The following is a 57,671-nucleotide window of genomic DNA, read 5'->3' as shown; positions in this document are numbered from 1 at the left end:
CCGCTAAACTGAAGGGAATAATAGCTAGTTTACTATAGTTGGTGTCTAATAAAAATATGGCTGAGATAATGCTAAATCCCAATAAACAGACATTAATTAATACTTTAATTCCCAGATAAATTCTTTTCAAAAGTCGTTCATTTTCTCGTGACTTAACTTGAAAAACTAAATTTCCTCGCTCGATTTTTTCCTCTAATTGACGGATCATTCTTTCGTTTTTATTACCTTTTTGCCATTGTTGTTTAAGAAAAGTGCGAGCTTGATTAGCTAGGGTAAGCATGGTGTTGGTAGTTCCTCCTGATACCGCTAGACTTTTCACAAAAGGTTGACTAGCTGCTAATAAATTATACTGGGGATCTAAAGAGCGGGCAATCCCATCCAAAGTGGTGACAGATTTAATAATAAAAGTCATTTGGGGAGGTAAGCGAAAAGGTTGCTGTTTAAACATTAAATACACTTGATCGCTAATTTGTTCAAAGACCCTCACATCTACCGGTTTATCGCGAAATTCATCTAAGAGAAACTGGACGATATTTCGCACGGGTTGCAGATCTCTAACGGGTTCAATTAAACCCATATACACTAGAGTTTTTAAGACTGTTTCCGTATCCTTTCTCAAGACAGCGAAAAAGGTTTCGATCATTTGATCTTTAGCGACGGATTTTACCTCGAACATCGTGCCAAAATCGTAGAAAATTAACTCCCCTTCCTGACTAACTGCCATATTACCAGGATGAGGATCCGATTGGAAAAAACCATCCTGTAATAGTTGTTTGAGATAGGAACAGATTCCCAGTTGAATAATCCCATCTACGTTAATACCATTAGCTAGTAAAGTCTCTCGATCATCCACTTTAATCCCCGGCACATACTCCAAAGTTAATACCTTGCGGGTGGTATATTGCCAGTAAACTAAAGGGACTTTTACTTGAGGATAATTCTTAAAATTTTCCCGAAAGCGATCAGCATTTTTGCCCTCATGGATATAATCGATTTCTTGAAAGAGTAGCTCAAAGAATTCTTGATAGATAGCTTCTAAATTATATTTTTTTACCACGGGTAAAATATTTAACCAACGGGTGAGACGATGCAACAATTCAAAATCGAGATTAAATAGTCCTTCTAGATTCGGTCTTTGTACCTTAATAACGACTTCTTCCCCACTTAATAACCGCGCTCGATGTACTTGTCCTAAACTGGCACAAGCGAGGGGAGACACGGTAAAACTTGCAAATAAATTATCTAGGGGTTGTCCTAATTCTGTTTCAATAACTCGGATCGCTTCTTGACTATTAAATTCGGGAACTCGATCCTGTAATTGGGTTAATTGTTCGATATATTCGAGCGGAATTAAATCTGCTCGCGTCGATAAAGATTGTCCAATTTTAATAAAAGTTGGTCCCAAATTCATGAGGCGATCAACTAACCATTTCGCTCTCCTTTGCCGTTTTTTGCCCCCATTAGCCCCCGTTAAACGATCCCAGAGCAAAAAAGTCAAAAACTGCGTTGTAAAGCTAAATATCTCCAATTGACGAACAATCGGCGATCGCAAGCTTTGCTGCCAATGTAAAGACTTCGAGGAATCAAAGGGAGTAAGCATCAGTTATCAGTTATCAGTTATCAGTTATCAGCAAAACCGATCTACAGCGTTTCTCGTCAAGGTGAAGTATAAATTAAACCTTGCCGAAGCAAGGATTCCAGTCGCAAAAATGTGCTTCATCTATCTGAGAAATGCTGTCAATTATCCCCTTCCCGTTTGCGAATTCGCTGGTAAAAATCCCGATTTTCAGCTTTTAATCTCTGCGACCAGGTAAACCGAGATCTACCGCTAGACGATGACTGCAAGCAAAACCAGAAAAGGCCACCGCGTTTAATCCTTGACCGGGGAAGGTACTATCTCCCACACAATAAAGATTAGGAATAGCTGTGCGATTAAAGGGCATTCCTAATAAACCTAACAGTTTTCTTCGAGGTATTGGGCCATAACTGCCATCGATTCTATTCAAAAAGCGGCGATGGGTGCGGGCCGTGCCAATTTCGATATAATCTAATCCTGTATCTAGTTTGGGAAAGAGTTTTTTCAGGCGCTCGATGAGACGATGAGCAGCGGCCTCTTTTTTCTGTTGATATTCTTGGGGGGGCAGTTTTTGCCATTGATCAATCCAGCTAGGGGTGAAAGTATGAATGATATGATGGTCCGGGGGTGCGAGGGAGGGATCGAGTAAGGTAGGAATAGAAACAAAGATAGTTCCCTGTTCTGCTTCCATATTTTCCCAATCTTCTAGTAAAATATGGTGACATTCGCTTCCTGATGGCAATACATCGGCCTTAACTCCCAGATGCAAACTCAGGAAACTGGGGGATTTTTGATAGCGTTTTTGCCATTTTTTTTCGCTACCCGGGAGAGATTCCGGGGGGAGCAGTTTCTCGAAGGTATCCCAACGGGTGGCATTAGAAACAATCTTTTTCGCGTAATATTCCTTACCATTGGTCAATTTTACCCCGATCGCCCGTCCTGCATCTAAAATAATCTTATTCACTCTCGCTTGATACTGGATTTCACCACCAGCTTTTTCCAATCCCTCGACTAACTTGAGAGCAATCTGTCCCACTCCCCCCCGGGGGTAGTTAATTCCCCCGTAATGGCGATCGCTAAAGACCATCCCCGCATTAATCATCGGAGTGCGATCGGCGGGTACTACCGACCAACAATAACACTCCATATCGATAAATTTCAATAATTTCGGGTCTTTAATATATTTTCTGGCCACATCTCCCGCATTTTGGGGTAAATACTTGACCAATCCCAAACAGGATAAAGGATGCTGGAAAAAAACCCTAGTCAGATAGCGGGGTTCTTCCAGCGATAGTAAATCCATACTATTGAGGCAATTAAACACCTGCCAGCATTCATCGTAAAAGCGCTGGATACCGGCTTTTTCTGCGGGAAAATGGCTAATTAATTCCTGTAAAAATTGTTCGTAGTCGCGATGAACTTTTAAGTCTAATCCGTCCGGGAGATGATAATGGATCTGGACGGGATCAGCAATGGTTTCGATACTCATATCCACCGCTGCCAAAGCTTTGGTTAGGAGGTTAGTCGTCCCCTTTTTGCCAAAACCAAAAATCATCGAAGCACCCACATCAAAACGATAACCCTCTCGTTCAAAATAACCCGCGCTGCCCCCCGGGATCAGATAACTCTCTAGAACTAAGACTTTTGCTCCTTTTGCCACTAATTGCGTCGCTGTCACCAATCCCCCGATTCCCGACCCAATCACGATCGCATCGTACTGATTACTCATAACTTGACTCGATAAATTGTTGTATCAATTATTGATTGTAACCCTTGACTAGCGGTCATTTATCGGCTAGTTTTCGGGAGCAAAAATTTTTTGGGGAGAGATGAAAAGTTGCTAAAAGGAAAAAATTCTGGACAAATCTGGCAACTTGACATAATTGGGTTTGGGTGATATCATCTCCGGAAAGACAGGTAGCGCTACTGTTATAAAAAATATTGGCTCTTCTTGTTTCTGTGTGGAAGGGAGAAGAATAGGGGGAATTTTCCAGAAATATATTCTTCAAAGCCCTGCCTAGCAAGACTACTACAAATAATAAGCACTGATTATCACAGAAAGTCGAGAGGAGCTAAGTAAATTTACCTTAAGATTAATTAATCAATTGGATAATGTATAGAAAACTGGCCAACAAAATCCTTAAATTAGCTAATTCCCTATCTAGGTCATCGAAGCGATCTCTTTTAATTGTCACCGATTGCCTGATTTTTTGTCTAAGCATCTATCTGGCCTTCTCTCTCAGATTTAATCTGAGCCTCGAATATCAGCAAATTAGACCTTTTTTAGGGGAAATATTGGGCTTAATCGCCATTAAAACTCTAGTTTTCTATCTCAAAGGTATTTACAGTCCCGTAGTACGTTATACAGGATTAGAGTTTCTTTCCTCCGTACTGCAAGCGGTTCTCTATAGTTCAGGGGTTTTAATCAGTCTGGCCTACTTTCAAAGGGATGCCTTTTTGCCACGTTCAGTCCTGATTATCGACGCATTGTTAACCCTAGTATTGGTTATCGGGGTGAGATTGTTGATTCGTTCTGTCTTTCACCGTCTCAATATTTACGTCAGTAGTCTGGATAGGGAACCGACAATCGTTATCTATGGTGCGGGGATTGTGGGTTGTCAATTAGCACGTTCCCTGCAAAATGACCCCCACTATCGTTTATTAGCTTTTGTTGATGATAATCCCGATTTGCAGCAGCGAGTGGTCCAAGGCATTAGGGTTTACCCCCCCTCTCAATTGGCACTACTGCACCAAAAAAGGGCCTTTGACTGGGTTGTTCTCGCTATTCCGAACCTAGACAAGGCCAGAAAGCGGCAAATCATCGAAAGTCTAGAAACTTTACCCATCGACATTAAAACCGTCCCTCCCCTCTCAAAAATTTTATCGGGAGAAGCGACCATCAATCAGATTCGCAGTGTCGATGTCTCGGAATTATTAGGACGGGAAGAAATTCTACCCCATCCCGAACTTTTGGGAAAAAATGTCACCGGTAAAGCGGTGTTAGTCACTGGGGGTGGCGGTTCCATCGGTTCGGAATTATGCCGACAAATCGCCTTCCTCAAGCCAAAATGCCTGGTAATCTACGAATTAAACGAGTTTTCTCTCTACAAAATCGATCTTGATTTAAGCGAAAATTATAGCGATTTACGCAAGTATGCCTATCTAGGCAATGTTCTCGACCGCAATCATCTAGACCGAGTCATCCAACAACACCAGATTGAGACAATTTATCACACGGCCGCCTATAAGCACGTTCCCCTTGTGGAAGCCAATCCTAGTCAGGGGGTTTACACTAATGTTTGGGGCAGTTTAAATGTCGCTCAGACCGCGATCGAGAATTCGGTTAGTAATTTAGTTCTCATTTCCACTGATAAGGCCGTCAGACCGACTAACATTATGGGGGCCAGCAAACGCTGTGCTGAGTTAGTCGTGCAAGCTTTGGCCGCTTTACCCGACAGTTCCACCTGTTGCGCTATCGTCCGCTTTGGCAATGTTCTTGATAGTAGCGGTTCCGTGGTGCCGCGTTTCCGAGAACAAATCGCCCAACGTAAGAATATTACCCTCACCCATCGCGATATTATTCGCTATTTTATGTCTATTCCAGAGGCGGTGCGTTTGGTTATACAAGCAGGAGCCATGGCTAAGGGGGGTGAGGTATTCCTGTTAGATATGGGTGAACCAGTAAAAATTTACGATTTGGCCCTACAGATGATTCGTTTAAGTGGCTTAGAATTAGGGCAAGATATCGATATTGAAATCACAGGATTAAGACCGGGGGAAAAACTCTACGAAGAATTATTAATCGATACAGATAAAGCTCGTCCCACCGCTCACCCAAAGATTTTTTGCGCTCATGAACACTTTCTTGCTTGGGAAAAATTGCAAATCAAATTAGAACAACTGCTTAATTATATTCAAGTTAATGACCGTCAAGGCCTAGTTAAGTCCCTACAAGATTTAGTTCCTGAATACCGGCCTCCGCAGCAAATAGCCAGTAGTTTGTCAAGTAAAAAGTAAAAAAGAGGAGTTTTACCTCTCCTCTTGTTGCCAAAATTTATTAATCTAATTGAACCGAATGCTCTTGTTTTAATTGCTTTTGGATGTTTTTTACCGTCCGCTCAATTTTATTGATTCCGCGAGAAGAAGGGCGATTTACTCTATCAGCTACAGGAGAAGTTTGTTGAATAGCAATGCTTAAATAAAGAGGAAAAGCGAGGGTAAAGGCTAAAAAAAGACGTTGTAACATGATCCACTCCCACAAAAGTTTTTCAGCGATTATTTTAGCCAGCTGAAACTTTCACCAGAATAACGACTAACTAGGAAAATTTCAGCTAGTTTGTGACAGTCTGGCAATTGGTGGGGGAATCCTAAAGAATTAGCGCTGAAACCCTCAACCCTAGACCGAGAGTCTGATACATTGATCTAAGAATATGATCGATCGCTCTATCTATGCACAAAATTCCAGTTACTGTGATCACGGGTTTTCTGGGTGCGGGAAAAACTACCCTCATCCGTCATCTACTGCAAAATAATCAAGGCCGACGGGTGGCCGTTATGGTCAATGAATTCGGAGAAGTGGGAATTGATGGTGATTTATTGAAAAGTTGTCAGACCTGCGACGACAACCCCAACGATAATATTGTGGAATTGACCAACGGTTGTCTGTGCTGCACAGTACAGGAAGAATTTCTCCCCACCATGCAGAAATTGCTGGAGCGACGGCAACAGTTGGATTGTATGCTGATTGAAACTTCGGGATTAGCTTTACCTAAACCTCTGGTTCAAGCTTTTCGCTGGCCGGAAATCCGCAACGGTGCCACGGTGGACGGAGTAATCACGGTGGTGGATGGTTTTGCCGTCGCTAGGGGTCGTCTGGTGGCGGATTTGGAGGCTTTAACGGCACAAAGGCAAGCAGACCCCAATTTAGAACACGAAACGCCTATTGAGGAGTTATTTGAGGATCAGTTAGCCTGCGCTGACCTGGTACTCTTAACTAAAACCGATTTAATCAGCGAAATTGAATTAGAAAAAATTATTAATTGGCTGAAAACACAATTGCGATCAACGGTCAAAATAGTTACTTGTGCCGATGGACAAATTAGCCCCGATGTGCTATTGGGATTTAATGCCGCCGTCGAGGATGATTTAGCTAGTCGTCCTAGTCATCATGATCACGAGGAAGAACACGATCACGATGAGGAGATCAATTCCGTGCAGTTTTGCCTCGATTCTCCTGTAGATGCCCGAATTTTGACCCAACGGCTCAAAGAATTGGTGGCCCAAGAAGAAATCTATCGGGTCAAGGGATTTGTTAACGTGGCCAATAAACCGATGCGTATGGTGTTACAGGGAGTCGGCGATCGCTTTGATTCTTTCTTCGATCGACCCTGGCAATCCACGGAAACGCGGCAAACTCGCTTGGTCTTTATCGGCCGCTCCCTCGATAGTCAGAGAATCGAGCAGGCCTTAACTAGGGTTTGCTGAATAAATGTGAAATGTGGGCAAGGTAAGAGTTTTGTGGCTTTTCTCGCGAAACAGGTGCAAGATTTTGAGAGAATCGTCGTTCAAAACCTTGCGTCTTCATCGGCCCGCGTCCTGTAGGGGCGAAGCATTCGGGCAATAACCTATCGGTGAAACTGGAGATTTTCTAACCGAATGCTTCGCCCGTACTTTTTGCCGCAAACCCTAACTAGGGTTTGCTGAAGAAGTTTTTCCTAGGGACAGGGTGTGGGGTAGGGAGATTATTTTTATTTATTCTCCCTTCTCCCCTTCTACAATAATTACTCGCAGCCAGAAATACGTTGGGCTTTATCATACTTTGTGCTTTTTGTCAAAAAAACTTTTTTTTTGCAATAAAACTACACAAAAAAAAGATCATCGTTATGGGTGAAATTGACTGATTTGACCGTCTTAATTAGGAACACTTTCTAGGTGTGGCAAGGGTTTCAACTATTGCTGCCCAAAAAAGCACAGAATAATCCATTATGAAATTCAGTAAAATCGCTGTAACCATTGTAACATCGTTGTTAAATAAAAATCTTTCTCAATTAATTTTTAAGAATTTGTAAATATTGCGGAATGTTAATTTAAATATTCTCAAGTTTTTGCACTCAATCAATAAATTTTACTTATCTTTGTCCAACATCGGGTTAGAAGTCAGTATTCTCCGAGTCGGGAGACAGTATTTAGGAGATAGGAGAGAGGTTTTAGGTGTTGGGGTTTTGGTGGTGATTCGGTAAGCTGTTCGTAATTTAAATTGCTTGTTGAGACGAGGCAAGAGGCAGAAGGCTTCGGCCGTGAGCTCAGCGTTCGACTGAGCGTTCGACTGAGCGTTCGACTGAGCTCACGCCGAACGTCCGAGGTCCGAACGGCAAAAGGCAAAGGGGAATAAATAATCAGTTTTTAATAACCAGATTTAGTATGATATTTGAGTAAGCCAGACAGGAGCCAGAAAAAGATATTTATCAGAAAAGTCATGATCAAGCTAGAGGTTTAAAGACTGATCGGGTTCCAATTATTTTTATTAATAAATATTTTACACAATTCATACTGGGTAAGTAAGAGGGCTGCGGCACTACTACCGAATCATTACCGATTGTTTAGCGGATCTTACCTTGAGATTCACATTGAAAACCTTGATCGCGCCAAGCTTGTAAATCAACGGAATTTAAGGCAATGACTTGCCAACAGGGGGGATAGATTAATTGTCCGACAAAAGCCCAAATTATACTTCTAGTCACATCTAACCCAGTTTTTAGCTTTGATTCGTGATTACCCGGAATACCAATTTCTCTGACTGCATCGATTTCTACTGCTATACCGTGGGATTGCAAGTGAATTTCTGCTAACCATTGAGCGCGAGGTAAATGAGTAGGAGAGGTGACAACTTTTACTTTATGTACTCCCCATTGTTTTAAAATTGGCACAGCAAAGAAAAAATTGCCGAAGGTAGAATCGGCACACTTTTCTAACCAGACGTTAGTTTTTGGTGCTTTTGCCTGTTCAAATAGTAATAAAATACAGGGGTCTTTCGAGCCTTGGGAAATTAAAATCGGTATATCGGGGTATTGCTGGGCTAGATTGGCTACATAAATTTCCCGACGAATGCTGCCCCCCAAAACTAAAATGGCATCAACGGGTTTTTGTTGATTAATTGGCAAGCGGACGGCTAAATTAATCGCTAAATTAAGGATAATAAACCCAAAAACTGCGACCAGAGTTAGTTTTAACCATCTTTGCCAATTTCGGTGTTTAGTAGCAACATTTTTCGGTTTTTTCGCCATTGTTTAGAGACGATGTAACAATTGTGCTTTGATAATTTTTTCTGTGGGGTTGAGTTTGACTAATTGTGAACCTGTCCCGTCTTTACCCGTGACTGCCACAGTTTCCACCTCTAAGGGTAGTTTTCGATTCTGATTGGTACTTAATAACACTATACTCCCCTCCCAGGCCGCTACCATGGCCGCTAAACTATCCTGTTTGTTAACGAATTGTAAAGCGGGTGAACCAAGATCGCCTAATTGTGATAAGCGTAAATTCTCGATCGCCAGTCTTTTCGCGTAACCCAATCCCGAAATCAGGAGCAGATTTTCCCGATGGGGGAGAGAAACACAGCCGGCTAGATGTTCCCCGTAGCGCAATCGCAAAATTGCTAAACCCTGAGCGGATTTACTCATCATTGGCAATAATTCCTCGCGCACGGGATAACGCAACACCCGACCGCTACTGGTGGCGATCGCTAAGTCCAGGCCCTCATGAGTAAAAATAGCAGCATATAGGCGATCGTCTTCTTTCAATTTCATCAGGGACAAACCACGACTACCAACCCCCTCTAATTCATCGATGGGAAGCCGCTTTATTCGCCCCTGTTGACTCAGTAAAAGCAATTCTTGATTTTTTTGAGGTTCCGTCAAGAAAAATTGATTTAACACGGCTTCTGAATCTTTTTGGGCGGTTTTGGTCAGCAGACTGGAGATTAACACTGGTTGATTCGCTTGCGGGGGGACTTCCCGGGTAGCAATCGGGTAAGCTTTAGCATTATCGAGGATAACTAGGAAATTTTCCCGTTTTTCGATCGCCTGTTGATAGATAATTAAACCCCGGTCCGGCGCTCGCTCTTCTGGTGTCGTCCAACTAATTTTATCTTCGGCATCAAGCAATAAAATCGCATTTTCTGGGGGTTCTTGGGGTGTAAATAGGCTTAAACTCGGTGTATTCTCACTCTCAGACTTTTTCTTAACTTTATTCTCCTGTTTTTTAACTTCTGACTTCAAAGAGGGTGTGGGGTGTGGGGTGTGGGGTGTGGGGTGTGGGGTGTGGGGTGTGGGGTGTGGGGTGTGGGGTGTGGGGTGTGGGGTGTGGGGTGTAGGTAAGGAAACCTCTTTCGTCTGTGGGGGTGAAAATTTTTTCATCGGGACTGTCTCCTGTTTTTTAACAACAGAATCCTGTTTCTTCCCTGCTGTCTCCTGTCTCCTGTCTCCTGTCTCCTGTCTCCTGTCTCCTGTCTCCTGTTTTTTTACCACAGAATCCAGTTTCTTCCCTTCTGTCTCCTGTCTCCTGTCCCCCGACTTGCCGGTGCGAATTTTTGTCCGTCTGCTATCGGCGAATTTTTTCTTTAAAGAGCGCAATTCTTTTTTCAGAGACTTGAGAAACTCCTGACGGTTATGGAGGAGAGTTTCCAACTGTTGAATTTTTGTTTGTAATTCCGTCGCTTCCGTCTCTAACTTTTGTCTTTCCAAACCGGTTAGACGACGTAGGGGCATAGCCAAGATAGAATCAGCTTGAGCGTCACTAATGCCCAATTCTGCCTGAAAACGATACTTAGCCGTCGTCCCATCGGGAGCATTTTTGAGAATATCCACCACTCGATCGATATTCTGCAAAGCTAATAATAAACCCTCCACTAGGTGTAAGCGATCGCTGGCCTGTTGCAACTCGTCGCCATACTGACGAGTGAGAGTCGTTTCTCGAAAGCGCAAGAATTCCTGTAAAACTTGTTTTAAAGACAACTGCCGGGGTTGATTATCGACTAAAGCGAGGATAATTGCCCCAAAATTAGTCTGTAGGGCCGTTTGTTGGTATAAAGCCGCCAAAACCTGCTGCGGTTGACTTTCCCGTTTTAATTCAATCACCACCCGAATGCCTTCGCGATTGCTTTCATCGCGGATATCGGCAATTCCCTCCAATTTCCCTAAATTAACTAATTCGGCGATTTTTTCGATCCATGCCGCCTTATTCACCTGAAAAGGCAACTCAGTAACCACAATTGCCGTCCTTTCCCTTCGGCGCTTGCCCTCAATGATAATTGTTTCAGTTTTCGCCACTCCGCGCACGGGAATAATCCCCCTACCGGTGCGATAAGCCTCGCGAATGCCGGTATCATCTAAAATCTCGCCTCCCGTGGGAAAATCGGGCCCGGGGATAATTTCTACTAACTTTTCCTCGCTTAAATCGGGATTATCAATCAAAGCGATTAAACCTTCCACCACTTCCCCTAAATTATGGGGAGGGATATTAGTCGCCATTCCCACCGCAATACCCGAACAACCATTAAGAATCAGTATCGGTAACTGAGCGGGTAAAACAACGGGTTCCTGTTGAGAATTATCAAAATTACTGCTAAAATTAACGATAGCTTCGCTAATTCCCCCTAAAACCGCCTGATCGCCGATGCCGGCCAAACGGGTTTCTGTGTAACGCATGGCCGCCGGGGGGTCGTTATCGATCGAACCAAAGTTACCATGGCCCGATAAAAGTGGGTAACGACTGGAAAAATCCTGTACCATACGAACCAGTGCCTCGTACACTGACTGATCGCCGTGGGGATGATATTTACCCAACACATCCCCCACCACCCGCGCACATTTACGAAAAGGGCGATCGGGAGTTAAACCCAGTTCGTGCATAGCGTATAATATGCGACGATGTACTGGTTTTAGTCCATCGCGTACATCCGGCAAGGCTCGCCCCACGATCACACTCATGGCATATTCTAGATAGGAGCGTTCCATCTCTTGGTGTAAAGCCGTGGGTATAATTTGACCACTAGCTAAGAAATCCAGTTGTTTGGCCATGAGTCTCTCGTTTTTAATCTGTCTAGCTGTGAATCATAAGGCATTTTGCCCTTTTTAACCTTGTTTATCCCTGAGCATCCCTATGACGACTGTTTTGATTGTAGAAGACGACCCGATTAATTTTCGCGTTTTTGCCAAAATTTTGACCAAACGAGGTGGTCTAGAGGTTAAAGGGACCGAAGACGTGGAAGAAGTGCTTCGTGTTGCTCGGGATAAGGAAGCGGACGTGATCTTAATGGATGTCTCCCTCTCCCATAGTGTCTATGAAGGGAAAGCGGTAGATGGCATTAAAATCAGCCAAATTCTCAAAGCTAACCCCGAAACTGCCGATTTACCCGTTATTCTCGTCACCGCTCACGCTATGGAGGGCGATCGAGAGAATTTTCTCAAGCAGAGCGGGGCCGATGGTTATATTTCTAAACCAGTGGTTGATCACCAAGCTTTTGTTGATCAAATTTTGGCGATCGTTGATCGGGAGTCGGTGTAAGCTTTGAGTCTTCTTTTGTTAGTATATCAGTATTTATCTAGACCAGCTGCTTTGAGTTTACCGCTCAACAGCTATCTACTTAGGGTTTGCTGAAAAAGTTTGTTGGTGGGGTGTGGGGTGTGGAACGAACCACAAAGACACAAAGGACACAAAGATTGATCGCTTCTATAATTAAGTTAAACCTATCACACAAAGAATAAGAGAGTCCTTTTCCCCCGATTACTCCAAGGGCCGGCACTTTTTGATCTCAAAAAAGCCTAAAGATATTATCCAACGAGGTTTTTAGATTTATTCAGCAACCCCTACTTAATCCTCCACTCTGCCATAGATGGCGTAGGGTCGATCGAGCGACCAGGCCCACATCTGATCCCCTAGGGAAAAATGCCACCATTCCCCCTTATGTCGGCTAAATCCCGCCTCCTCCATCACTTTAGCCAATAAAACTCGTTTTTGATGATAACTCTGTTCTTGTGGGCTTTTTGCGGCGATATAATAATCGGGATGCGATCGCTCACTGATCTCATCGATTTCTCCCCCCATGTCGATGGCTTGTCCCTTCTCGTCCACCAGGGTAATATCGATCGCCGCTCCGGTACTATGGGGAGGCGGGGTGGCGGCATTATCGCTGGGAACCGCCCAAATAGTGTAAACTTCTGTTAAAATCGCTTGACTTTCTGCTTCTGATAGTTCCTCTTTGGCTAATCCTTTTGTGTCGAGGAGAGTCTGAAAAGTATAATCGACCATAAATTGTTGCACTTCCACCGGTCGATAGGCATCAAAAATCAGAATTTGCCAACCAGGTTGATAGACTTGCAGACGGTTTTGAGCGTCAATCAAAGCATTTAACACCCCTTGTCGCAAAAAATAGGGAGATTTACCCCGATAATTAGCTCCTAATTTCTCGTAAGCGTGGGGAGAAGGGATAACAAACTTATCTGCGGGTATAGGTACTAGGGGTTCCCCACATTCACGAATAGGAATTTTTTGGTAGGGTTTCATCGCGTCATCGGGAAATGGTAATTTTATTGGTAGTCCACTCGATCGCCAGTTTACATAGGGTTTGCGGCAAAAAGTTTTTCGTGGGGGTAGGGTGTGGGGTGTGGGGTGTGGGGTGTGGGGTTTTACCCATTTTCAGGTGGTCAATTACCTAATTTTCAGGGAAAAAGTCCAGGGATTTTCCCCCCAATCACTCTAAGGGTCGGCACTTTTTGAGGGAAAAAAGTCTAAAAACCTTATCCAACAAGGTTGTTAGATTTATTCAGCAAACCCTACATAAACCCGTTATTCCTCCTCCTCATCGGTTGTAGGGAATTTCATACTGGCCCAAGTTAACTGTTTTTGCGGGTCTTTTTCCGGTTCACTAAAACTCTCTTTGAGTTGTTCTTTCACCTGAGCAATATTGCCACTTTGAGCGGCATTCTTTAGATCATAGACATAACGAGCATTTTCGATCGCTTCCTCTTTACTACGAGAACTAGACTCAAAGCATTTTTCTAGGTCTTTGTAAATACCCTTGCGAGAGATTTTGAGAAAATATTGACGTTCCGTATCGATAAGTTTAGCCAATAATTCTAGGTGCATGGAATCCTCGGCACAGATATCCGCGAGGATATCCCATTCTTCACTCCCCAAAAGATTATTATCCGCTCCAGGTCGCGGGTCTTGAAAAGTTTCTCCAGTCACTTGTTTATAAATCTTCGGTAATTGGTCATCAAATTCGTGCTTTTCTTCCCTCCAAATCCGGCGAATTTCGCTGAGTTCCTCCGTGGTGATTAGGGTAATATCTTTCATATCCTCTGGGGCATTAGTACGCACGCTCTCCTGAGCTTCTAATACCCTTCTCAGCCAATATTCCCGCCATTTTTTAGTATAGGGTCCCGGTATGGGTTCGATCGATACTTCTCCATTTAAGTTTCTTTCAAATAATTGTACTTTCCCAAAGATACGGCGAAAATCCCTTTTTGGTCGGTCATCTTCTATATCTAATTCGTTGCGAAGGTCTAAAAGTGGTTGTAACCATTCTTTTTCTTCGTCATTCTGTATCATTGCCTCCATGGATTTATCTTTATTTACCAATGTACACACCCAACAACCTAATCGCGAATCTCCACAGCTAGGAGTGGAGGTATCTACCACTAGGGGACATTCATTATCCGCAGTCGCTCCTCGATACATTGCTAATAATTCTTTGTTATCTCCTCCCCAGGGATTTTCCCACTGCATTAAGTACATCCATACTTCATCGTTGCGCCAGTCCTCAATAGGAGTATAGACAAGAGAATTAATCAAACTTGGTCGAGGACTCAGACGATCTCTCAATCTACCTTTTTCGTGTTTCGCCATGACATTGGCTCTCTTTTGGCTCTCAGCTTTACGCATTCCTAACACTAAAATAACTTCTCCACTTTCACGAACTACTTGTCGAATGAATTGATTAGCTGGATTAATTTTTAGTCGTTCAGTACACCATCTAAATCTTATTCTCGGTGCTGGATATCCTTTGCCAATCAAACAAACCCAATACCTTGCTAAAACTTCTGGATGTAATATATGAGCTTCTATTGGCATTTTTTGTTGTTCTGCCGCAGTTCTCAGTTGACTAATTGATTTATTTACCCATGCAGTGACTATCGGATTTTCTACCAAAGTATCTGTCGTTATGACGTAAACTTTTTTTTGTCTTTTTTCTTCTGGCAAACTAGCGATCGCATTCCAAACCAATTGTAAAACTGCTGTGCTATCTTTTCCCCAAGATACACCTATGATCCAGGGAATACTGTCTAGACAATATAACTCTTGTATTTCTTGAGTAATACTTTTGATATCTTCTACGAACTCCTCTATAGCACGATTAGGAAAAATAGAAGTTGTTTTTTCAAGCATAATGTTATCAACAAAAAGATAAACTAATTTCTAAAAATATTCTGACGATGCCATTGGATAGCTTCAGGTTTCGGATAGTGGTCTTCTAGAGTGGGTAATAAAATATTCATACCATGAAAGTCTTTAATTGCTTTAGCATTAGGAGAAATTTCTTGAAAGTCTTTACTAATCATAATTTTGTATTGATCGTCAATAGTAAATAGTCCTTGATCGAATGCCCAATGATGATTTTTACAAAGAGATAAACCATTGTTTATCTGGTTATCATAGAATCTGGCAAAAGGTTTGATATGTGCGCCATCGACAATACTTTGTGTCAAGGAGTGGTTTACTTTAAGACCGCAAAAAGAGCATTGATAATCGTATAAATGGACGACTGATTTACGAAATAACGCATCTCTAACTATAGACTTTCTGAAATAATATTTTGTCTGTGTTTCTCCTTCATCTAAAACGCTACGATCTAGTTCAGTGTCATCATCTTGTTGTAAGACTTGATTAATTTCTAAAATATCTTCTAATTGCTTTTGACTAGAATAAAACCAAGCTTCTATTAGAGTATCAATTAGCTGTCGTCTAGCTTCCGGTTCCTGTAAAAGTTTATACAATTCCTGATCTAAAATCGCATAATCTACATCTGCTCTAATTTTGGGAATAGTTTGAGGACGGCCACCAGTATAAATATCACTAAACTTTAGCTTCCAAAATCCGTCATTTTTTAGATGAAAGAATGGTAAAGCTAACCCACCTTTAAAAGTATCTGGGTTTAAACGCTTCCAATACTTATCAAAAGTATCGATTAAGTCATCAGAAATATATATTTTATTGTCTTGAATTTGAGAATCACTAATTAACTCAATTACTGATAATAATAAGATAGGCTTATAAGGTGCTTCACCACTTTGCTTAGACTTATTGACTTTAATTTTAGAAAATAAGTCACAATAATATTTTAAATTGCGTAGGGGAAGACTATCGACCATAGGGGGGGGGAGATATGCGGCTAAAAAAAGGAAACCATTACCAGCATACAGAAAAACATCCCACCGAGAGGAAAAAATATAGAAAGGCTAGAGAGATCCTCATAATAAAATCGATTGATCGCGGCTGACGAGCGATCGCGCACCATAGAACATATATACTAAGAAAAAAGCGGGCTTGTGGGAGAGTAGTTAACCTAATAATAGCCACGGGTTAATTCTAGGGATTACCTGAAAAAAATACTTTCCAACCGGCAGTAGCGATCGCACTTGCCAAAAGAATAATCAATGTCCAAACCTGATTTTTTTGGGTTCCTTCCACTGATTTTAGGCGATTATCGATGCCCTCAACCTTTTCGGTTAACTTTGCCTGTCCCACCTCTAGTTTATTTAACCGTTCGTCGATTTTGTCAAATTTTTGGTTAACATCTTTTTGGAGACTGTCAATTTTCCCCTCAATCCTAGTCAAAACAGCTTCTAGGGAATAGGTAACGGTTTCGTTAGACATGGTGAACAACTCCCATTAGATATATTTTCTCGGTTCCCTATCGGGGACTATTTTAAGACTAAACCAGTTCGAGGTTATCTGAGAAGATCGTTTTTCTGGGATGACAAAACTTGAAACCGTGAATAATAGCCACAGATTAATTCTAGGGATTACCCGAAAAAAATACTTTCCAACCGGCAGTAGCGATCGCACTTGCCAAAAGAATAATTAATGTCCAAACCTGATTTTTTTGGGTTCCTTCCACTGATTTTAGGCGATTATCGATGCCCTCAACCTTTTCGGTTAACTTTGCCTGTCCTACCTCCAGCTTATTTAACCGTTCGTCGATTTTGTCAAATTTTTGGTCAACATCTTTTTGGAAACTGTCAAATTTTTGGTTAAAATCCTTTTGGAGAGTTTCAAATTTTTGATTAACATCTTTTTGGAGATTGTCAATTTTCCCCTCAATCCTAGTCAAAACAGCTTCTAGGGAATAGGTAACGGTTTCGTTAGACATGGTGAGCAACTTCCATTAGATCATATTTTCTCAGTCCGCTATCGGGGACTATTTTAAGGCTAAACCGGTTCGAGGTTGTCTGAGAAGAGCGTTTTTCTGGGATGACAAAACTTGAAACTGTGAATAATAGCCACAGATTAATTCTAGGGATTACCCGAAAAAAATACTTTCCAACCGGCTGTAGCGATCGCACTTGCCAAAAGAATAATTAATGTCCAGACCTGATTTTTTTGGGTTCCTTCCACTGATTTTAGGCGATTATCGATTCCTTCAACCTTTTCGGTTAACTTTGCCTGTCCTACCTCCAGCTTATTTAACCGTTCGTCGATTTTGTCAAATTTTTGGTCAACATCTTTTTGGAGACTGTCAAATTTTTGATTAACATCTTTTTGTAAGCTGTCAATTTTCCCCTCAATTCTAGTCAAAACAGCTTCTAGGGAATAGGTAACGGTTTCGTTAGACATAGTATCAACTCCCATTAGATATATTTTCTCGGTCTGCTATCGGGGACTATTTTAAGACTAAACCAGTTCACCGCTTTCTTGTAAAGAGTGGAGACGCTGATAGATTCCCTGCTGATTTAATAATTGGTCATGGCTACCGATCTCGACAATGCGACCATTATCCAAGACGACAATTTGATCCGCTTCTCGAACGGTACTGAGACGGTGGGCGATAATAATTGTGGTGCGAGTGCCTAAGATGGATTTCATGGCTAGTTGAATGGCTCTTTCTGACTCATAATCTAAGCTAGAAGTGGCCTCATCAAAAACTAACACATCTGGATCAACAATTAAGGCCCTAGCAATTCCTAAACGCTGTCTTTGTCCCCCCGAAAGACGCACACCCCTTTCCCCTACAATAGTGGAATAACCATTAGGTAATTCGTGGATAAATTCATCGACACGGGCGATTTTACAGGCTTCTGCTACCTTCTCGAAGCTAATATTAGGATTACCATAGGTGAGATTTTCTAACACTGTACCATTAAAAACATCTACTTCTTGATGGACAATCGCTAACCGGCGCCTATACCAAGTCACATCTAAGTGACGAATATCCTCGCCATCCATCAGAATTTGTCCTTGATTCGGTTCAAAATAGCGGAAAAGTAACTTAACTAAAGTAGATTTTCCTGAACCTGATTTTCCCACTAATGCCACGGTTTGATAGGGTTCAATCAGCAGATTAATATCCTTGAGAATGGTTCTTTCTGGACTATAGCCAAAGTTAAGATTTCTTAATTCCACTTTCCCCGTAAAATGATAGGGATTATGTTGGGCATGATCGGCTAAAAGACTACCTGCATCAGTGCCACTGGGTAAGTTGATAAATTCCTGTAAACGTGCCATAGAAGCATAGCGACGGGCGAAAGTTTCTGCCATTTGGGATAGGGGATCTAATTCCGCATAGGCCATACTAGCGAGGGTATAGGTGGTGATAAAATGCCCGATCGAGATTTTCTGTTGAACGGTAGCTAGGAGAGTAAAGAAAAATACTCCAAATAAACTAGCTTGGACGAGGGTTTTTTCCCAAGTAATTAAGTCCACATAACCCTTATGAATGCGATAGACAACGTAGGTAAATTCTCTCTCTAAACGCTGTTTCTGACGATATAATTCCTGTCCTTCTGTAGCAAAAGCTTTGACAGTTTTGATATTAGTAATAATCTCAGAATTGCGACTTTGGGTATTTTCGATGTGCTGATCAAGAATTCTTTCTTTTTGCATTAAATCTTTTAAATCTCTCACAATAAAAGCTAGAATTAATACAAAAGAAATAACAAAAGCGAGGGCGATCTGCCATTGAATTACCCAAATAACAATAAAGATACCCAAAACTCTAAACAATTTTGGGATCATCATTCCCGCCACTTCAGGATAAGTCCAAGTATGATTTTCTATGCCTTTGGCGATCCGGTTAGCGATGCGTCCCGGATTATTTTCATCGTAAAAAGATAGGGGTAAGGTGAGAATTTTGGCAATAATTTTTCCGAGATGATCTCGTCGCGCTCTTAAGGATATTTCCCAGTGAAACCATACACCCACCCAAGGCTGAATTGGTGCTTTAATTACCGTGGTTAGGAAAATTAAGCCTAATAATACTGCCAAACTAACCCACTTTTCTGAGACAAAGGGAGTTAAAACCATGGTGCGATTAACTAAAGATTGCACGAATCCATCTAAAGGTTGATCAGAAAGAACATTAAGAATCTGTCCGACAGCGTAGGGAACTATCAGATCGATAATTTCAAAGACACTGGAGGCAGCAATGCTCAAAAAGGCGGCTTTTTGATAATTGCGATAGTAACTGAGAATATCGCGTAAGGAAGCCATAACATCAAGTAAATTGCCAATTTTTAACTTCTATCTGGTAACTGCTAACTGAAGAGACTAAAGGCACTTTTGGGATTGTTTTTCTGGAGTTACCATTATACTACAATACTACAAAAATCTGCCGACCTAGAAATTTCTAGGACAAAAGCCTTGTCATAGTCTTGTATTCTCAATCAGCTATTAGTCAGGAGACGATGCCAGATCAGCTTATATTTCATCCTCGTCAGAAGCACCAGAGATCAATTTATCTAAAATTTTGACGAATATTATCACAAAAATTAATAAATTTCTGAAAGGTTTTTAAGTGTTCGGTTTTATCGATACGCTTTTTTAATTGATTAAGATAGTATTGTTCTTGAGCTTCCCCAGGGAATTTTTTAGAATAAGACAAACCTTTAGCTTTAAAAATAGACTTTAGATAAGCAAAATGAAAATCGGCATGATTTCTGCAATTAAATCTACCCATTAGTTCGGGATCATTTTCGTAAACATCATAGTGTTGAACATAATCAGCTAAAAGTCTCTGTAAAGGTTGTTTAGAATTAAATATTGTACGATTGCCTAGTAGCCATGTTTCAATACATCGATTTTGAATGATTATCACGATTTCAAGTTGTGCGGGGATAGTAATATGTTTGGTGATAAAGTCATTAACATATTGTTCTCTTTCTTCGACAGTATCCTCATCAGCATCGAGACAGATGACTAGATAGTTATATTTGGATACTTCTTGAATTTTATCGATGGCGTTAGGAATTCCATCATTAAGTATCGAGGGGTAGCCATTACTACTAATCAGAAAGTAATTGTTGTGATTGACTTGATCGTAAAAATCAACTCGCTTAAATTCGGGGATAAGATAAGTTAACCAGGCAGTATAAAGCTTTTTTTCGGTACTTCTTCCTTCAACTAAAAAATAAATATTCATCGATTAACTAATTCCTTGGGGAAATTCTTCTAAGACATTGATAAGATCAATAAAGGCTTTTTGTCGAGTTTTAGAAATATGAAAATCAGCCGCATTGTGTACCTGAATTACTCCTCCTTTACGAGTGACTATTTTCCAATAGGCAGGACTGATATTATTAATTATATAGGGATGATGACTGGTAATAATAAACTGTAAATCTCGATAATTAACTAATAAATCTTCTGTTAAAGTGTCCAAACAGTTAACCCCCAAACTATTTTCAAATTCATCGATTAATATAACACTGCCATCAGGAGATAATTCGATCGTTGCTAAGAACATCAGGCTTTTTATCATTCCAGAGGAGATATTTGGTTCTACAATCCAGACATGAGAGTTTTTTTCTTTTATTTGTATGCGAGGTAAGTCTTCAAGTAAAAAAATTGGAGTTAATGAAACAAGCATACCAATATCACCTAGTTTGAATGGTTCTAAAAATTCTATTTTTAAATCTTCAACTTGAGGGAAAATATCTAAAAACTTTCTCTTTATTATCTCGAACGTATCGGGATATTTTTTATAAGTGATCAGTAGTTTGTCAGAAATAGGAAGTTGACTCGATTGTAATTCAGAGAGAGAGTTATATTTGGCATATTCGTCGTTTTCCAAGATTTTATCAACTGCTGAATATGAGATATTAAACTTAAGTGGATTGAAAATCATTTTGTTAAATTCCTGTCGAACAGGGAAAACATCTTCTTCTTGATTGAAAAGCTCTATACAGCTTAAATAAGATGGTAGTTTTGGTGTCTTTGAATGTTTAAACTCAATTACCTCTTGGTTTCTTTCGATCAAAACCTCTTGATCTTTTAAAAGAGTTTCCCTAATTATACTAACCTTATTTTCGCCGTCATTACTATTGACTTCATCTTTATCGTTTTTGATGGGAGAACGAGCTTTTCTAACCTCAAATTCACCCAACCAATGATAACGAACATGATCATTGGTTAAAAGTTCTACATCCCATTTTACTCCATTTATAGACTCACCGTTAGCGATTCTTTTTAAATTACTAATAGCCTTTAAAATCGAGGTTTTTCCTGCACCTGAGATACCAACTAATAAATTCAAATCTGAAAAAAAGTCGCAAGAATCTATACTTAATCCAGAGGATAAATCTTGATATGATAATCTCAAAAGTTTCATAAAAATTTCTTTCCCTCTGCTAAAACTAAAAAGGGTGAGTTAATTCTCACCCCAAGACTTTACTGAGGATCGAGTTTTAGGACTGCCATAAATGCCTCTTGCGGGACATCAACAGTTCCGATCGCTTTCATCCGTTTTTTCCCTTTTGCTTGCTTGTCTAACAGCTTTTTCTTGCGGCTAATATCACCACCATAACACTTAGCTAAGACATCCTTTCTTAAAGCGGGAATATGTTCACTAGCGATAATTTTAGAACCAATAGCTGCTTGAATGGGAACCTTAAATTGATGCCGGGGAATCAATTCTTTTAACTTTTCAGTTAACGCACGACCAACATAATAAGCTTTATCCCGGTGAACGATCATCGCTAAAGCATCAACGGGATCACCATTGACCATAATATCTAATTTAACTAGCTCATTTTCCCGATAGCCAATTAATTGATATTCCATACTAGCATAACCGCGCGATCGAGATTTTAATTGATCGAAAAAGTCCGTCACCACTTCCGCTAAAGGTAACTCATAAATCAAAGCGGTGCGAGTTTTAGTAAAATAACGCATATCCTTGAAAACTCCCCGACGACTTTGACATAATTCCATCAAAGCACCTACATAGGTTTCCGGAGTAATCATTTCCACTTGGATATAAGGTTCCTCAATTTTTTCCCGTTTTTGTGGGGAAGGTAACAAACTAGGATTATCCACTTCGACAATTTCCCCATCGGTAGTAGTTACCTGATAAACTACCGAGGGAGCAGTGGTAATTAAATCTAAGTTATACTCCCTTTCTAGTCTTTCCTGGACGATTTCCATGTGTAGCAGTCCCAAGAAACCGCAACGGAAACCAAAACCCATGGCGCTAGAAGTTTCCGGTTCGTAGGATAGGGCTGCATCGTTTAATTTTAACTTTTCCAGGGCATCTTTGAGATCGGCATACTGATCAGCATCGGTGGGGAATAATCCGCAGAAAACCATCGGTTTTGCTTCTGTATAACCGGGTAAAGGCTCTTGTGCTGGTTTAGCGGTTAGAGTAATCGTATCACCCACCCGGGCATCAGCAACAGTTTTAATCGCGGCTGCCAGATAACCCACTTCTCCCGCGTGCAGTTCATTTACCTGTACCTGTTGCGGTGATAAAATTCCCAATTCATCGATCACAAATTCTTTACCGGAAGCCATAAAACGAATTTTATCGCCCTTTTTCACCCGACCATCCATAACGCGGAAATAGACAATTACCCCTCGATAAGCGTCGTAATAACTATCAAAAATTAAAGCTCGGAAGGGTTCTTCGAGGGTATCTTGGGGAGGGGGAACTAATTGGACGATCGACTCTAGAATATCATTAATACCGATCCCAGCCTTAGCCGAGGCCCGAATCGCCTCACTACAGTCTAAACCCACCACTTCCTCGATTTCCGCCGCGACTCGTTCCGGTTCGGCACTGGGTAGGTCGATTTTATTTAAAACTGGGATAATTTCGAGGTTATTTTCCAGTGCTAGGTAAACATTGGCTAAAGTTTGCGCCTCTACTCCTTGGGACGCATCCACAACTAATAAAGCTCCCTCGCACGCCGCTAAAGACCGAGAAACCTCGTAGGAAAAATCCACATGGCCGGGGGTGTCAATCAGATTGAGAACGTATTTTTGACCATCCTTAGCGGTATAATCCATGCGTGCCGCTTGTAACTTGATGGTGATACCTCGTTCCCGTTCCAAGTCCATATTATCGAGAAATTGTTCTTTCATCTCCCGTTGGGCTACGGTTCCTGTAATTTGCAAGAGGCGATCGGCGAGAGTTGATTTACCATGATCGATATGAGCGATGATGGAAAAATTGCGAATGCGAGAAACGGGAACGTCAGTCATCGTGGTTCACTGTTGGCAAAAGTCAGGGGTTTATAAAATTTTAGATTTCTTAATTCATTGTAGAGGTAAAGTCTCTAAGGCTGGAGCAAAAGCGAAAAGTAAAAGGTAAAAAAAGCTAAACTGCAAGTATAGTCAGGGTTTTGACCTTAGCTTCCCCTCTCGGCATCCACAGGAAACTATGGTAGGCTTGATTATGGTGACAAAATCAGGGAAAGAGCAATGGCTAAGGGAAAGATGTATGATTTGTCCAAATCGGATTACTATAGATAGGGCTGGCTAAATAAATCTAAAAACCTTGTTGGATAAGGCTTTTAGACTTTTTTCCCTCAAAAAGTGCCTATGGAGTGATCGGGGGCAAAATTCCTGGACTTTTTCCCTGAAAATTAGGTAACTGACTACCTCAAAATCGGTAAAACCCTACACCCTACACCCTACACCCTACACCCTACACCCTGCCACCACGAAAAACTTTTTTCAGCAGATCCTAGATAAACTCTTGGATGAGAATCCTCGACTGACGGGTAGAATGATAGATAGCAATCATTAATAGAGCTTATGAACGACAATGCTACACCGACTCAGCGCACGGCGGAGAAAGTTGAAATCGCTATTCACCTTGACTCGGAAGTTTTAGACCAGATTAAACACCTGACTAACGATCCTAGTCGCATTATCGAAACAGCGATTAAACAGTGGCTAAGAGGAGAGAAACAACCGGATGAGGACTTAACCCGTCATCTTCGACGCAATCCCCCCGTACCACCCAAAGGGGAATGGAATGACTAAGATTTTTCAGTCTCTAATAGGTTATTTCCCGACGGAGAGACTGAAATATTTTCTTAGGTCAACCATTGACGGTAATTGAGATTTTTTCCCCAACTAAGCTAGTCATACTAAATTCGTTGAGTATAGGCTACATATCAGGACAGGCAAAAGGGGGAATAAATAATCAGTCTTTAATAACTGGATTTAGTATCATTTTGCTTGGGTACTGACAGGAGGAACAAAACTGATGCGGATAGAAATTGAAGGAGCCGATGCTATCAAGGTTGCTGAGGACATCCTAGAGATGGAAGGGGTGCAAGGCAGCTACGAAGTTATCTCCAAAGTGGAGAAAGAGGGAACCCTTGCTACCATCGCCACCATCATCGGCATTATTAGCGGAACAATCGCCATCGCTGAGAAATTGTACCAATTAAAGCGAAAAATTGACTCTCCTGAAACCCCGAAGATCGAACGAGTGTTAATTGTCAGCAAAAACGGCGATCGTCTGCTGCTCAAAGATGCTACCCTAGAGCAGCGATCTGTTCTGAGCGTCTGGTCAATCTTTCAACCAGTCTTTGAGCATATTGAGGGGAGTTTTGTGATATGTAGTTGTAGATGGCTGATCAATAATTAACGGCTAAATTTCTGGCTTTTTGTTTAATATTTTTTATTTCCATAATAGTTTCCAAAATGACTCCTGACAGTTTACATTATAGCAAGATAGGCTCCTAGAGATGGTGTATTTTAAAACCACTAATTTTGAAAAGCGATCGTCGTCTTCGCTAACGATCAGAATGTACAAAAAGGGATAGTTTCTCTCTCTAGGTTTTAATACTGTACTGTAGCGGTGGGAGACTAAGAAGCTCTAACGGTTAGAAAATCCCCTAATATTACTACCATCCCCCTCTGCTCGATTACTCCCTCCATGTCAGCCTCTCTACCTCAAGAACCGTTTAGCCCCTTGGGTAAGTTAGTCAGTGTCATCGGTTTGTTAGCGATCGCACTCTATTTCACTGGCTGGATTTACCGATGGTTCTACTTCGGCTTCTTCCAAGTGGATCTAACTACCCTCAACCTGCCCCTAGAATCCTTCTATATCGCCTCTTTCTCCCTGCTATTCAGAAGTCCTTGGGCTATCCTGAAAACCATCATAGCTATTGGAGTGGCTATCCTTGGCATGGTAATGACTTTTAAAGCGATCGCTATCCTCGGCAGATTATTCCATCAACCCTTGCAGAAAGCCGCCCAAAGACTGGGATTAACCGCCAACCAGAACTATCAACTACAATTTCTGGCTTCCTTATTAGACGAGGTGATCATAGTTCTCTGGCTGTTCCTTGTGCTGTACTTCCTTGCTAGGGGGCAAGGATACGCCGATGCCCGGAGGGATGCCCTCAACGAAACCTCTACCCTACCAGCTATCACCATCGCCATGAAGGGGGAGGATGCAGTTATCGGTCGGAAATTGGATAAGTTATTGGAAAATCCTAGCTCTGTTCGGATTTTTGGTGATCGCACCCGCTATGATGGGCTTCTCGGTAATGAACTGAATCAAAACCCGACCATCTGGCGTTTATTATCCGATGCCAACGGCCACCTATACGTTTTTCCTAGTCTCAACGCAAAAAATGCAGGAAATCGGGTTCCTCCAGTGCTAATTTTTCCAGATTCGGGAAAGGGCGATCGCCTCACTATCCTCAGTCCCGCCAAAAGCTTCTAGTCCGGGAAAGTTTGCTAGAATTATCGGAAAATCTGCCAAAAGTTGGAGCTATATGGGTCGGTACATCATCCCTTATCTTTCCTTAGCCATAATGGGAACTTTGATGCTTTGTCCTTTGGGGAGCAGGAATAGCTTTCTGCCTCAAAAAGCGATCGCCCAGACAAGACAGCAAGCCAATACCAACCGTTCGGCGTGGCAGGTTGCGCTACCCCAACAGGCAACAGTACGGCGGAAAAAGGGAAGTTCGCTGACGGGGAAATTGGTGAAGTTCGATCCGAAAACTTTGACAGTGACAGCCGGGGGAGATTCCGAAAACATTTCCTTAACTGAAGTTAAATCGGTGGAATTTACCCTACAGGACGAAATTTGGGTAACACTCCCCAACGGTGCGAGAGGCAAGGTTAGACCTATTCGAGGCTTAACTATCCCAATAGAAAATGTACCTGCTTCAAGTTTTAAAATAGGCCGCACTAACGATTCAGTAATTCTTAACTTGACTCAAGTTCTGAACGATCAAGAATTTGGTAAGCTGACCAGTGACCCCAATAAAATCTATGTGCTGAAAACGATAGAAATGACCTCACCAAACAAGATGACCATTTACCTACGCGCCTACGGTTCCCAAGTATGACCTAAAATCTATGCTTAAGCTGACCCGATTGATAACTAGCTTTCTCTTAGCTATCACCATTCCTTTAGCAGTAGCAAAAAGTCATTCTTTGACTGTTTCTCCCAGAGTAAATTCTTCTCCTTCCCTTCTTTTAGGAGAATGGTTGATAGCTCAGAGACAAAAGCGAGTCGCCTTGGTAATCGGCAACGGGGCTTACCCGGAAGACCCCCTAGCCAATCCCGTCAACGATGCCACGGATGTAGCCAACGCCTTGAAAGAGATTGGCTTTGAGGTAACGCTGCTTAAGAATGCCGACAGGAGAAAAATAGATGAGGCGGTAGAAGCTTTCAATAAGCAGTTGCGTCAGGGGGACATAGGTATATTTTACTATGCGGGGCATGGGGTACAGGTAGCAGGAGAAAACTACGTCATCCCCATTGATGCCAAACTAGCTAGGGAGGCTGATGTCGGATATGATGCAATTCCCCTCGGCAAGATTATTAATGCGATCGAAGATACGGATGCAAAAGTCAAAATCGTCATCCTTGATGCCTGTCGGGATAACCCATTCTATCGTCGTTGGCGCTCTAGCGGCAGAAGTTTGGCTTCCCGAGGACTGGCAGGGATTAATAGCTCTGGGCGAGGTACTCTCATCGCTTTTTCCACAGCACCGGGTCAGATAGCAGCGGACTCTCTAGCAGGAAAAGGGAGAAATTCCCCCTACACCGCCCACCTGTTGAAATACCTAAAATCCCCCCTAGAAATAGGACAGATGTTCAGGAGAGTTAGGGAAGATGTTTTACAGGCAACTAACAATCAGCAGATTCCTTCGGTATCCGAAGCTCTTGTGGGAGATGTATTTTTAAATCCCCAACCGATTGCCGCCTCTTCACCTTCTCCCCCAAAACCTACGCCTCAAGTTACCCCGTCCCGTCCTACGCCTCAAGTTACTCTTCCCCCAACCAAACCAACCCCCCCAGTCACAATAACCCCCCGCCCCACTCCCCAACCTTCTCCTAACGCAGAAAAAGTAGGCTGGATTTGGACGCTGTTTGGGACACTGTTGGGTGTGTTTGTGCTAATGGTAATGGGGGTGGTATGGTTTGGTGGGGTGGCTTTTGTCTTATTGGGTGTGTTGTGGGGTGTAAAATGGTTGGGAGATTGGATTTTGGGGGGAGAAGATAAGTAGGAATTCTTATGAAACTGTAACACATAGGGTTACAAGATTTTGTGAACAATTATTAACAGGTAATTTTCCACGAAGCCATGCGGGTTCGTGGTTTTCGATACCTGTCACCGAGGGGTCAGCCACTCGCCCGATGTTTTTGTAGTATGGTTCCTACTAGAAAGTTATGGGTGAGAAAATCTTTGTGTTCTTTGTGCCTTTGTGGTTCTTTCTTGCGCTTTTTGGTAATCTTAACTGCTGCCATTAATTTACTCCCCCAATGGTCTTGGATTATCGTTAGTCCTGTGGATTTTCAATGTTTCGGGCAGCATGAAGTACCGCAATAACATCGATTTGCTCAGGCTTGATATAATAAATTATGCGATAAGAACCCTCGATAACTTCTCGGATCTGCTCAGTTTCAAACTCCGGAACAAGACGACCCGAAAAGGGAAAATTAGCAATCTGTTCTGAGCGTCTGGTCAATCTTTCAACCAGTCTTTGAGCATATTGAGGGGAGTTTTGTGATATGTAGTTGTAGATGGATGATAAATGATTAACGGCGGTTTCTGTCCAGAAAACTTTCATGGCTCTAGCTTGAACTTAGTGCGTACTTCTGCCACAGAAATAACCTTTTCCGCCTCACTATCGGCTAATCCTGCTTCAATTGCCTGTCTCACATAAATCTCATACATCAAATCATCCCATGTAGAATTATCCGGCAATTTATCGATTAAATTTCTGGCTTTTTGTTTAATGTTATTTATTTCCATGATGGTTTCCAAAATGACTCCTGACAGTTTACATTATAGCAAGATAGGCTCCTAGAGATGGTGTATTCTAAAACCACCGCTAACGCTCAGAATATCCAAAAAGGCTTTTCCCTCTCGATGTCCTCAACGAAACCTCAACCCGTGATTGGTGTTATTTGGTGGATAAATGCTGTATATTTACTCTCGTCGCCGCTTAATTCACACGCAGCAGCGCAGAAACTTGCTCAACATTCATTGCTGTATGTAACAATACAGGAGGAGTTTATCTCAGGAGTTCCACGGTGATTAGAGAGCTAGACCGTATTACTGTTAATCCACAAATATGTCTTGGACAGCCAACGATTCGAGGAATGCGTATCACTGTAGGATTTGTTTTGAAACTGTTGGCTAGTCAGTTATCTATTCAGGAAATCTTAGAGGCTTATCCAGAGTTGGAGGAGGAAGATATTCGCCAGGCTCTTAATTATGCAGCTTGGGCTGTATCCGATTATATCGTTAGCTTCACTTCAGCAGCCGTAACGCACCGCTAACTTTAATGATGGTGGGTGATATAATTTAAAATTCTGAGGTAAATCATGCAACTAAAACTAACAAAAATATTCCAGAAAGTTCCCGAAGGCTATATTGGTTTTGTCGAAGAATTGCCAGGAGCTAATACTCAAGGAGAGACTCTAGAAGAAACTAGAAGTAATTTAGAAGAAGCAATTGAGCTAGTTTTAGAAGCTAATCGTATGTTAGCTGAAGAGCAACTGCAAGGACAAGAAGTGATTCGAGAGTCTGTTACTTTCTGGGCTGCATGAAACGTATAAACTTAATTCGTCATTTAGAAGCTTATGACTGTGAATTCTTAAGAGAGGGCGGCAATCATACGATTTATGTAAATCGTGTCAATCAGAAATCTTCAGCTATTCCGCGCCATCGTGAAATCAATGAATTCTTGACGCGGAAAATTTGTTGAGATTTACAAATACCAGAACCATGAGTGCGACTCCTGTTAAGCTGCTGTAGAGTGTAGGGTGCGTGTTCGCGGCTACTAATTTGGATAATAAAATAAAACTAACAATCCGCCGTAATGACTCCTGACAGTTTACATTATCAACTATTCATTATTAATTAAAAGGGCGATCGCAAAATTACGCCTTCTTAAAAAAGAGATTAAACACCTTCAGCAAAACCCAAAGGTTGAAACTGAGCATCATTGATAATTTTAACCGTTTCCCCCGATTGCTTAATCACAAACAAACCGCGCCGATAGGCATAGACATCTATCCCCTGATCAATTTCAATTGCTGCCACTGCCCCATAAACCCGAAACTCTCGAAATTGGGGGAAAGCAACCTTAAATCGCTGTAATCGGCTGACAAAATCATCTACATCATCCCTCGACAGTCGAGATTTACATTCCACAGCCACCAACTCGCTCCCATTCACCGCCACAATATCAATCTCCATTGCCGCCCCAGAACGCTTACTTTTCAAGCGACTCATCGTTTGGGTGACATCAATGCCCCGTTCCTGAAATAAACGCACAACCGCAGGCTCTACCATTTCTTCAACGAATCTACCCCAGCGTGTTGTTAGGTTATTAACGGCTTTGGTCGTTTCTTGTACCTGTTTTTTTAATTCTTCCATCGTGCGATTAGCTTCCTCTCTGCTGCGATCAGCTTCGGCACTGCGGCGATCAGCTTCGGCACTGCGGCGATCAGCTTCGGCACTGCGGCGATCAGCTTCCTTTTGAAACTCGGCAAATTGGGCCTCAGTTCTTTCAAATAACTTGTAAATATCGGCGATCGTTACAGCGTCTGACATAGGAAGATTCTTCAAGCTTGAGGAGTCTAGTCCCATTCTAGCGACTTGGCCCAGAAAAAATGTCCCTAGCTTCTCATCCGTGTTTTTTCAATCAATTATTGACTATCAACAAATCAGCGATCGCAGTTCAAGGGGAAGGGGTCAAAGGTCAAAAGGCGATCGCGGTCAATGGATAATAGGCAATTGACAATGGATAATTATCAACCGAAGCTCATGCGGCCATGGGCTACTATTTTGATCATCAGGAAGAAATTGACCTGGAAATCACCCAAGAATGGGATCAGGTACAAATTAGCATAACGCGAATAGCTAAATCACCTTTTTACACCGGGATGAAAGAAGTGACTTTTCCCCCGCCCTTTCCCCGAATGCACCCCGTAACTGATATAAGTAGAGATGTAGGTCTATAACCAAAATTGCCGCATCAGTTCGGTTAGGTGACTGTTTTTCGCTTGTCTAGGAGGGTAGATATGCTCAACGAATTAATTTATGAAGGATTAGGTTTAAGTGCTGTTTTCGGAGGACTATTCCTCTGGTCGCGCTCTGGTCTCGTCAGCAAAAATACCGCCCTTTTAGCCGCACAAGCGCAATTACAGCAAAGTAACTCAGATTTGTTGGTTCAAGTCAAGGGTTTAGACGTGGCGCAATCAGATTTAAAAGACGAAAATCAGCAGCTGCACGCCAAAATAATTTACATAGAACAACATTCCGCCCAATTACAGCACAAAGCTACGGATTTAGAAAATTCTCTCCAGTCCCTCCAGCAAGCTGTCCAGATAGGTGAGGGTGAAATCGAACAACTGAAAACCACCGCTAAGGAAATAGAAGCGGAGAAAGCTGGTTTGATGGAGCAATTAGAGGGAGAAAAAGCCCAAATTACTAGCCTAGAGGCACAGATTCAAACTTTAGAGCAGCAAAAAGGTGAAATTAACCGTCAATTTGATTTGACCAAAAAACAGACCACCTCTCTCTATAGTCAAATTCAGACCCTAGAACAGGATAAAACTCTCTTACAGCAAGAGCTAGAAAAAGCCGAGGAATTAAGGGCGAAAGTGGCCGATTTAGAGCATAAAAACCAAGAATTAAGCGATTTAGCCGCCCAAATTCCCAGCTGGCAAGGTCAAATTCAAACCTTAGAACAGAATCTGGCTCACCAAACAGAACAGTATGAGCGAGGACAGCAGGAAATAGCCAGCTTACAGGGTCAAATTACTGGGTTAGAGCAGCAAAAAAAGTCTCTCAGCGAAGATTTAGCCGCAAGTCAAACTCGATCGCTCTCTTTAGGGCAAGAATGCGACAATTTAACTATAAAACTCCAAGAAACCGTCGCTCAAGTGACAGCCATAACCGCGGAAAAGGACAGTCTCGGCGCTCATCTCGAAGCGGCTAAACTGGAGTTACAAGCTTTAGAAGTCCAGAAAGGGGAATTATCGGCAGAATTAACCACTGCTGCCGAAAAAATTGCTAATTTAAAAGGGCAATTACAGGAATTAACCCAGTTACCCCAACAATTGGCTGATTCTCAGGCAACAATTGCTGATTTAGAAGGGCAATTACAGGAATTAACCCAGTTACCCCAACAATTGGCCGATTCTCAGGCAAAAATTGTCCATTTAGAAGGGCAATTACAGGAATTAACCCAGTTACCCCAACAGCTAGAAACCTATCGGGAAAACATTTCTAATTTAGAGATTCAACTACACCAGTTAAGTGCCGAAAAAGACCAATTAGAAACCACAACTTCCCGTCATATCGAGGAATTAAGCCAACAAAATCGCCAACTAACTCAAGATTTAGAAGCCCAAAAAACGGCAGCTAAAGCTTTAGAAAAAGAAAAAATTAAGTTTGAGGGTGAGTTAGCAACTAAGCAAGCAGAAATCGCCGCTTTAGAGGTTAAAATTCAAAACCTACAGCAAGAAAGAGACGATTTCTCTAAACAAACTGCTCCCATTATTACTAATGAACCGGAAGCAATTATTAGTGAAACCCCTGTGGTAGAAGAACCAAAAACCCCCCCGGTGATGGCCAAGGAAACCCCTGTAGTAGCAGCAGAAAAAATCCCGGTTGCCGATACGAGTTTAGAAGTGCAACCCGCAGCGGAGATAGTCCAAACGAGTCAAGAATCCGCAGAAAATCCCCTAAGGGGAAAAACCGTAGTTATACTAGGAACCTTCAGCAAAATCAGTCGCGAGAAAGCGAAATCATTGATTATTAATGTCGGTGGTACTGTTACCGGTTCCCCCAGTGCGAATACTGATTATATTCTCCTCGGTAAAGCTCCCGGTGAGAAACTCAAAAAGGCTCAAAAATTAGGCATAAAAACCCTTTCAGAAGCCCAATTTCTGCAAATGGTAGAATTACTTTAGCCGTCGGTTGTCAGGAGATAGGGTGGTCACTGCGTGCGCGTTGCGGAGGGTTTTGGGGTGATAGGGTGATGAAACAGCTTCCCCACTTCCCCACTTCTCCACTTCCCCACTTCCCCACACCCCACACCCCCCACCCCACACCCCACACCCCACACCTCCCTTTCCCTTGATTACCAAAATTATGAGTCAAAAAATTGCCTTTTTAGGATTAGGAGTAATGGGAGCGCCGATGACAGCTAATCTTGTCCGTCAGGGTTTTGCTGTCAATGCTTGGAATCGCAGCCCAGAAGCGCCGGGGATAATCATTGCTGGGGCAGCAGGTGCGAACATTTGTTCTAATATTGCCGCCGCCGTCAGGGATGCCGAGATTGTCTTTACCTGCGTCGGGGATGTGCCTGACGTGGAAGCGGTAATTTTAGGACCGGGGGGTGTCATGGAATCGGCAGCGGTGGGAACTCTGGTGGTGGATATGAGTACCATTGGCTCTCAAGCCGCTAGGATGATTGGTAAAAAGCTAGAGGAAAATAATCTCCGTTTTCTCGATGCTCCCGTCTCTGGGGGCGATATTGGCGCGAAAAACGGCAGTTTAACTATTATGGTGGGGGGGAAAGAAGCGGATTTTCAGACTTGTTTGCCCTGTTTTCAAGCCATGGGCAAAACTATTCGCTGGTGTGGCGAAATCGGCAACGGACAAGCGGTAAAACTCTGTAATCAAGTCTTGGGGGCGGTTCACATGGTGGCGCTGTGTGAGGCCATAAAAATGGCAAAAATTCAAGGATTAGACCCCAATTTAGTTATAGAAGTCTGTAAAACGGGGGCGGCGGGTTCTTGGGCTTTGGAAAATTTGGGACCAAAAATCCTCGCCCAAGATTTACAGCCAGCTTTTATGATTGAACATATCTTAAAAGATTTGCGATTAGTTAAAGAAACTGCCCAGACAGCCGGGGAAATTCTGCCCGGGACAGATTTAGCGGAAACTCTATTTAAAGTAGTAGCGGAATTGGACGAAGGCAAGGGAATTAAACAGGGAACCCAAGCGATGATTCGCGCCTACGATTAGGCCTTTTGTTGGTGATAAATATCATCGGTACGGGCAGCCATGATGAAATCATTTTGATGTAATCCGCCTACGTCATGGGTCCACCAAGAAACGGTAACTTTGCCCCATTCTGTCAATAAAGCTGGGTGATGGCCTTCTTTTTCCGCCGCTTCTCCCACGGCATTAGTAAAGGCGATTGCCCCTTGAAAATTGGCAAATTTATAGAGTTTTTGCAGACGGGGAATACCCTCGTATTCTAAGAGATTCCAATCGGGAATTTTAGCCTGTAAAGCGGTAATTTCTTCGGCAGTGATAGGAGAAGAACCCGATTGACAAGGTTGACATTTTTGTTGAGCAAGTTCGGTCATAGGGGTATCAATCCAGATTTTTTACCTTTATTATAGAGGAAAATCCCCCAGAGAAATTTTTTATTCTTCCTCTGACTCTGGAGAACTCACCCAAGGGGTAGAAGATTCGGCAGCTTTCGGGAAAGAAAAAGATTTTTTCGGAGGAGAAGGCAATAATTCCAATTGTCGATTAGCGGTTTTATAGCTAGTTTTATTTTTCTGCTCTCCCCGTCGTCGTTGGGATGTTTTTTCCTCCGTCGTATTTTCGGCTATCACTTCATACAAAATCGCCCGTTTATCCTCTTGTTGCCCTTTTCTTAAAACCCGTCCTAAACGCTGAATATATTCCCTAGTGGAACCGGTTCCCGATAAAATAATCGCGATGCGCGCTTCCGGCACATCAACCCCTTCATTAAGAACATGGGAAGTCACCAGAATTTTGTATTCTCCCTGACGAAAACGGGTCAGAATTTCATGGCGTTCTTTCACGGGAGTTTGATGGGTTATGGCAGGTATTAAAAAGCTCTCGGAAATGCGGTAAACTGTGGCATTATCGTTGGTAAAAATTAAAATTGGTTCCGGATGGTGTTCACAGATTAACTCGGCTAAAACCCGCAATTTTCCCTGGGTTCCGGAGGATATTTCCTTCGACTCCCGGTGCGCTAACATCGCCCGGCGCCCTTCGCTACTTCTGGCACTAATCATAACAAAATTTTGCCAACCATCTAAACCGGACAAACTGAGATTATTTCTTCTTAAAAAATCATTGCGAATTTTAATTGCTTCTTGATATTTTTCCTGTTCTTTGGCGGATAGTTTCACTTTGATTTGAATTATTTCATGATCCGCTAGGGCTTTTCCTGACAAGTCTTGGGGACTTTTTTGATAAACAATTGTACCGATAAGATAATCTAAATCCTGATGACTACCATCACCGCGATCCGGTGTTGCTGTTAAACCTAAACGATAGGGTGCGATCGAATCTTCCGCTATTTTCCGAAAGAAATCCGATGGTAAATGATGACATTCATCAAAAATCAAAAAAGCGTAACGATTGCCAAGAGTTTCCGAATAAATTGCCGCACTTTGATAGGTGGCGATTAAAATAGCACTATTATCCTTAGAACCTCCCCCTAATAATCCCACCTCGGCATCGGGAAAAGCCGCCAACATCTGGGCATACCACTGGTGCATTAAATCAATAGTCGGCACGATAATTAAGGTACTGCGGGGAGTCGATTGTAGAGCTAATTGGGCAAGATAGGTTTTACCGGCAGCGGTGGGAAGGACAATGACACCCCTTCTCTGGGATTTTTTCCAAGCGATTAACGCTTCCGTTTGGTGGGGGTAGGGTTCCCGTTCAAAACTGGCAATTAATTCTAAATTGTTAAAAGCTTTTGCTTCATCTTGGAAGTTAATACCCTCCTCCTGTAGGGTTTCCACGAGAGGACGATAATGAATGGCCAAAATGCGAAATCTTTCGATACGATCATCCCAAGTGGCAAAATCTAGCCATTTTTTTCCTTTTGGTGGTGGATGGAGAATTAAGGTTCCTCGCTCATATTTGAGGGTGGGTAAGCGCATTTTTCAGTTATCAGTTATCAGTTATCAGTTATCAGTAAACAGTTATCAGTAAACAGTATAAGTGAACTGAAAACTTACATCTGATAACTGATACTAAATCCGTTGAGTATAGGCTACATATCAGGACGGGCAAAAGGCAAGAGGCAACCCCCCCGACGTCGGGGGGACAAGGGGGGTAGGGGGAATAAATAATCAGTTTTTAATAACCGGATTTAGTATGATAACTGATTCAAGGCTGACGGCTTATATTTATCTAAGGGAGGGCGTACGCCCTACGCCCCTACAGAAAAACTAATACGGGGTAATGTAGGGGCGCAATGCTTGCGCCCAAAATGTAAAATTTACGAATACTTTACACCATGATGTCAAGAGAGCCAATTTATCTTGTTAAAAAAATAGAGTGTGAATTAACACACTCTCAGCATATCGAAACAGCTAAAGTTTGGCAATAGATTAAATCTTTTCGGTTAGCTTAGTCAGAACGCGATTGGAACGTTCCACAAAAGCTTGCATTCCCTCGGCATCAAATCCTTTTTGAGCGATTAAAGCTAAATCATAAACGTGCTGACAGAGCATTTTCGCTAATTGCGCCGATGGAGATTCGCCGCTACCAGTAACAATACTTCCCTGACTAATCTGGACAATCTGTTGAATTAGGGGATGATTAGTATTAATCATCAGAATATGTTCTTCGGGGAAAGCCATGGCTTTTTGTTGCATCATTGCCGTCATTTCCTGTAAGCGTCGCATCGCTTCTGGAAGTAAGACAATTGCTGGGGGAGTAGCTTGGGGATCATCGGATTTCAAGGCTTCAGTTTTGATATTGATGCGGGAATTATCGAGGGCTTTGGCGAAGATTTCTTTGATCAATTCAGCCCGGGTTTTATTACTACTGGGATCGATAATTTCACTAGCTTGATCCTGTTCGAGCAGTGTCGAGTCTAATTCAGAATCAACCCGGGTGAATTTCACATCGGAGTATTCTCTTTCTAGGAAAGGAATAAAGTAATTAGTATCGATGAAAGAATCAAAGAAGAGGATCTCTAACCCTTGATTTTTGTAGAGTTCAACGTAGGTGGATTGGCTACGAGGATCGGTACAGTAAAAAACTCGATTTTCGTGGCGTTCTTTATGGCGTTCTAGGTAGGCTTTGAGAGTAGTATAACCTTCCTGTTCGATCGCTTCTAGGGGAGTTTTCGCCGTTGCTTCTTGCCATGCGTCACCTTCGGCGGTTTGCACTGCCACTTGTACTGGGGTTTCTGGGGGTTTGTAGGTAGTCCGATAGATTAAAATATCTTCTACCTGCTGTTTAAATTTATCCTCTTTCAAGGAACCAAATTTAATAAAGGTTCCCACATCTCCCCAACAACGAATATATTCTTTTGCGTCTTCATTGTATAGAGATTTGAGGCGATCAGCAATTTTTTTGGCAATAAAATCTGCAATACGGCGAACGGTGCGATCTTTGGTTAAAGCACTTCGAGACACATTTAAAGGAATATCTGGACTATCGATAACTCCTCGCAAGGGTATCAGGAAATCGGGAATAATTTCTTCGCAATGATCGCTGACAAAAACCTGATTACAGAATAACTTTAATTGTCCTTTTGAGACATCCACATCCGGTCTGAGTTTGGGAAAATAAAGAATGCCATTGAGCAAGAAAGGATAATCGGTATTCAGATGTACCCAGAGTAAAGGTTCTTCTTGGAAAGGATAGAGATAACGATAAAATTCTAGGTAGTCTTCCTTGGTCAGATTTTGAGGAGATTCTTTCCATAAAGCCCGTTGTTGATTAATCACTTCCCCATCAATTTTAATGGGAACGGGCATAAAATCCGAGTAGGTTTTGACTAACTGGCGAATGCGGGCAGGTTCTAAATATTCCCCTTCCTCATCCATTAAAGTTAGGGTGATAGTGGTGCCGATTTGGCTGCGGGAAGAATCGGTTAGTTCAAACTCTGGAGAACCATCACAAGACCAATGGACAGGGGTAGCACCTTCTTGATAGGAAAGAGTATCAATCTCTACCTTTTTAGCCACCATAAAAGCCGAATAAAAACCTAGGCCAAAATGACCGATTAAATCGTTGGCTGATTTTTGGTATTTATTGATAAATTCTTCCGCACTGGAAAAGGCAACTTGGTTAATATATTTCTTGATTTCTTCCCCCGTCATCCCGATTCCATTATCGGTAATTGATAGGGTACGATTTTCTTTATCGATGGCGAGATTAATTTCTGGTTCGGGGACTTCTCCTCTCGCTTCTCCTGCTAAGGAAGCCATTTTTAATTTCGAGATGGCATCAACACTATTGGATATCAATTCCCGTAGAAAAATTTCATGGTCAGTGTAGAGAGATTTTTTGATAATAGGGAAGATATTCTCGGTATGAATCGTGATATTACCTTTTTCGAGTACCGTCATACGTTCAATCAGTAAGGGCTTGACTATTCTAACTTTTTTATTTTGCTCGATGATGGCACTATTGATCACAGAGCGATTGCCCAACTTCCTCTAGGGGGATAACCGTACCGATAAAGGCATTTAACGGCAGCGGGGCGATTTCTAGAACTCGCTCGCAAAAATCAGGGGTAAGTGCCAGATTATCGGGGTTATCGATGACTTTTTGACTTTTGCAAGCGATTGGTTGAGATTTGCCGATTGAGCCAGAATTGCAGTAGCTCTACTTTTCACTTTGCAGATATCCCTCAATCAAAATATCGGGATTGAGATAATTAACCGTGACATTTTCTAACTGTAAAGCTTGGCTCATTAGCTGGAATCCTAAATCACCCACGGCAGTAGGTGCATTAATTCCCCCGATGATCTTGGGCGCGATAAAAGCGATAATTTTTTGTACCATGCCCTCAGCGATCGCCGCTGCACTTAAACCGCCGCCGCACTCCCACAAAACCTGACAAAATCCTCTCTGATAGAGATTTTCCATCACTAAAGTGGGTGTCACCGCGGTTAGTTCGATCACTTCCACCCCTTTTGTTAATAATTGTTGCTTAAGCTTGACATTAGCATCAATTTGTGTATAGACAAGGGTAGGAAATTGACTGGTATCCCAAAGATGGGCGGAGGGGGGTAAATCGAGCGATCGAGTCATGACCACGCGCAGGGGATTATGATCAGATAGGCCGTGAGTGGTAAGGTGGGGATTATCTTGACGGACAGTGCTACCGCCGACGATAATCGCATCACAGGCCGATCGCAATTGATGGACTATTTGGCGAGAAGCGGGGCTAGTAATCCAAGCGCTATGACCGCTAGTAGCGGCAATTTTGCCATCGAGAGTCATGGCATATTTGAGAATACCGAAGGGTTTTTTAGCGGTGATGCGATGGATAAAACCCTGATTGAGTTGACGACATTCGGACTCCTCCACTCCCACCAGCGTCTCGATGCCTGCCGATTCTAGTCTTTGAATGCCTTTCCCCGCCACCAGGGGATTAGGATCGATCATCCCCACCACCACTTTTTTAATGCCTGCTTGCACAATTGCCTCGCTACAGGGTGGAGTCCGTCCATAGTGGTTACAGGGTTCGAGATTGACGTATAAAGTGGCACCACGTGCTTTTTCTGCTGCCTGTCTCAGGGCGAAAACTTCTGCATGGGGTTGTCCGGCCCCTGGGTGAAAACCTTCGCCGATAATTGTACCCTCTTGAACGATCACAGAACCGACTAAAGGATTAGGAGAAGTCCGCCCCAAGGCTTGCCTAGCAAGGGTTAGACATCTTTGCATCATTGTGCGATCGAATTCCGTTGCTTGGGCCATGGTTGATTTCTCCAAAGGAGGGGAGAGTTTTCAGTGATCAGTAAACAGTAATCAGTGATCAGTGGGAATTATAGATTATGAATTATCAATTGGCAGATGGGCAGATGGCAGCGCCAGAGTTGGGAGAATAAATAAAAATAATCTCCTGACGACCGACGACCGATAGCTAAAAAGCTGATCACTTCTCTACTATTATTATTTTAAAGTGAAACGTATCAGAGGATACAGAAATCTCAAATCAAAAAAACAAAGATCGAAAAACGTTGACTACTCACACATCAAGATAAATTCCTAGCTGTTTGGTCTTCTGAAATGATTGACCTCTGTTCCTAGGATTTAGCGGTTGAACGGACATAATTGCTCGGTAATTATTTTCAAAAGTAATGAATCGACCTACTAACTCAACAAAGTAAACGAATTAACGATGAAACGAATTGCTCGAAAATCTGGGGAACTTGTCGGTTTATTACCGAAAATTAACCCTGTCTGGTTAGCCTGTGTTCCCTTGTCTGCGATTATTTTTGTGGTTTGGAACACGGCCGTACAGGCCCAAGATGCGAAACCCCTAACCCCCGAAGATGTGCAAAATGCCCTCAATACCATCTGGGTTTTAATTGCCGCCATCCTCGTGATCTTTATGAATGCGGGTTTTGCGATGCTAGAAACGGGATTCTGTCGCCAGAAAAACGCCGTTAACGTTCTAGCCAAAAACCTGATCGTTTTCGCCCTCTCCACCATGTCATTTTGGGCGATCGGCTTCTCCCTGATGTTCGGGTCTGTCAGTAACGAGTTTTTCGGTACGGGAGGTTGGTTTCTCAGCAGTAGCGATCCCGCCACCTACGTTATGCCTACCTCCTTGCCCACCTCAGTATTCTTCCTGTTCCAAGTCGCTTTCGCGGGAACGGCGGCAACCATTGTATCTGGGGCGGTGGCAGAACGGATTAAATTCACCGATTTCCTCGTTTTTAGCTTAATTATCGTTGGTATCATGTACCCGATCACCGGTCACTGGGTTTGGGGTGGCGGTTGGTTAGCTGACCTTGGTTTTAAAGACTTCGCGGGTTCGACGGTGGTTCACTCGGTGGGTGGTTGGTCTGCCTTAACCGGGGCGGCAATTCTCGGCCCGAGAATGGGTAAATATATCAACGGTCGCACCAATGCCTTACCCGGTCATAACATGAGTATTGCGACCTTGGGTTGTTTAATTCTCTGGATTGGCTGGTTCGGTTTTAACCCCGGTTCTACTTTAGCAGTTAATGAAACTGTACCCTATATCGCTGTCACCACTAACCTCGCCGGGGCCGCGGGCGGCATTGCCGCTACCTTTACCGCTTGGGCGAAAGATGGTAAACCCGACCTTTCGATGATTATTAACGGTATTCTGGCCGGTTTAGTAGCCGTTACTGCCGGTTGTGATGGTGTATCCTATTGGTCGGCGGCAATCATCGGTTTAATTGCCGGTGTGGTCGTGGTGTACTCGGTGGCTTTCTTCGATAACCTGAAAATTGATGACCCGGTGGGTGCGACTTCCGTTCACCTCGTCTGTGGTGTGTTTGGAACCTTAGCCGTCGGTATCTTCAACAAAGATGCCGGTTTAATCACCGGTCAATTCCAACTGTTTATTAACCAAATTATCGGGATTGTGGCAGTAGGGGCATTTACCCTGATTGTTAGTGGTATTGTTTGGACAATCCTCAAGGCTACCCTCGGTATTCGTGTTACTCCCGAAGAAGAAATGGAAGGTTTGGATGTGGGTGAACACGGAATGGAAGCCTATAGCGGTTTCGTCAAGGAGTCCGATATCGTTACCGGTGGCCATTATGCTTCCAGTGTTGACATGGAAACGCCTAGCAGTCGTTAGGGTAAACCTTGTAAAGATAGATTAATTAGATCCCCGACAAAGTTAAAGAGAAAAGGAAGAAGGCCTCGCCCCGATGCGATCGGTGGCTACAATTACCTTCTAAACCTTTTCTCTTTCGGTTTTTTGTCTCTTTCCGGACAGAAAAAATTAATCTTGCTACTAGGCACCAACCGTCAATGAAAAAGATCGTAGGAATAACCATACTTTTGCTGGGACTGGGATTCAATTTCGGAGTTGCCCCGGTTTTTGCGGAAACCATCGCCGCCGCTCCCCCCAATCCGATTAGTGCTGGAGATACCGCTTGGATGCTGATCTCGTCGGCCTTAGTTTTATTAATGACCCCCGGACTGGCTTTTTTTTATGGGGGTTTAGTACGTTCGCGTAACGTCCTCAACACCATGATGATGAGTTTGGTGGCCATGGGCGTAATTGGTGTAACTTGGGTGCTTTGGGGTTATAGTCTTGCTTTTGATGTCACCCCGGGTAAAAGTGGCTTTGGTGAAGGGATCGAAGCTTTTATCGGTGGTCTGGATTGGATTTTTCTCAACGGTGTCACCGCCGCCGCACCTGACAATATCGGTTATGCACCCACCGTTCCCCATCAAGTGTTTATGGTCTATCAGATGATGTTCGCCATCATCACCCCGGCTTTAATTTCGGGTGCGATCGTGGAACGGGTTAACTTTAAAGCCTATTTTTGGTTTTTACTGCTTTGGTCCACCTTTATCTATTCTCCCCTAGCTCACTGGGTTTGGGGTAAGGGTTGGTTGGCAGCCACTGGGGCGCTGGATTTCGCCGGTGGAACCGTTGTTCACGTTAGTTCTGGGATTTCCGCACTGGTGGCCGCCTGGATGATCGGTCCGCGGCGTAGTTTTGGTACCCAAACCTATGCACCCCATAATGTGCCGTTTGTTCTTCTGGGTATCGGTTTACTCTGGTTCGGTTGGTTTGGTTTTAATGGTGGTAGCGCGCTTTCCTCTAGTTCCCTAGCCACGACAGCTTTTGTTAATACCACGATCGCCGCTTCGGCCGGGGGTTTGACATGGATGTTTATAGAATGGATTTTACGCGGTAAACCGACAGCGATCGGTATTGCTAGTGGATTTTTGGGGGGATTAGTCGGTATAACTCCGGCTGCCGGTTATGTGCTGCCGATTGGGGCGATTCTCATTGGTTCGATCACTGCCCTTACCTGTTTTTTTGCGGTTAGTCTGCGGGCAAAATTGCGCTTTGATGATTCTTTGGATACCTATCCCGTCCATGGTGTCGGCGGAACGATAGGGGCGCTGCTTACGGGGCTTTTTGCCACAAAAGCGGTTAATTCAGCCGGAAATGATGGTTTATTTTTTGGGAATCCGGGGTTACTGTGGACGCAATTTGTTGGCGTTGCCGCTACTTATATCTTTGCTGCCGTCGGCACTTTTGTCATCCTGAAAGTTCTCGGTTTATTTATGGAGCTGCGGGTTAAACCGAATACGGAAGCAGAAGGGTTAGATGTTCCTCAACACGGAGAGGAAGCCTACGGACAAGAATTCGAGTTTGGTAGCAGCTTTTCCTACCAAGAAAATCCTCCCACCACAAATCCGCAAGAAAATTATTAGGGATTCAATCGGCTATTGGTGCGGCTAACAGAGGCGAAATTTCGTCTCTGTGAAACTGGCTTTAACAATTCCGTTTTTGGTCGTCTTGTCTCTGTCACTGGGGGTTGTGGGGGTTGCTGAATCAAGGTATGAATGCCAACTGTGCATCGTGTCCAAAAGTTAGTTTGGGTCCAGGTTTTAAAAATCCCGCAAGAGAAGATTCATACTAAATCCAGTTATTAAAAACTGATTATTTATTCCCCCTCTTGCCTCTTGCCTTTTGCCTATCCTAATATGTTACCTATACTCAACGGATTTAGTATCATATCTCAAATCAGCAACGCCTTGGCTCTCATAGTAGGTTGATTCATGAATCAACCCACAAAACACGACGTTTGGACAAATTTTCAGCTATGTATTTCGGAGAAATCGACTTAAAACGTTGCCAGATAAGGATTTGAGAGAATGAAACGACTCTAGGGAGCAGGGAGAAGCAGTTCGAGCATTTGTACTAAAATTTTCCATAGGCAGTTTAAATTCAGTACAGCTTAACTTTCCCCGATCTGCAAGCAGGAGGAGACAAAACTGGTTTATGCTAGAAAGAGTTACCTTAACGTAACTTTACAAAGTCATCGATCGCCCACATTTATGGATTGCATCATCAATCGTCGAGCGCGGTTTTCAGCCAGCCATCGCTATTATCTGCCAGAATGGGACGAAGCCGAAAATCAAAGACTTTTTGGTCTTGGTAGCCGTTTTCCCGGTCATGGTCACAATTACGAATTATACGTCTCCCTATACAAAGAACTCAATCTTTATGGCATGGTGGAAAATCTCTCCACCGTGAAACAGGTAATTAAACGAGAGATAACCAGTCAATTAGACTACTCCTATCTCAATCAAGTCTGGCCGGAATTTCAGCAAACCCTACCCACCACAGAAAATATCGCTAGAGTTATCTGGCAAAGATTAGCACCCTATTTACCATTGGTCAAAATTCAACTATTTGAACACCCCGAATTGTGGGCAGAATATCAAGGAAAAGATATGGAAGCAACTTTAACCGTCAAAACCCATTTTAGTGCCGCTCATCGTTTGGCTTTACCGCAATTAACCCTGGAACAAAACTCGGAAATCTACGGCAAATGCGCCAGGGTAAACGGTCATGGTCATAATTATCACCTAGAAGTATCCGTGGCGGGAGAAATTGATCCCCGCACCGGTATGATTGTGGATCTAGGGGATTTACAAAAAGCGATCGATGAATTGGTAGTAGAACCCTTCGATCATGCTTTTTTAAATAAGGATATTCCCTACTTTGCCGAAGTGGTTCCCACCGCCGAAAATATTGCCCTACATATCGCTCAACTATTAGAAGAACCGATCCGCCAATTAGGAGCCCAATTAGATAAAGTTAAACTAATTGAAAGTCCCAATAATTCTGCGGAAATCCACTGTCGTGGTTCGGTTCAAGCTCCCCGACAACTTCTAGAAAAAACTCTGACAGCCGTTTAATTGCCTGTTGGTTAAGGTGATTAGGGTGAGCCATGCTCACCCTGATAGATTTAATTAAACCCTAGTTAAACACTTCTCGCCATCCTCGCTTTCCTTTGCCTTGGCGCAAGGGAGAGGCTAAATCGACAATTTTCTCGAGCAGTTTCGGGGCAAATTTTTGGCACCAAAGAGCTAGATGACTTTGCCAACCGACGACAATTTCCGTTTTTTCCCTATTTAACCCGGTAATTAGGGTTTGGGCGACTTCTTCGGCGCTCATCGGCTTTAACCATCGAAATAACTGCAATTCTCGCACCATATCCGTATCGGTTAAAGAGGGTAAGAGGGTGACAACTTTGATGTTGTGTTCCCGTAATTCCGACCTGAGAGCTTGACTAAAACCCAAAATGGCAAATTTGGTGGCCGAGTAGGTAGAGAAGCTAGGAGCGGCAATTTTACCCATCATGCTGGAAACATTGACGATGGTTCCCTGTCCCCTAATTGCCATCCGGCGGGCAATTAAGCGAGTAACTGTGTACATGGCCATCAGATTTAAAGATATTTCTGCTTGCACTTGCGAAAATTGCGAGCGTAGAAAGGGGGTTTGATGGGCAATACCGGCACAGTTAACGAGGATATCAATGCCACGGCATTCTTGCCAAACGCGGATAATTGAAGGACTAACAAGGTCATTTTCGGTTAAATCTAGGGCTAAAGGTGTGGCAATGACCCCTAGAGACTCAATTTCTTTGGCTAGTTTGTCTAATCGCTCTTGATCTCTGGCAACAATCACAATTCTGCTTAAACCTTGTCGGGCTAATTCTAAGGCGATCGCACGTCCGATACCCCGGGATGCCCCCGTGACTAGGGCTGTTTTTCCCTGTAATTTCATGATCAAACTCCTGTTTTAAGCAACAGTACGGGAATTTATTGGTTTTGCTTCTGAAATCTTTGATTTGTGCATCTATGCCCTACATAAGTAGCGAAGCAATCGGGGGATAGATGGATAGGTTAGGGTGCATGGGATTTTTCCTCCTTCAAAGCGCACTCTTGAACCCACGGTAACAGTTGTCTTTACAAACAGCAATCTTTTTTAACACTTTTCCGCAAAATCACTCGATCGGATGAACGCTCAGGGTGATCCTCATACTAAATCCGTTAAGTATAGGTAACATATCAGGATAGTCAAAAGGCAAGAGGCAAGAGGCAAAAGGGGGAATAGACAATCAGTTTTTAATAACTGGATTTAGTATCAATCCGATGGAAGGGGAGAAGGGAGTAGGGAAGTGGGGAAGTGGGGAGAGGGGGGCAGCGGGAAAAAAATTGTGGAGCCACCCTATTGTTGATCTCAATTTAGGTGTTCAATGTCGGTAATAATCGGTAAAATTACCGTGATCTTTGTGCCTTTTCCTTCCTCACTTTCTAGGTAAATTTGTCCTTTGTGCGCTTCCACACAGCGTCCGACAATGGCTAATCCTAATCCCGTTCCTTGAATATTATCGACATTGCTACCGCGATAAAAAGGTTTAAATAAATGTTCTTGATCTTTGCTGGGAATACCAATCCCTCGATCGATAATTTTAAAGACTACCTGCTCGGATTCGACAATAATCTTAAATTCTACGGGGTTGCCTTGGGGTGAATATTTTATAGCATTTCCCAGTAAATTTGTCAAGATATGTTTAATTAAATTAATATCCCAAAGTCCTCTTTCTAAGCTCCCCTCAATTTGGAAAATAATTGCTGATTGTTTTTCTGGCTTAACAGTAAAAGATTCTACCAATTTTTGACAATAATCCAGCAAATCCACCAGATCAAATTGACAGTATAATCTCCCAGAATCGGCCCGGCCAATTAATAACACTTCTGTGAGCAATTGATCCATGTCTTTAATGGCCGATCGAATCATGCGAAAATAGCTAACTTGCTGATCTTTTGTCAACCGATCGCGACTTTCTTCTAATAATCCAGCCGAGAGTAAAATTTTATTTAAAGGATTGCGAAAATCGTGGGATAACATGGAAACAAATTCAGTTTTTAACTGATTTAATTCCTGCGCTTTTTCCAGTTGATTAGTGCGTTCAATCACGCTCATTTTTAAAGCTTCGTTCGATTCTCGTAAAGCTTCCTCCATCTGTTTTCGCTCGATCGCATAACATAGCGATCGAGTTAAAATTTCTAAACTTACTTCTCTTTTAATTAAATAATCCTGCGCTCCCTGACGTAGTGCTGCCAAAGCTAAATTATCATCATTAGTATTAGTTAAAACCACGATTGGTAATTTCGGAGCCGTAATTAAAAGGGGAGCTAAGGATTCCAAACCCTGACTATCTGGTAAAGTTAGATCTAATAAAATTACATCAAAATTTGTTTGTTGTAACAGAGAAATTGCCTCGGATAATCTTGACACATTAACCAGATGAAATTCTTTTTTTTCATTACCCTTAAGAATTTCCTTTAATAATCGAGCTTCGGCTAAATTATCCTCGATTAAAAGAACTTTTATATCCTGCGAGAGTCCCATTTTTTAATCAAGAGTTAAAGAGATTTGGGAGGTTAGGAAGTGGGAAGATTTTTCAGTGATCAGTAAACAGTAATCAGTAAAAAGAAAGCTCCGAACTTGCCACTTGATACTATTAACTGAAAACTAAAACCTGATAACTGCTCACTGATCACTGATAACTGATCACTGATAACTGATCACTGATAACTGATAATGATTCACTCACTGGGTAAAGTAGCGGTTTCTAACCAAAAAGCCTCGATATTTTTGACAATTTTGAACAAATCGTTGAGATTGCGTGACTTGGTTATATAACAATTAACGTGCAGTTCATAGCTATAAAAAATATCCTCCTCGTTGCGAGAAGTGGTTAAAACCACCACGGGAATTCTTTTTAAACTGGGATCGTTTTTTATTTCCGCTAATACCTCCCGTCCGTCTTTTCTTGGTAAATTCAGATCGAGAAGAATCAGATTAGGACGGGGAGAATCGAGATACTCCCCTTCTCGACGCAGATAATCCATAGCGTTGACACCATCCCTAACGATAACTAATTCGTGCGGGACGGTGCTAGTTTTTAATGCCTCTTGGATGAGGCGAATATCAGCTTTGCTGTCCTCCACTAATAAGATAATTTTGTGTGGCACGTCCTCGCCAGCGCTCACGCTCGTTACCTCCTAGGGGAATTGTAAAATAGAAAACCGCTCCTTTGCCTAATTGGGATTCTACCCAAATTCGTCCGCGATGACACTCGATAATTTTCTTACAAATCGCCAAACCCATACCTGTGCCGGGGTACTCGTCGCGGGTGTGCAGTCGTTGGAAAATCACGAAAATGCGTTCGGAAAATCGGGGATCGATACCAATTCCATTATCGGTGACAGAGAACAGCCATTCCTCCTCTTGACGTTGCGCGGAAATATGAATAGTGGGAGTTGCTTTTCCTCGGAATTTAATGGCATTACCGATGAGATTTTGGAACAATTGCATTAACTGGGTTTTATCTGCCATGACAATTGGCAAAGGATCGACGGTGATCATAGCTTGACTTTCTTGAATTCTCCCTTTCAGGTTAGCGAGAGCTTTTTCCAGTGCCAGATTAGCATCGATGGTATTAAACTCTACCGCCTGCATATCCACTTTTGAGTAAGCCAGCACATCATCTATTAATGTTTGCATCAAGCTGACACCTTCGACGGCAAAAGTAATAAATTCTTTAGCATCTTCGTCCAGTTCTTCGGTGTAGCGCATTTCTAGCAACTGCACATAGTTGGCGACTTGATTGAGGGGTTCCTGTAAATCGTGGGAGGCGACGTAGGCGAATTTTTTTAATTCGGCGTTTGATAGTTCCAAATCCCGCGCTAAACGTGCCAACTCATCGGCTTGTTTTAAGATGATATTGACGATCGCTTTTCGTAATTCTAGTGCGGCGTTAATTTCTACCGCTTTCCAGGGTAAAGATTTGAGGCGAACGGTTTCTTTCCAGAGGGAGAAAGATTTACGCGGACAGAGACGAATATTACCATCTATGGCAGTCGTTTCGATTGCTTTACCCGGATCACCACCCCAGTTCACGGTTTGAATTACTTCCGGACGAAACCAGAGGAGATAATTACGTTTAGAAATGGGAATTGCTAGTAAACCACTGGCAATGTCTTTAAACTTACCCGCATCGGCATAAATTCGCGGTAAGGAATTGGTATAGTAAACATCTTCATGGACGTTTTTTTCTAGCCAAGTAATCAGATAGTTTAGTTCTTCTTCGCTCGGTGTTACTCCAATTAAGGTATAGTTACCACCTAAGCAAATAGCGGCTCCCGTGGCTTTAGTTAGATCGAGCAGATTCGGTTTATGGGCAATTAATCCATCAATAAAGTTATTAGCTTCAGCCATATAATCGATTAATTGCGATTGCACAAAATTTAATTTCACTCGATAGTCATAATCCTCGGTTTCTTCCCGTGCCGATATTTCCGAAAAAATCACTCTTCCTAAGAACTCACAAGCTTTACGGAGTTCGTAGGGTACATATTTAGGGGTGCGGTGATGACAGGCAATAATGCCCCAGAGACGTTTATTTTCAATTAGAGAAATGGTTAGAGATGCTCCCACTCCCATATTATGCAGGTATTCTAAATGACAGGGAGAAGCACTTCTAAGACTGGACAGGGTTAAATTTAAGGGTTGTTGGGTTTCGGGATGAAGAATAGGCACTAGATCGACAGGTTCAGAGGTAGCATCGGGAATCTGTCGAATCCAATTAGCGCTTAATAAATTTCGTGCCGGGAGAGGGATATCGGAAGCGGGATAACGTAAACCGAGATAGGGTTCTAGTTGCTCTATTTTGTCTTCTGCTATCACATCACCGTTATCTTCTTCGTCGAATTTGTATAACATAACTCGATCGAATCCTGTCATTTTTCTGACTTCTTTAACGATGATATTACAGAAATCTTTCAGGCTACGGGTTGCTTCAAGTTTATCGATCGAAGTTTTGGCTAGGTGATAGAATCTCAGGAAAGGAATGTTTTCATAGGAGATAGCTGGTTCTAACTCTAAAATCAGCATTTGTTCGGCGTTGCGGTGGAAAATAGCATCAAAAACAGCAAAATCATCTCCTTTAACCCGCGCCCAAATTTTGGCAGGATTGAGAGCATCAAAATCGTTATTTTCTATGGCTGATTTTAGAGGATCGATCTGAAAGGGATCGAAGATTTCCTCTAGGGTTTTACCGATAATTTCCCCCGGAGAAATACCCAATAAACTGCGGCTATTACTGCTGGTTTGGCTGACTTTTAGATCCGGTTCGCTGAGAACTAAAAGCACCCCGTGCGGTTGAATTCGGTTATAGAGATGGATCGGTTCCCGTTCGATCGAAGTTGGGTTAATTGTTTCGGTTAGAACTTCCATGTGTATTGCCCCCAGAGGATTTTTGCCAAGTTGAAAACTCTTTGTTTATTAAAACTATTTCTTCTCACTTTCGGGGGGCGATCGAGAATAAATTTACTTCTCTTAATACTAGGCCATCAAAAGTAATAAAACTTTAATTAATCAGTTATCTATTGATCGAGCAGTTCTGTTCAGTTCCCTTTATTATAATCAGTTTTTCTCTGAGAATCTATGGTCATTTGTTAAGAATTAAGAGTTAATGTTACAAGGTACAGATAATTCTTAATAAAAATATATAGTAGTTAAGGGGTTTCAGACCCAAAAATTTCCAGGAACGCACCCTAGAAAAGTAGGCGATATCGTACTGTAATTATACAATTGATAAGCAAGAACAAATTCAAGAGATAAATTAGTAAACTTGATCGTGTTTTCCAATATCAACTATAACAATTAAAGTTTCTCCTGAATCAGTATCTTGACGAAAAGTAAAAATAATACCGCAATCGTAACTAACAGAACATGACCAATAAGCTTCTAATTTACCTGTCAGCTTATGAGATTTTAAAGAAGGGGTAAAGGGATTATCTTCTAACAAATGTAGAACCTCTGATACCTTGCTTTGTAGTTGAGGATTTTTGCTGATTAAGCGTTGAAAAGCTCTTTTAAAGCTTTTGTCAGCAACTAATTTCATTCTTCATCCTCTAACAAATAAGCCATTATCTCTTCAGCACTGCCTTTTTTTGCTGTTCCCATTGCTAAAGATTTTAAGGTTTCTTCGCCATTTTTAGCCATCTCCTCCTGGCGTTTCTCAATGCGTCTTTTACGAATTAGCTCAAACAAATAATCTTGGTCTTCAATGGATAGACTCTCTACCGATTCGATAATATCTTGAAAAAATGCGATACTCATTACAGTTTCCCCCTGTTAGTTAACTTTTTTTCCTGATATGTTATCACAATATAGTCAAGTGGTGCGTTAGGCAATCCCTTGTTTTTAGGGAAAAAATCAAGAGCTAAATATTGCCGTAACGCACCACAAAAAAAAGTTTTTGGCTACTTTTATAAGCCGCTATGACGGAGGAGAGGTTCGGTACTGGGTTCACGACCGCGGAAAGCTTTAAAAACATTCATAGGATGGGAACTTCCCCCCATAGCTAAAACAGTATCACGAAAACGACGACCGATCGCTTTCACTGCTTCTTCGTTATCTAATCCCACTTCCTCGAAAGCGGCAAAAGCATCGGCGCTGAGAACTTCTGCCCATTTATAACTATAGTAACCCGCCGCATAACCGCCAGCGAAAATATGTCCAAAAGAACACAAGAAAGCATCTTCCGGTAGGGGAGGAATGATCGTCGTCGTCGCCGCTAAACGCTGTCTGACTTGTTTAGGAGTTTCGCTGCCATTGGGTTGATAGCGATGGTGTAATTCCAAATCTACTAAAGACAAATGTAACTGACGCAGCATAGCCGAACCGCTCATATAATTCTTAGCTAGAAGCAGTTTTTGGTAGTAATGTTCGGGGAGAGTTTCACCAGTTTCGTAGTGTTTGGCCATACTCATTAAAGTAGGGCGATCATAACACCAATTTTCCATAAATTGACTGGGCAATTCCACCGCATCCCACTCAACGTTATTAATACCCGCTGCGCCGGAATAGTCCACAGTGGTTAACATATGCTGTAAACCGTGGCCAAATTCGTGAAATAGGGTAGTTACCTCCTCAAAGGTCATTAAACTGGGGTTTCCGTCCACTGGAGGCGTTTGATTGCAGATTAAATAAGCCACAGGTAAACGCACCTCGGCACCGGTTTTGGCCCGACCGATACAGACATCCATCCAAGCGCCGCCGCGTTTTTCGGCGGGACGACTGTAGGCATCGAGGTAGAAATAGGCGATTTTTTCGCCCTTTTCGTCGTTAATCTGGAAATAACGCACCTCGGGATGCCAGATAGGTGCTTTACCGTCGGCGGCGATAATTTCTACCGCAAAAATCCGTTTAGCGAGGCTAAATATGCCTTCTAAAACCCGTGGTAGGGGGAAATAGGGGCGTAATTCCTCGGCACTAAAGTTAAACCTGGCCTGACGCTGTTTTTCTGACCAATAGGCTATATCCCAATGCTTGAGATCGTCGGTTCCCGCAAAAGTTTTTAAGGCCTCTAAATCCTGTTTTGCCGCTTCATAGCTTACTTGGCGCAAATTGTCAAGCAATTTCTCGATTTCATCCACAGAATTGGCCATTTTCCGGGCAAGACTGACCTCGGCGTAGGTACTATAACCTAGAAGATGGGCTTGTTCCTGACGAAGTTGCAAAATGCGATCGATGAGGGGATTATTATCCAATTCTCCCAGATCGGCCCGACTAACGTAGGCTTTATAGAGTTTTTCGCGCAATTCCCGATTATCGCTGTACTTCATAAAGGGGAAATAACTGGGAAAATCGAGGGTAATCACCCAGGGTCCAGTTTCGGTACTGGCGTTAGTTTCTCCTTGGCCCCGGGCGGTTTGGGCGGCTAAACTAAGGAGACTAGGGGGTAAACCGGCGATATCTTCTGGGGTTGTTAGTTTCAGTTGAAAAGCTTTGGTGGCATCGAGGATGTTATTAGAAAATTTCGTGGTGATTTCGGCTAATTCCAGTTGAATCGCGTTAAATCTGTCTTTTTTCTCCCCTACCAATCCCACCCCAGCCAATTGAGCATCCCGTAGGGAAGCTTCGACAATGCGCTGTTGTGCCTCGTCTAATTGCCCCCAGCTTTCTCCTTGGCGCAGGGACAAAAATGCCTCATAAATGGGTTTACTTTGGCTTAAACGGCTAATAAACTCGACCACCTGCGGTTGTACGCTTTCGTAAGCTTGACGCAATTCTGGGCTATTTTTTACCCCCATCAGATGACCGATAATCCCCCAACTCCAGCTTAAACGTTCTTCGATCCGGGTGAGGGGTTTGACTAATTTTTCCCAGGTGGGGATAATCTGCGCTTCTAGATCGGTTAATTCTCCGGCCAGTTCCTGCAAAAGTTGCGTCATGCCAGGGACAATTAGGCCGGGTTGGATTTGGTCAAAAGCCGGTAATCCTTGACCGGCAAGCAGCGGGTTACTGGTATTCGTCATAATTTTTGGTCTGCAAGGGCGAGTAATCTGTATCTTTTACTACCCTAACCTAAATCCCCTACCATCTATCCGGGCGATCGAGCGCTGGAGCTTTTTCAGTGGGGTGTGGGGAAATTGAACTAAAACCCCAAAACCCCAAAACCCTAAAACCCCGCTAATGATTCGGTAGTAGTGCCGTAGCCCTCTTGCTTACCCGGTATGAATTGTGTAAAATATTTATTAATAAAAATAATTGGAACCTGATCAGTCTTTAAACCTCTAGCTTGAGCATGACTTTTCTGGTAAATATCTTTTTCTGGCTCCTGTCTGGCTTACTCAAATATCATACTAAATCCTGTTATTAGAAACTGATTATTTATTCCCCCTTTTGCCTCTTGCCTTTTGCCTTTTGCCTTTTGCCTTTTGCCTCTTGCCTTTTGCCTCTTGCCTTTTGCCTCTTGCCTTTTGCCTCTCCTCATAATTAGCCTATGCTCAACGGATTTAGTATCAGAAACCCTATCGGGTATTGGCGATCGCATCTAGAGCCAGATTCAGTTTCAGCACGTTAACCCCCGGTTCACCGAAGATGCCGAGAAAGCGATTATCGGTGTTTTTGATAATCAGGATCTCTACTTGATTCGTCGGTAATCCCCGCACCCGCGCCACCCGCTCGATCTGCGCTCTGGCGGCCTCCGGGGTGATATGGGGATCAAGACCAGAACCGGAGGTGTACACCAGAGCTGCGGTGGGTTTAATTGCCGCTTTCTCTAATCGGGGAATCTCCCCCTGTATAGCTTTTGCCGGATCGGGATCGGGTTTTCCTTTAATGCGATCGATTAATGCGGGGTTACTGGGAGCTAGGTTACTCGCTCCCGAAATTCCGGTTTGCAAGATCTTGTTAGGATCGTTTTTCGGATCGGCCGTACTGTAGTTGGTGGTACTCGGACGACTATTAAAATAGCGATCGCTGGTGAAAGGTTGTCCAATTAGAGCCGAACCCACCACTTGACCTTGATTATTGGTAATTAAACTCCCGTTTGCTTGCCAGGGAAAAAGAATTTGACCGATGGCGATCATCGAGAAAGGATAGATCAGCGCAGTAATTACCCAGAGAACTAGGGTAGAACGGATGGCTCTACTGGCCTCGCGTGCAAAACTCATGATTAGAATCTCTCCGGTACAAAGATGACGAGGAACAGATAGATAAATAAAGCAAAGGCGACTAATCCTAAAATGGTTAATGCGAAGGATTGCCCCCTATTTATAGTGCTTCCCGTAGAAGCTTGAACGATGGAGGAGAAAAGAATTGTTAGACAGAAATTTAAGAAAATGTACCAGAAAAATCGGTATTTTCTAGGGGATGCTTTCATAAGAATTAGAGTTTTTTGGAGATTTGTTTTTGCCAGTCAATCAAGAAAATAGCTGTAGTTGTCTATAGGTTATCTTTTTCCCCTTTTTCAATTCATAGTTAAGAATACATTGGCCCACATATCTGGCCAGATTAACAGGAACCGCATTGCCAATCATTTGTTCTAGATTAGATTTTGTTCCCGCAAAAATAAAGTCTTTAGGAAAAGTTTGGATATAGCTTCGCTCGCTCGTTGTTAGCGGTCTTAATTTTTCCTTAAGATGACAAGCATCACCGGGATGTTGTCTATAGGTTTTGGGAACTGGTCGATTTACTCCTCGAATAGTAGGGCTAGGTTCATAAATACTGAATATCGCCCTTCTTTGATAGCTTCTAGGATGTCTATAATAGTATTCTATATCTAATTCTTTGCCCATATAGTCAAATACAGTCAGAGGTTGACTTGATAAATTGTCATTGATTTCATCGATTAAAAAATCATCTTCTTCGTTCATTTTACCGATCAGAAAATATCTTTTTCTAGTTTGAGGAACTCCGCAGTAACAAGAATTAATAACTTTTCCAGTTAAACCATAACCATGACTTTTAAAAATTTGTTTTGCTTGAGTGAGTATTTTACTTTTCTCAATTCTATCCACATTTTCCATAACAAACCATTGGGGACTTACTCTAGTGACAATTTCAGCGAATGTGAGCGTTAGATTCGCTCGTCCTAAACCCTCGTCTCTCTTACCCGCACTGGAAAAGTCTTGACAAGGAGGGCTGCCGACAATAATCTCAGGATTATATTGAGCCAATATTTCTTGATTAGATTCTCTAGATAAATCGACATTAAATATCGGATGACTAAAGTTATTTCTATAGACATCTATAGCAGGTATCCAATTATCAAATGCGGCCACAATAGTAAACCCCGCTTTCTGAAAACCTAAAGATAAACCACCACAACCAGCAAATAAATCGATTGTGATCATTTTGCTCCCTCCTCTAAATTGACTCTCGAAAGCATAAAATAAATTATCGGAATCGGGAGCTAAACCGTATAACTCTTGTGTACTTAACTCCGCCGGTTGAATTTTTAAATTTTCATCGAGTTTCAGATATATATTTTTCATTCCTTTCCAATCCAAGTAAGCGCACAAAGAAGCTGGAAATGAGGAGTTAAATTGATTTTTACCCCATGTTTCTTTTTGGGTAAAATCCTGATTCGAGTGCTTCAATCCGAATAAACTAGGCTTAAATATTGCCGATTTTCCCATTACCTCAACCCGAGCGCTGAAATTATCTCATCAATAATCTTAATAGCAATAAACGGCGCGATCACGCCTCCCACCCCGTAGATGAGGATATTGCGCCGCAATAGTTGGTCAGCAGTGAGCGGGCGAAATTGAACGCCTTTAAGTGCCAGGGGAATCAAAACGGGGATAATCAGGGCATTGTAGATCAGGGCTGAGACGATCGCCGATTGAGCGCTTTTCAAACCCATGATATTTAAAGCACCGATCCCGGCGGCGGCGAAAATCGTCGGGATAATGGCGAAATACTTAGCGATATCGTTAGCTACCGAAAACGTGGTCAGGGCGCCGCGGGTAATGAGTAACTGTTTGCCGATGGTCACTAAATCGATCAGCTTGGTCGGGTCGGAGTCGAGATCCACCATATTGGCCGCCTCCTTCGCCGCTTGGGTTCCGGAGTTCATCGCCACACCGACATTAGCCTGGGCCAGTGCCGGTGCGTCGTTGGTTCCGTCCCCCGTCATGGCAACTAACTTGCCCTTGGCTTGCTCGCGACGGATCACCTCGATCTTATCTTCTGGGGTGGCCTCGGCGATAAAATCATCCACCCCCGCCTCCGCCGCAATCACCGAGGCCGTGATCTGGTTGTCGCCAGTGAGCATGATCGTTCTCACCCCCATGCGCCGTAATTGGTCGAAACGCTCTTTTAATCCAGGTTTTACTATGTCTTTGAGATAGATCACCCCGTAGATATCGTTACCCCGACAGACGGCGAGGGGAGTTCCCCCCAAACGGGAAACCCTTTCCTGTGCCTGATCGAGGGTCTCGGGAACGGAACCACCGCGGGAACGGACGAAACCTTTAATCGCGTCTACGGCTCCCTTACGGTATTCCTCGCCGTCCCTATCGGTGCCGCTCATGCGGGTACGAGCCGAGAATGGGATTCCCTCGCCGGTTTGGCCATCGATGGAGAGGTTCGCGCCCAAATTCCGGGCTAAGGCAACGATCGAGCGTCCTTCCGGGGTTTCGTCGAAAAGGCTGGCCGCTAGACAGATGCGGGCTAATTCCTCGAGGTTATGACCGTTCACGGGGATAAATTCGTCAGCCAGCCGGTTTCCGAGGGTGATCGTTCCCGTTTTGTCGAGAAGGAGGGTATTGACGTCACCGCAGGCTTCCACCGCCCGCCCAGAGGTGGCGATGACGTTAAACTGAGCCACACGATCCATCCCGGCGATACCGATCGCACTCAATAAACCGCCGATTGTTGTGGGAATGAGGGCGACGAGGAGGGAGATCAAGATGGCGATACTGGAACCAGCGCGAAAAGTATCCGCGACCGCCAGACCGCGGCTCGTTTCCAGGAAACCGGCGATATAGTTCCCGATCGAGGGAATCGTGGCCACGACAATTAAAAAGACTTGGGTTAACACGGCCAGAAGTACCGTCAGCGCGATCTCGTTGGGGGTTTTCGTGCGCTCGGCCCCTTCCACAAGGGAGATCATGCGATCGATAAAACCCCGGCCGGGATCTTGAGTGATCCGTACCGTCAACTCGTCCGAGAGAAGCCGCGTACCACCGGTGACGGAACTGGCGATGTCGGTGCCGGGTTGTTTGAGGACGGGGGCCGATTCTCCGGTGATCGCCGATTCATCCACCGAACCGATTCCCTCGATCACTTCCCCGTCGGCGGGAATCACGTCCCCGGCCACCAGTTTCACCCGATCGCCCCGATGCAAGGCCGTGGAACTGACCGACTCGATCGATCCGTCGGCCAGGATTTTCCGGGCGATCGTGTCGCTGCGGGTCGATCGCAGGGCATCGGCCTGGGCTTTTCCCCGTCCCTCGGCGATCGCCTCGGCGAAGTTGGCAAACAGCACCGTCAAGAAGAGGATCAGGGTGATGATGCCGTTAAGTAGCCGTTGTTGTCCCCTATCCCCGGCGATCGTGCCGAATAGATGCGGGTCGATCGTCACCAGGACCGTGACGATTGTTCCCAACCAGACCACGAATAGGACAGGGTTACGCACGGCGATGCGCGGGTCGAGTTTGAGGAAGGACTGCCGGATCGCGCTTTGATAGAGACCTGTCCGGTTTACCTTGGGGGTGTGGCGGCGGTCGTCCCGGCGACCTCTCGGCACTCGCAACGGGCGGGAGGATTTAGAATTTCCTTTGTTCGTTCTCATAAATTATCTAGGGCTGGTTGAATAAATCTAAAAACCTTGTTGGGTAAGACTTTTAGACCTTTTGTCAATCAAAAAGTACTGGATATGGGAGTGATCGGGGGGAAATTTAGGCACTTTTTCCCTGAAAATTAGGTAATTGGCCACCTCAAAACTGGTAAAACCCCACACCCCACACCCCAC

The 57,671-nt window shown here is 43.1% G+C and carries 50 protein-coding genes (1 of these 50 running past the window's edge); 16 read left to right on the top strand and 34 right to left on the bottom strand.

Going from position 1 to position 57,671, the window contains the following annotated elements:
• Both IM485_RS13370 and crtH read right to left on the bottom strand, forming a co-directional pair.
• Nucleotides 1-1,600, bottom strand: partial view of an ABC1 kinase family protein gene (locus IM485_RS13370; protein ID WP_287743653.1) — the 5' portion only. 80 nt of this gene lie to the left of the window's left edge; the window shows 1,600 of its 1,680 coding nt (coding positions 1-1,600); it begins with the start codon at nt 1,598-1,600; its stop codon lies off the left edge, out of view.
• Nucleotides 1,601-1,793: 193 nt separating this feature from the next.
• Entirely contained in the window at nt 1,794-3,305 is a 1,512-nt protein-coding gene (gene crtH, locus IM485_RS13365; protein ID WP_104397021.1) for a carotenoid isomerase, read from the bottom strand.
• Nucleotides 3,306-3,688: 383 nt separating this feature from the next.
• On the opposite strand from crtH, the gene IM485_RS13360 reads away from it, so the two are divergent.
• On the top strand, nt 3,689-5,593 hold the full coding sequence (locus IM485_RS13360; RefSeq protein WP_287743649.1) for a polysaccharide biosynthesis protein: 1,905 nt from the start codon (nt 3,689-3,691) through the stop codon (nt 5,591-5,593).
• A 40-nt stretch (nt 5,594-5,633) separates the two neighbouring features.
• On the opposite strand, the gene IM485_RS13355 is transcribed toward IM485_RS13360, so the two are convergent.
• Nucleotides 5,634-5,822, bottom strand: coding sequence for a hypothetical protein (locus IM485_RS13355; protein WP_104397019.1), 189 nt, complete (start codon nt 5,820-5,822; stop codon nt 5,634-5,636).
• Between the two features lie 203 nt (nt 5,823-6,025).
• On the opposite strand from IM485_RS13355, the gene cobW reads away from it, so the two are divergent.
• Nucleotides 6,026-7,060 (top strand): cobalamin biosynthesis protein CobW, encoded by a 1,035-nt coding sequence (gene cobW, locus IM485_RS13350; RefSeq protein ID WP_287743645.1) that lies wholly within the window; start codon nt 6,026-6,028, stop codon nt 7,058-7,060.
• Between the two features lie 1,115 nt (nt 7,061-8,175).
• Here the strand turns inward: cobW and IM485_RS13345 are convergent.
• Both IM485_RS13345 and IM485_RS13340 read right to left on the bottom strand, forming a co-directional pair.
• Complete coding sequence (locus IM485_RS13345) at nt 8,176-8,859, bottom strand: YdcF family protein (protein WP_287743643.1); 684 nt, start codon at nt 8,857-8,859, stop codon at nt 8,176-8,178.
• Nucleotides 8,860-8,862: 3 nt separating this feature from the next.
• Entirely contained in the window at nt 8,863-11,649 is a 2,787-nt protein-coding gene (locus tag IM485_RS13340) for a DNA gyrase/topoisomerase IV subunit A (RefSeq protein WP_287743640.1), read from the bottom strand.
• A gap of 82 nt (nt 11,650-11,731) precedes the next feature.
• On the opposite strand from IM485_RS13340, the gene IM485_RS13335 reads away from it, so the two are divergent.
• Complete coding sequence (locus tag IM485_RS13335; protein WP_287743637.1) at nt 11,732-12,136, top strand: response regulator; 405 nt, start codon at nt 11,732-11,734, stop codon at nt 12,134-12,136.
• Nucleotides 12,137-12,442: 306 nt separating this feature from the next.
• On the opposite strand, the gene IM485_RS13330 is transcribed toward IM485_RS13335, so the two are convergent.
• From IM485_RS13330 to lepA, 11 genes are all read right to left on the bottom strand, one after another.
• Nucleotides 12,443-13,135 (bottom strand): M15 family metallopeptidase, encoded by a 693-nt coding sequence (locus tag IM485_RS13330; RefSeq protein ID WP_287743634.1) that lies wholly within the window; start codon nt 13,133-13,135, stop codon nt 12,443-12,445.
• Nucleotides 13,136-13,139: 4 nt separating this feature from the next.
• Nucleotides 13,140-13,265: a hypothetical protein gene (locus tag IM485_RS13325; RefSeq protein ID WP_287743673.1), complete on the bottom strand. Its 126-nt coding sequence runs from the start codon at nt 13,263-13,265 to the stop codon at nt 13,140-13,142.
• Between the two features lie 152 nt (nt 13,266-13,417).
• Nucleotides 13,418-15,019 carry a DNA phosphorothioation system sulfurtransferase DndC gene (dndC, locus tag IM485_RS13320; RefSeq protein WP_287743632.1) on the bottom strand — a complete coding sequence of 534 codons (1,602 nt, stop codon included), beginning with the start codon at nt 15,017-15,019 and terminating at the stop codon, nt 13,418-13,420.
• 23 nt (nt 15,020-15,042) lie between these two features.
• Nucleotides 15,043-16,002, bottom strand: a complete 960-nt coding sequence (locus tag IM485_RS13315) for an HNH endonuclease (protein WP_287743629.1) — start codon at nt 16,000-16,002, stop codon at nt 15,043-15,045.
• 217 nt (nt 16,003-16,219) lie between these two features.
• On the bottom strand, nt 16,220-16,507 hold the full coding sequence (locus IM485_RS13310) for a DUF4164 family protein (RefSeq protein WP_046663852.1): 288 nt from the start codon (nt 16,505-16,507) through the stop codon (nt 16,220-16,222).
• 142 nt (nt 16,508-16,649) lie between these two features.
• Nucleotides 16,650-17,003, bottom strand: a complete 354-nt coding sequence (locus IM485_RS13305; RefSeq protein ID WP_287743626.1) for a DUF4164 family protein — start codon at nt 17,001-17,003, stop codon at nt 16,650-16,652.
• Between the two features lie 143 nt (nt 17,004-17,146).
• Complete coding sequence (locus IM485_RS13300) at nt 17,147-17,467, bottom strand: DUF4164 family protein (protein ID WP_104397085.1); 321 nt, start codon at nt 17,465-17,467, stop codon at nt 17,147-17,149.
• A 57-nt stretch (nt 17,468-17,524) separates the two neighbouring features.
• Nucleotides 17,525-19,339 carry an ABC transporter ATP-binding protein gene (locus IM485_RS13295; protein WP_287743623.1) on the bottom strand — a complete coding sequence of 605 codons (1,815 nt, stop codon included), beginning with the start codon at nt 19,337-19,339 and terminating at the stop codon, nt 17,525-17,527.
• 244 nt (nt 19,340-19,583) lie between these two features.
• Nucleotides 19,584-20,267, bottom strand: a complete 684-nt coding sequence (locus tag IM485_RS13290) for a hypothetical protein (RefSeq protein ID WP_287743621.1) — start codon at nt 20,265-20,267, stop codon at nt 19,584-19,586.
• 3 nt (nt 20,268-20,270) lie between these two features.
• A complete protein-coding gene (locus tag IM485_RS13285; RefSeq protein WP_287743619.1) occupies nt 20,271-21,455 on the bottom strand; it encodes an AAA family ATPase in 1,185 nt (394 codons plus the stop codon).
• A gap of 59 nt (nt 21,456-21,514) precedes the next feature.
• Nucleotides 21,515-23,326 carry a translation elongation factor 4 gene (gene lepA, locus IM485_RS13280; RefSeq protein ID WP_002762209.1) on the bottom strand — a complete coding sequence of 604 codons (1,812 nt, stop codon included), beginning with the start codon at nt 23,324-23,326 and terminating at the stop codon, nt 21,515-21,517.
• Nucleotides 23,327-23,881: 555 nt separating this feature from the next.
• Between lepA and IM485_RS13275 the strand changes: the two genes are divergently transcribed.
• The 5 genes from IM485_RS13275 (at nt 23,882) to IM485_RS13255 (ending at nt 27,610) form a co-directional block, all read left to right on the top strand.
• The gene (locus IM485_RS13275) at nt 23,882-24,112 is read left to right on the top strand and encodes a type II toxin-antitoxin system CcdA family antitoxin (RefSeq protein WP_002732463.1); all 231 of its coding nucleotides are present in this window, start codon (nt 23,882-23,884) and stop codon (nt 24,110-24,112) included.
• Between the two features lie 226 nt (nt 24,113-24,338).
• On the top strand, nt 24,339-24,725 hold the full coding sequence (locus IM485_RS13270) for a hypothetical protein (RefSeq protein WP_287743616.1): 387 nt from the start codon (nt 24,339-24,341) through the stop codon (nt 24,723-24,725).
• 291 nt (nt 24,726-25,016) lie between these two features.
• The gene (locus IM485_RS13265; RefSeq protein ID WP_002794530.1) at nt 25,017-25,811 is read left to right on the top strand and encodes a hypothetical protein; all 795 of its coding nucleotides are present in this window, start codon (nt 25,017-25,019) and stop codon (nt 25,809-25,811) included.
• 52 nt (nt 25,812-25,863) lie between these two features.
• On the top strand, nt 25,864-26,442 hold the full coding sequence (locus IM485_RS13260) for a hypothetical protein (RefSeq protein WP_061433383.1): 579 nt from the start codon (nt 25,864-25,866) through the stop codon (nt 26,440-26,442).
• Between the two features lie 10 nt (nt 26,443-26,452).
• The gene (locus tag IM485_RS13255; RefSeq protein WP_287743613.1) at nt 26,453-27,610 is read left to right on the top strand and encodes a caspase family protein; all 1,158 of its coding nucleotides are present in this window, start codon (nt 26,453-26,455) and stop codon (nt 27,608-27,610) included.
• A 273-nt stretch (nt 27,611-27,883) separates the two neighbouring features.
• Here IM485_RS13255 and IM485_RS13250 read toward each other — a convergent pair whose 3' ends face one another.
• Both IM485_RS13250 and IM485_RS13245 read right to left on the bottom strand, forming a co-directional pair.
• Nucleotides 27,884-28,174 carry a type II toxin-antitoxin system RelE/ParE family toxin gene (locus IM485_RS13250; RefSeq protein WP_002744303.1) on the bottom strand — a complete coding sequence of 97 codons (291 nt, stop codon included), beginning with the start codon at nt 28,172-28,174 and terminating at the stop codon, nt 27,884-27,886.
• Nucleotides 28,171-28,359, bottom strand: coding sequence for a hypothetical protein (locus tag IM485_RS13245; RefSeq protein ID WP_104397005.1), 189 nt, complete (start codon nt 28,357-28,359; stop codon nt 28,171-28,173). The genes IM485_RS13250 and IM485_RS13245 overlap by 4 nt, the downstream gene beginning before the upstream one ends.
• Nucleotides 28,360-28,640: 281 nt before the next feature.
• Here IM485_RS13245 and IM485_RS13240 point away from each other — a divergent pair, with 281 nt between their 5' ends.
• Genes IM485_RS13240 through IM485_RS22760 form a run of 3 tightly spaced genes read left to right on the top strand, consistent with a single transcriptional unit; the run spans nt 28,641 to nt 29,317 of the window.
• Nucleotides 28,641-28,889: a DUF433 domain-containing protein gene (locus tag IM485_RS13240; protein WP_002762195.1), complete on the top strand. Its 249-nt coding sequence runs from the start codon at nt 28,641-28,643 to the stop codon at nt 28,887-28,889.
• A gap of 45 nt (nt 28,890-28,934) precedes the next feature.
• A complete protein-coding gene (locus tag IM485_RS13235; RefSeq protein WP_002770935.1) occupies nt 28,935-29,159 on the top strand; it encodes a type II toxin-antitoxin system HicB family antitoxin in 225 nt (74 codons plus the stop codon).
• Nucleotides 29,156-29,317 (top strand): type II toxin-antitoxin system HicA family toxin, encoded by a 162-nt coding sequence (locus IM485_RS22760; RefSeq protein WP_353846016.1) that lies wholly within the window; start codon nt 29,156-29,158, stop codon nt 29,315-29,317. Before IM485_RS13235 ends, IM485_RS22760 begins: the two co-directional genes overlap by 4 nt.
• A 197-nt stretch (nt 29,318-29,514) precedes the next feature.
• Here IM485_RS22760 and IM485_RS13230 read toward each other — a convergent pair whose 3' ends face one another.
• Nucleotides 29,515-30,168, bottom strand: a complete 654-nt coding sequence (locus IM485_RS13230) for a DUF3782 domain-containing protein (protein WP_287743609.1) — start codon at nt 30,166-30,168, stop codon at nt 29,515-29,517.
• Between the two features lie 470 nt (nt 30,169-30,638).
• Here IM485_RS13230 and IM485_RS13225 point away from each other — a divergent pair, with 470 nt between their 5' ends.
• Complete coding sequence (locus IM485_RS13225; RefSeq protein WP_287743606.1) at nt 30,639-32,534, top strand: BRCT domain-containing protein; 1,896 nt, start codon at nt 30,639-30,641, stop codon at nt 32,532-32,534.
• Between the two features lie 181 nt (nt 32,535-32,715).
• Nucleotides 32,716-33,594, top strand: a complete 879-nt coding sequence (locus IM485_RS13220; RefSeq protein ID WP_287743604.1) for an NAD(P)-dependent oxidoreductase — start codon at nt 32,716-32,718, stop codon at nt 33,592-33,594.
• Here the strand turns inward: IM485_RS13220 and IM485_RS13215 are convergent.
• The 4 genes from IM485_RS13215 to ribD form a co-directional block, all read right to left on the bottom strand.
• The gene (locus IM485_RS13215; RefSeq protein ID WP_002779963.1) at nt 33,591-33,941 is read right to left on the bottom strand and encodes a 4a-hydroxytetrahydrobiopterin dehydratase; all 351 of its coding nucleotides are present in this window, start codon (nt 33,939-33,941) and stop codon (nt 33,591-33,593) included. The genes IM485_RS13220 and IM485_RS13215 overlap by 4 nt on opposite strands.
• A 60-nt stretch (nt 33,942-34,001) precedes the next feature.
• A complete protein-coding gene (locus IM485_RS13210; protein ID WP_104396999.1) occupies nt 34,002-35,504 on the bottom strand; it encodes a DEAD/DEAH box helicase in 1,503 nt (500 codons plus the stop codon).
• Between the two features lie 453 nt (nt 35,505-35,957).
• Complete coding sequence (gene htpG / locus IM485_RS13205; RefSeq protein ID WP_287743671.1) at nt 35,958-37,931, bottom strand: molecular chaperone HtpG; 1,974 nt, start codon at nt 37,929-37,931, stop codon at nt 35,958-35,960.
• 259 nt (nt 37,932-38,190) lie between these two features.
• A complete protein-coding gene (ribD, locus tag IM485_RS13200) occupies nt 38,191-39,288 on the bottom strand; it encodes a bifunctional diaminohydroxyphosphoribosylaminopyrimidine deaminase/5-amino-6-(5-phosphoribosylamino)uracil reductase RibD (protein WP_287743600.1) in 1,098 nt (365 codons plus the stop codon).
• Nucleotides 39,289-39,712: 424 nt separating this feature from the next.
• Between ribD and IM485_RS13195 the strand changes: the two genes are divergently transcribed.
• The 3 genes from IM485_RS13195 (at nt 39,713) to IM485_RS13185 (ending at nt 44,244) form a co-directional block, all read left to right on the top strand.
• Nucleotides 39,713-41,149 carry an ammonium transporter gene (locus IM485_RS13195; RefSeq protein WP_104396997.1) on the top strand — a complete coding sequence of 479 codons (1,437 nt, stop codon included), beginning with the start codon at nt 39,713-39,715 and terminating at the stop codon, nt 41,147-41,149.
• A 176-nt stretch (nt 41,150-41,325) separates the two neighbouring features.
• Nucleotides 41,326-42,750: an ammonium transporter gene (locus IM485_RS13190; RefSeq protein WP_287743597.1), complete on the top strand. Its 1,425-nt coding sequence runs from the start codon at nt 41,326-41,328 to the stop codon at nt 42,748-42,750.
• Between the two features lie 627 nt (nt 42,751-43,377).
• Nucleotides 43,378-44,244: a 6-pyruvoyl trahydropterin synthase family protein gene (locus IM485_RS13185; protein WP_104397083.1), complete on the top strand. Its 867-nt coding sequence runs from the start codon at nt 43,378-43,380 to the stop codon at nt 44,242-44,244.
• 61 nt (nt 44,245-44,305) lie between these two features.
• Here the strand turns inward: IM485_RS13185 and IM485_RS13180 are convergent, their stop codons facing one another.
• The 11 genes from IM485_RS13180 to kdpB all read right to left on the bottom strand — a co-directional run bounded on the left by IM485_RS13180 (nt 44,306) and on the right by kdpB (nt 57,491).
• The gene (locus IM485_RS13180; RefSeq protein ID WP_194018443.1) at nt 44,306-45,115 is read right to left on the bottom strand and encodes an SDR family NAD(P)-dependent oxidoreductase; all 810 of its coding nucleotides are present in this window, start codon (nt 45,113-45,115) and stop codon (nt 44,306-44,308) included.
• Between the two features lie 456 nt (nt 45,116-45,571).
• Entirely contained in the window at nt 45,572-46,747 is a 1,176-nt protein-coding gene (locus tag IM485_RS13175; protein ID WP_287743593.1) for a hybrid sensor histidine kinase/response regulator, read from the bottom strand.
• A gap of 197 nt (nt 46,748-46,944) precedes the next feature.
• Nucleotides 46,945-47,391 (bottom strand): response regulator, encoded by a 447-nt coding sequence (locus IM485_RS13170; protein WP_002801723.1) that lies wholly within the window; start codon nt 47,389-47,391, stop codon nt 46,945-46,947.
• Complete coding sequence (locus tag IM485_RS13165) at nt 47,330-49,636, bottom strand: sensor histidine kinase (protein ID WP_104396993.1); 2,307 nt, start codon at nt 49,634-49,636, stop codon at nt 47,330-47,332. Before IM485_RS13165 ends, IM485_RS13170 begins: the two co-directional genes overlap by 62 nt.
• Nucleotides 49,637-50,024: 388 nt before the next feature.
• The gene (locus tag IM485_RS13160) at nt 50,025-50,306 is read right to left on the bottom strand and encodes a type II toxin-antitoxin system RelE/ParE family toxin (protein ID WP_104396992.1); all 282 of its coding nucleotides are present in this window, start codon (nt 50,304-50,306) and stop codon (nt 50,025-50,027) included.
• Nucleotides 50,303-50,524: a hypothetical protein gene (locus IM485_RS13155; protein WP_287743591.1), complete on the bottom strand. Its 222-nt coding sequence runs from the start codon at nt 50,522-50,524 to the stop codon at nt 50,303-50,305. Before IM485_RS13155 ends, IM485_RS13160 begins: the two co-directional genes overlap by 4 nt.
• A 149-nt stretch (nt 50,525-50,673) precedes the next feature.
• Entirely contained in the window at nt 50,674-52,725 is a 2,052-nt protein-coding gene (locus tag IM485_RS13150; protein WP_287743588.1) for a M3 family metallopeptidase, read from the bottom strand.
• A 495-nt stretch (nt 52,726-53,220) separates the two neighbouring features.
• Entirely contained in the window at nt 53,221-53,865 is a 645-nt protein-coding gene (gene kdpC / locus IM485_RS13145) for a K(+)-transporting ATPase subunit C (protein WP_287743586.1), read from the bottom strand.
• Between the two features lie 2 nt (nt 53,866-53,867).
• The gene (gene kdpF / locus IM485_RS13140) at nt 53,868-54,074 is read right to left on the bottom strand and encodes a K(+)-transporting ATPase subunit F (RefSeq protein ID WP_287743584.1); all 207 of its coding nucleotides are present in this window, start codon (nt 54,072-54,074) and stop codon (nt 53,868-53,870) included.
• Nucleotides 54,075-54,114: 40 nt separating this feature from the next.
• Nucleotides 54,115-55,332, bottom strand: a complete 1,218-nt coding sequence (locus tag IM485_RS13135; RefSeq protein ID WP_287743581.1) for a DNA cytosine methyltransferase — start codon at nt 55,330-55,332, stop codon at nt 54,115-54,117.
• Complete coding sequence (gene kdpB, locus IM485_RS13130) at nt 55,332-57,491, bottom strand: potassium-transporting ATPase subunit KdpB (protein WP_104396987.1); 2,160 nt, start codon at nt 57,489-57,491, stop codon at nt 55,332-55,334. The genes IM485_RS13135 and kdpB overlap by 1 nt, the downstream gene beginning before the upstream one ends.
• Nucleotides 57,492-57,671: the final 180 nt, after the last annotated feature.

This window comes from Microcystis sp. M169S2 (genome assembly GCF_020245865.1).
Lineage (GTDB): Bacteria > Cyanobacteriota > Cyanobacteriia > Cyanobacteriales > Microcystaceae > Microcystis > Microcystis ichthyoblabe_A.
The sequence above is the reverse complement of the archived record's forward strand: the minus strand, read 5'-3'. Positions and strand labels throughout refer to the sequence as shown.

Bases quoted from the DNA above. Each gene is read 5' to 3' on its own strand.
- crtH (WP_104397021.1), bottom strand. From the start codon at position 3,305: ATGAGTAATCAGTACGATGCGATCGTGATTGGGTCGGGAATCGGGGGA.
- IM485_RS13360 (WP_287743649.1), top strand. From the start codon at position 3,689: ATGTATAGAAAACTGGCCAACAAAATCCTTAAATTAGCTAATTCCCTA.
- IM485_RS13355 (WP_104397019.1), bottom strand. From the start codon at position 5,822: ATGTTACAACGTCTTTTTTTAGCCTTTACCCTCGCTTTTCCTCTTTAT.
- cobW (WP_287743645.1), top strand. From the start codon at position 6,026: ATGCACAAAATTCCAGTTACTGTGATCACGGGTTTTCTGGGTGCGGGA.
- IM485_RS13345 (WP_287743643.1), bottom strand. From the start codon at position 8,859: ATGGCGAAAAAACCGAAAAATGTTGCTACTAAACACCGAAATTGGCAA.
- IM485_RS13340 (WP_287743640.1), bottom strand. From the start codon at position 11,649: ATGGCCAAACAACTGGATTTCTTAGCTAGTGGTCAAATTATACCCACG.
- IM485_RS13335 (WP_287743637.1), top strand. From the start codon at position 11,732: ATGACGACTGTTTTGATTGTAGAAGACGACCCGATTAATTTTCGCGTT.
- IM485_RS13330 (WP_287743634.1), bottom strand. From the start codon at position 13,135: ATGAAACCCTACCAAAAAATTCCTATTCGTGAATGTGGGGAACCCCTA.
- IM485_RS13325 (WP_287743673.1), bottom strand. From the start codon at position 13,265: ATGGGTAAAACCCCACACCCCACACCCCACACCCCACACCCTACCCCC.
- dndC (WP_287743632.1), bottom strand. From the start codon at position 15,019: ATGCTTGAAAAAACAACTTCTATTTTTCCTAATCGTGCTATAGAGGAG.
- IM485_RS13315 (WP_287743629.1), bottom strand. From the start codon at position 16,002: ATGGTCGATAGTCTTCCCCTACGCAATTTAAAATATTATTGTGACTTA.
- IM485_RS13310 (WP_046663852.1), bottom strand. From the start codon at position 16,507: ATGTCTAACGAAACCGTTACCTATTCCCTAGAAGCTGTTTTGACTAGG.
- IM485_RS13305 (WP_287743626.1), bottom strand. From the start codon at position 17,003: ATGTCTAACGAAACCGTTACCTATTCCCTAGAAGCTGTTTTGACTAGG.
- IM485_RS13300 (WP_104397085.1), bottom strand. From the start codon at position 17,467: ATGTCTAACGAAACCGTTACCTATTCCCTAGAAGCTGTTTTGACTAGA.
- IM485_RS13295 (WP_287743623.1), bottom strand. From the start codon at position 19,339: ATGGCTTCCTTACGCGATATTCTCAGTTACTATCGCAATTATCAAAAA.
- IM485_RS13290 (WP_287743621.1), bottom strand. From the start codon at position 20,267: ATGAATATTTATTTTTTAGTTGAAGGAAGAAGTACCGAAAAAAAGCTT.
- IM485_RS13285 (WP_287743619.1), bottom strand. From the start codon at position 21,455: ATGAAACTTTTGAGATTATCATATCAAGATTTATCCTCTGGATTAAGT.
- lepA (WP_002762209.1), bottom strand. From the start codon at position 23,326: ATGACTGACGTTCCCGTTTCTCGCATTCGCAATTTTTCCATCATCGCT.
- IM485_RS13275 (WP_002732463.1), top strand. From the start codon at position 23,882: ATGAACGACAATGCTACACCGACTCAGCGCACGGCGGAGAAAGTTGAA.
- IM485_RS13270 (WP_287743616.1), top strand. From the start codon at position 24,339: ATGCGGATAGAAATTGAAGGAGCCGATGCTATCAAGGTTGCTGAGGAC.
- IM485_RS13265 (WP_002794530.1), top strand. From the start codon at position 25,017: ATGTCAGCCTCTCTACCTCAAGAACCGTTTAGCCCCTTGGGTAAGTTA.
- IM485_RS13260 (WP_061433383.1), top strand. From the start codon at position 25,864: ATGGGTCGGTACATCATCCCTTATCTTTCCTTAGCCATAATGGGAACT.
- IM485_RS13255 (WP_287743613.1), top strand. From the start codon at position 26,453: ATGCTTAAGCTGACCCGATTGATAACTAGCTTTCTCTTAGCTATCACC.
- IM485_RS13250 (WP_002744303.1), bottom strand. From the start codon at position 28,174: ATGAAAGTTTTCTGGACAGAAACCGCCGTTAATCATTTATCATCCATC.
- IM485_RS13245 (WP_104397005.1), bottom strand. From the start codon at position 28,359: ATGGAAATAAATAACATTAAACAAAAAGCCAGAAATTTAATCGATAAA.
- IM485_RS13235 (WP_002770935.1), top strand. From the start codon at position 28,935: ATGCAACTAAAACTAACAAAAATATTCCAGAAAGTTCCCGAAGGCTAT.
- IM485_RS22760 (WP_353846016.1), top strand. From the start codon at position 29,156: ATGAAACGTATAAACTTAATTCGTCATTTAGAAGCTTATGACTGTGAA.
- IM485_RS13230 (WP_287743609.1), bottom strand. From the start codon at position 30,168: ATGTCAGACGCTGTAACGATCGCCGATATTTACAAGTTATTTGAAAGA.
- IM485_RS13225 (WP_287743606.1), top strand. From the start codon at position 30,639: ATGCTCAACGAATTAATTTATGAAGGATTAGGTTTAAGTGCTGTTTTC.
- IM485_RS13220 (WP_287743604.1), top strand. From the start codon at position 32,716: ATGAGTCAAAAAATTGCCTTTTTAGGATTAGGAGTAATGGGAGCGCCG.
- IM485_RS13215 (WP_002779963.1), bottom strand. From the start codon at position 33,941: ATGACCGAACTTGCTCAACAAAAATGTCAACCTTGTCAATCGGGTTCT.
- IM485_RS13210 (WP_104396999.1), bottom strand. From the start codon at position 35,504: ATGCGCTTACCCACCCTCAAATATGAGCGAGGAACCTTAATTCTCCAT.
- htpG (WP_287743671.1), bottom strand. From the start codon at position 37,931: ATGACGGTACTCGAAAAAGGTAATATCACGATTCATACCGAGAATATC.
- ribD (WP_287743600.1), bottom strand. From the start codon at position 39,288: ATGGCCCAAGCAACGGAATTCGATCGCACAATGATGCAAAGATGTCTA.
- IM485_RS13195 (WP_104396997.1), top strand. From the start codon at position 39,713: ATGAAACGAATTGCTCGAAAATCTGGGGAACTTGTCGGTTTATTACCG.
- IM485_RS13190 (WP_287743597.1), top strand. From the start codon at position 41,326: ATGAAAAAGATCGTAGGAATAACCATACTTTTGCTGGGACTGGGATTC.
- IM485_RS13185 (WP_104397083.1), top strand. From the start codon at position 43,378: ATGGATTGCATCATCAATCGTCGAGCGCGGTTTTCAGCCAGCCATCGC.
- IM485_RS13180 (WP_194018443.1), bottom strand. From the start codon at position 45,115: ATGAAATTACAGGGAAAAACAGCCCTAGTCACGGGGGCATCCCGGGGT.
- IM485_RS13175 (WP_287743593.1), bottom strand. From the start codon at position 46,747: ATGGGACTCTCGCAGGATATAAAAGTTCTTTTAATCGAGGATAATTTA.
- IM485_RS13165 (WP_104396993.1), bottom strand. From the start codon at position 49,636: ATGGAAGTTCTAACCGAAACAATTAACCCAACTTCGATCGAACGGGAA.
- IM485_RS13160 (WP_104396992.1), bottom strand. From the start codon at position 50,306: ATGAAATTAGTTGCTGACAAAAGCTTTAAAAGAGCTTTTCAACGCTTA.
- IM485_RS13155 (WP_287743591.1), bottom strand. From the start codon at position 50,524: ATGAGTATCGCATTTTTTCAAGATATTATCGAATCGGTAGAGAGTCTA.
- IM485_RS13150 (WP_287743588.1), bottom strand. From the start codon at position 52,725: ATGACGAATACCAGTAACCCGCTGCTTGCCGGTCAAGGATTACCGGCT.
- kdpC (WP_287743586.1), bottom strand. From the start codon at position 53,865: ATGAGTTTTGCACGCGAGGCCAGTAGAGCCATCCGTTCTACCCTAGTT.
- kdpF (WP_287743584.1), bottom strand. From the start codon at position 54,074: ATGAAAGCATCCCCTAGAAAATACCGATTTTTCTGGTACATTTTCTTA.
- IM485_RS13135 (WP_287743581.1), bottom strand. From the start codon at position 55,332: ATGGGAAAATCGGCAATATTTAAGCCTAGTTTATTCGGATTGAAGCAC.
- kdpB (WP_104396987.1), bottom strand. From the start codon at position 57,491: ATGAGAACGAACAAAGGAAATTCTAAATCCTCCCGCCCGTTGCGAGTG.